Source organism: Sphingomonas sp. P2_B6 (genome assembly GCF_056404755.1).
The window spans coordinates 1-55,688 of the sequence record NZ_JBFUDK010000005.1 but is presented as its reverse complement, the minus strand read 5'-3'; the positions used below and the strand labels follow the sequence as shown (position 1 = coordinate 55,688).

At 66.7% G+C, this 55,688-nt stretch carries 56 protein-coding genes (1 of these 56 running past the window's edge); 16 read left to right on the top strand and 40 right to left on the bottom strand.

Going from position 1 to position 55,688, the window contains the following annotated elements; translation table 11 throughout:
• From AC1DX5_RS09125 to AC1DX5_RS09095, 7 genes are all read right to left on the bottom strand, one after another.
• Nucleotides 1-1,017: the 5' portion of a YcaO-like family protein gene (locus AC1DX5_RS09125; RefSeq protein WP_478014979.1), read on the bottom strand. 282 nt of this gene lie to the left of the window's left edge; 1,017 of the gene's 1,299 nt are visible here — the first part of the coding sequence; the start codon lies at nt 1,015-1,017; its stop codon lies beyond the left edge, outside the window.
• On the bottom strand, nt 1,014-2,120 hold the full coding sequence (locus tag AC1DX5_RS09120) for a TOMM precursor leader peptide-binding protein (RefSeq protein ID WP_478014977.1): 1,107 nt from the start codon (nt 2,118-2,120) through the stop codon (nt 1,014-1,016). Before AC1DX5_RS09120 ends, AC1DX5_RS09125 begins: the two co-directional genes overlap by 4 nt.
• Nucleotides 2,098-3,954, bottom strand: coding sequence for a RiPP maturation radical SAM C-methyltransferase (locus tag AC1DX5_RS09115; protein ID WP_478014975.1), 1,857 nt, complete (start codon nt 3,952-3,954; stop codon nt 2,098-2,100). The genes AC1DX5_RS09120 and AC1DX5_RS09115 overlap by 23 nt, the downstream gene beginning before the upstream one ends.
• Nucleotides 3,955-4,031: 77 nt before the next feature.
• A complete protein-coding gene (locus AC1DX5_RS09110) occupies nt 4,032-4,451 on the bottom strand; it encodes a hypothetical protein (protein ID WP_478014973.1) in 420 nt (139 codons plus the stop codon).
• 191 nt (nt 4,452-4,642) lie between these two features.
• Nucleotides 4,643-5,113 (bottom strand): SRPBCC domain-containing protein, encoded by a 471-nt coding sequence (locus AC1DX5_RS09105; protein WP_478014971.1) that lies wholly within the window; start codon nt 5,111-5,113, stop codon nt 4,643-4,645.
• Nucleotides 5,110-5,424 carry an ArsR/SmtB family transcription factor gene (locus AC1DX5_RS09100; RefSeq protein ID WP_478015219.1) on the bottom strand — a complete coding sequence of 105 codons (315 nt, stop codon included), beginning with the start codon at nt 5,422-5,424 and terminating at the stop codon, nt 5,110-5,112. The genes AC1DX5_RS09105 and AC1DX5_RS09100 overlap by 4 nt, the downstream gene beginning before the upstream one ends.
• A gap of 14 nt (nt 5,425-5,438) precedes the next feature.
• Nucleotides 5,439-5,888 (bottom strand): VOC family protein, encoded by a 450-nt coding sequence (locus tag AC1DX5_RS09095; RefSeq protein WP_478014969.1) that lies wholly within the window; start codon nt 5,886-5,888, stop codon nt 5,439-5,441.
• A gap of 105 nt (nt 5,889-5,993) precedes the next feature.
• Between AC1DX5_RS09095 and AC1DX5_RS09090 the strand changes: the two genes are divergently transcribed.
• Nucleotides 5,994-6,626, top strand: a complete 633-nt coding sequence (locus AC1DX5_RS09090) for a hypothetical protein (RefSeq protein ID WP_478014967.1) — start codon at nt 5,994-5,996, stop codon at nt 6,624-6,626.
• Between the two features lie 46 nt (nt 6,627-6,672).
• On the opposite strand, the gene AC1DX5_RS09085 is transcribed toward AC1DX5_RS09090, so the two are convergent.
• From AC1DX5_RS09085 to AC1DX5_RS09075, 3 genes are all read right to left on the bottom strand, one after another.
• Nucleotides 6,673-8,094, bottom strand: coding sequence for an efflux transporter outer membrane subunit (locus AC1DX5_RS09085; RefSeq protein WP_478014965.1), 1,422 nt, complete (start codon nt 8,092-8,094; stop codon nt 6,673-6,675).
• Nucleotides 8,095-8,219: 125 nt separating this feature from the next.
• Nucleotides 8,220-11,402: an efflux RND transporter permease subunit gene (locus AC1DX5_RS09080; protein WP_478014963.1), complete on the bottom strand. Its 3,183-nt coding sequence runs from the start codon at nt 11,400-11,402 to the stop codon at nt 8,220-8,222.
• Between the two features lie 4 nt (nt 11,403-11,406).
• Nucleotides 11,407-12,612 carry an efflux RND transporter periplasmic adaptor subunit gene (locus tag AC1DX5_RS09075; protein WP_478014962.1) on the bottom strand — a complete coding sequence of 402 codons (1,206 nt, stop codon included), beginning with the start codon at nt 12,610-12,612 and terminating at the stop codon, nt 11,407-11,409.
• Nucleotides 12,613-13,013: 401 nt separating this feature from the next.
• Here AC1DX5_RS09075 and AC1DX5_RS09070 point away from each other — a divergent pair, with 401 nt between their 5' ends.
• Nucleotides 13,014-14,939 (top strand): hybrid sensor histidine kinase/response regulator, encoded by a 1,926-nt coding sequence (locus tag AC1DX5_RS09070; protein WP_478014960.1) that lies wholly within the window; start codon nt 13,014-13,016, stop codon nt 14,937-14,939.
• Nucleotides 14,940-14,965: 26 nt separating this feature from the next.
• Here AC1DX5_RS09070 and AC1DX5_RS09065 read toward each other — a convergent pair whose 3' ends face one another.
• On the bottom strand, nt 14,966-15,196 hold the full coding sequence (locus AC1DX5_RS09065; protein ID WP_465170568.1) for a hypothetical protein: 231 nt from the start codon (nt 15,194-15,196) through the stop codon (nt 14,966-14,968).
• A gap of 244 nt (nt 15,197-15,440) precedes the next feature.
• On the opposite strand from AC1DX5_RS09065, the gene AC1DX5_RS09060 reads away from it, so the two are divergent.
• From AC1DX5_RS09060 to AC1DX5_RS09050, 3 genes are all read left to right on the top strand, one after another.
• Entirely contained in the window at nt 15,441-16,229 is a 789-nt protein-coding gene (locus AC1DX5_RS09060; RefSeq protein ID WP_465170567.1) for an alpha/beta hydrolase, read from the top strand.
• 105 nt (nt 16,230-16,334) lie between these two features.
• On the top strand, nt 16,335-17,819 hold the full coding sequence (locus AC1DX5_RS09055; RefSeq protein ID WP_478014958.1) for an ATPase domain-containing protein: 1,485 nt from the start codon (nt 16,335-16,337) through the stop codon (nt 17,817-17,819).
• Between the two features lie 7 nt (nt 17,820-17,826).
• Nucleotides 17,827-20,547: a PAS domain S-box protein gene (locus AC1DX5_RS09050; RefSeq protein WP_478014957.1), complete on the top strand. Its 2,721-nt coding sequence runs from the start codon at nt 17,827-17,829 to the stop codon at nt 20,545-20,547.
• Nucleotides 20,548-20,575: 28 nt separating this feature from the next.
• Here the strand turns inward: AC1DX5_RS09050 and AC1DX5_RS09045 are convergent, their stop codons facing one another.
• From AC1DX5_RS09045 to AC1DX5_RS08975, 15 genes are all read right to left on the bottom strand, one after another.
• On the bottom strand, nt 20,576-20,926 hold the full coding sequence (locus tag AC1DX5_RS09045; protein WP_478014955.1) for a hypothetical protein: 351 nt from the start codon (nt 20,924-20,926) through the stop codon (nt 20,576-20,578).
• A gap of 73 nt (nt 20,927-20,999) precedes the next feature.
• The gene (locus AC1DX5_RS09040) at nt 21,000-22,223 is read right to left on the bottom strand and encodes a hypothetical protein (protein WP_478014953.1); all 1,224 of its coding nucleotides are present in this window, start codon (nt 22,221-22,223) and stop codon (nt 21,000-21,002) included.
• A 102-nt stretch (nt 22,224-22,325) separates the two neighbouring features.
• Nucleotides 22,326-22,847, bottom strand: a complete 522-nt coding sequence (locus AC1DX5_RS09035; RefSeq protein WP_478014951.1) for a hypothetical protein — start codon at nt 22,845-22,847, stop codon at nt 22,326-22,328.
• 76 nt (nt 22,848-22,923) lie between these two features.
• On the bottom strand, nt 22,924-23,808 hold the full coding sequence (locus AC1DX5_RS09030) for a sulfotransferase domain-containing protein (RefSeq protein ID WP_465170561.1): 885 nt from the start codon (nt 23,806-23,808) through the stop codon (nt 22,924-22,926).
• Nucleotides 23,809-23,980: 172 nt separating this feature from the next.
• Nucleotides 23,981-24,157 (bottom strand): hypothetical protein, encoded by a 177-nt coding sequence (locus AC1DX5_RS09025; protein ID WP_465174755.1) that lies wholly within the window; start codon nt 24,155-24,157, stop codon nt 23,981-23,983.
• 14 nt (nt 24,158-24,171) lie between these two features.
• Entirely contained in the window at nt 24,172-24,606 is a 435-nt protein-coding gene (locus AC1DX5_RS09020; protein WP_465170559.1) for a Bbp16 family capsid cement protein, read from the bottom strand.
• A 146-nt stretch (nt 24,607-24,752) separates the two neighbouring features.
• The gene (locus AC1DX5_RS09015) at nt 24,753-25,775 is read right to left on the bottom strand and encodes a major capsid protein (RefSeq protein WP_465170558.1); all 1,023 of its coding nucleotides are present in this window, start codon (nt 25,773-25,775) and stop codon (nt 24,753-24,755) included.
• Nucleotides 25,776-25,778: 3 nt separating this feature from the next.
• Complete coding sequence (locus AC1DX5_RS09010; RefSeq protein WP_478014949.1) at nt 25,779-26,435, bottom strand: hypothetical protein; 657 nt, start codon at nt 26,433-26,435, stop codon at nt 25,779-25,781.
• Nucleotides 26,389-26,709: a Bbp19 family protein gene (locus tag AC1DX5_RS09005; protein ID WP_478014947.1), complete on the bottom strand. Its 321-nt coding sequence runs from the start codon at nt 26,707-26,709 to the stop codon at nt 26,389-26,391. The genes AC1DX5_RS09010 and AC1DX5_RS09005 overlap by 47 nt, the downstream gene beginning before the upstream one ends.
• Nucleotides 26,710-26,902: 193 nt before the next feature.
• Nucleotides 26,903-28,576, bottom strand: coding sequence for a portal protein (locus tag AC1DX5_RS09000; protein ID WP_478014945.1), 1,674 nt, complete (start codon nt 28,574-28,576; stop codon nt 26,903-26,905).
• On the bottom strand, nt 28,576-28,767 hold the full coding sequence (locus AC1DX5_RS08995; protein ID WP_478014943.1) for a hypothetical protein: 192 nt from the start codon (nt 28,765-28,767) through the stop codon (nt 28,576-28,578). Before AC1DX5_RS08995 ends, AC1DX5_RS09000 begins: the two co-directional genes overlap by 1 nt.
• A 130-nt stretch (nt 28,768-28,897) precedes the next feature.
• Complete coding sequence (locus AC1DX5_RS08990; RefSeq protein ID WP_478014941.1) at nt 28,898-30,478, bottom strand: alkaline phosphatase D family protein; 1,581 nt, start codon at nt 30,476-30,478, stop codon at nt 28,898-28,900.
• 41 nt (nt 30,479-30,519) lie between these two features.
• On the bottom strand, nt 30,520-31,134 hold the full coding sequence (locus AC1DX5_RS08985) for a glutathione S-transferase (RefSeq protein ID WP_478014940.1): 615 nt from the start codon (nt 31,132-31,134) through the stop codon (nt 30,520-30,522).
• Nucleotides 31,131-31,484, bottom strand: coding sequence for a reverse transcriptase-like protein (locus AC1DX5_RS08980; protein WP_478014938.1), 354 nt, complete (start codon nt 31,482-31,484; stop codon nt 31,131-31,133). The genes AC1DX5_RS08985 and AC1DX5_RS08980 overlap by 4 nt, the downstream gene beginning before the upstream one ends.
• Before the next feature lie 66 nt (nt 31,485-31,550).
• Entirely contained in the window at nt 31,551-33,281 is a 1,731-nt protein-coding gene (locus AC1DX5_RS08975; RefSeq protein ID WP_478014936.1) for a GGDEF domain-containing protein, read from the bottom strand.
• Between the two features lie 389 nt (nt 33,282-33,670).
• On the opposite strand from AC1DX5_RS08975, the gene AC1DX5_RS08970 reads away from it, so the two are divergent.
• On the top strand, nt 33,671-34,681 hold the full coding sequence (locus tag AC1DX5_RS08970; RefSeq protein ID WP_465181602.1) for an alpha/beta fold hydrolase: 1,011 nt from the start codon (nt 33,671-33,673) through the stop codon (nt 34,679-34,681).
• A gap of 24 nt (nt 34,682-34,705) precedes the next feature.
• The gene (locus AC1DX5_RS08965) at nt 34,706-34,855 is read left to right on the top strand and encodes a hypothetical protein (protein ID WP_465170548.1); all 150 of its coding nucleotides are present in this window, start codon (nt 34,706-34,708) and stop codon (nt 34,853-34,855) included.
• Nucleotides 34,856-34,874: 19 nt separating this feature from the next.
• Here the strand turns inward: AC1DX5_RS08965 and AC1DX5_RS08960 are convergent, their stop codons facing one another.
• Both AC1DX5_RS08960 and AC1DX5_RS08955 read right to left on the bottom strand, forming a co-directional pair.
• Nucleotides 34,875-35,750 (bottom strand): OmpA family protein, encoded by an 876-nt coding sequence (locus AC1DX5_RS08960; RefSeq protein WP_465170547.1) that lies wholly within the window; start codon nt 35,748-35,750, stop codon nt 34,875-34,877.
• Between the two features lie 45 nt (nt 35,751-35,795).
• Nucleotides 35,796-36,164, bottom strand: coding sequence for a hypothetical protein (locus AC1DX5_RS08955; RefSeq protein ID WP_478014934.1), 369 nt, complete (start codon nt 36,162-36,164; stop codon nt 35,796-35,798).
• Between the two features lie 187 nt (nt 36,165-36,351).
• Here AC1DX5_RS08955 and AC1DX5_RS08950 point away from each other — a divergent pair, with 187 nt between their 5' ends.
• Nucleotides 36,352-37,827, top strand: coding sequence for an ATP-binding protein (locus tag AC1DX5_RS08950; RefSeq protein ID WP_478014932.1), 1,476 nt, complete (start codon nt 36,352-36,354; stop codon nt 37,825-37,827).
• 7 nt (nt 37,828-37,834) lie between these two features.
• On the opposite strand, the gene AC1DX5_RS08945 is transcribed toward AC1DX5_RS08950, so the two are convergent.
• The 4 genes from AC1DX5_RS08945 to AC1DX5_RS08930 form a co-directional block, all read right to left on the bottom strand.
• Entirely contained in the window at nt 37,835-38,737 is a 903-nt protein-coding gene (locus AC1DX5_RS08945) for a hypothetical protein (RefSeq protein ID WP_478014930.1), read from the bottom strand.
• Nucleotides 38,738-38,749: 12 nt separating this feature from the next.
• Nucleotides 38,750-39,370: a TetR/AcrR family transcriptional regulator gene (locus AC1DX5_RS08940; protein WP_478014928.1), complete on the bottom strand. Its 621-nt coding sequence runs from the start codon at nt 39,368-39,370 to the stop codon at nt 38,750-38,752.
• 79 nt (nt 39,371-39,449) lie between these two features.
• A complete protein-coding gene (locus tag AC1DX5_RS08935) occupies nt 39,450-39,914 on the bottom strand; it encodes a DUF5991 domain-containing protein (protein ID WP_478014926.1) in 465 nt (154 codons plus the stop codon).
• A 52-nt stretch (nt 39,915-39,966) separates the two neighbouring features.
• The gene (locus AC1DX5_RS08930) at nt 39,967-40,356 is read right to left on the bottom strand and encodes a hypothetical protein (protein ID WP_465170541.1); all 390 of its coding nucleotides are present in this window, start codon (nt 40,354-40,356) and stop codon (nt 39,967-39,969) included.
• Between the two features lie 256 nt (nt 40,357-40,612).
• Here AC1DX5_RS08930 and AC1DX5_RS08925 point away from each other — a divergent pair, with 256 nt between their 5' ends.
• Nucleotides 40,613-41,344, top strand: coding sequence for a zinc-ribbon domain-containing protein (locus AC1DX5_RS08925; RefSeq protein ID WP_478014924.1), 732 nt, complete (start codon nt 40,613-40,615; stop codon nt 41,342-41,344).
• Nucleotides 41,345-41,470: 126 nt separating this feature from the next.
• The gene (locus AC1DX5_RS08920; protein ID WP_465170539.1) at nt 41,471-41,674 is read left to right on the top strand and encodes a hypothetical protein; all 204 of its coding nucleotides are present in this window, start codon (nt 41,471-41,473) and stop codon (nt 41,672-41,674) included.
• A gap of 207 nt (nt 41,675-41,881) precedes the next feature.
• Here the strand turns inward: AC1DX5_RS08920 and AC1DX5_RS08915 are convergent, their stop codons facing one another.
• Both AC1DX5_RS08915 and AC1DX5_RS08910 read right to left on the bottom strand, forming a co-directional pair.
• Nucleotides 41,882-43,060, bottom strand: a complete 1,179-nt coding sequence (locus tag AC1DX5_RS08915) for an alpha/beta hydrolase (RefSeq protein WP_478014922.1) — start codon at nt 43,058-43,060, stop codon at nt 41,882-41,884.
• Between the two features lie 18 nt (nt 43,061-43,078).
• Nucleotides 43,079-43,483: a winged helix-turn-helix transcriptional regulator gene (locus tag AC1DX5_RS08910; protein ID WP_478014921.1), complete on the bottom strand. Its 405-nt coding sequence runs from the start codon at nt 43,481-43,483 to the stop codon at nt 43,079-43,081.
• A 72-nt stretch (nt 43,484-43,555) separates the two neighbouring features.
• Between AC1DX5_RS08910 and AC1DX5_RS08905 the strand changes: the two genes are divergently transcribed.
• A complete protein-coding gene (locus tag AC1DX5_RS08905; protein ID WP_478014919.1) occupies nt 43,556-44,149 on the top strand; it encodes an NADPH-dependent FMN reductase in 594 nt (197 codons plus the stop codon).
• 49 nt (nt 44,150-44,198) lie between these two features.
• On the opposite strand, the gene AC1DX5_RS08900 is transcribed toward AC1DX5_RS08905, so the two are convergent.
• Nucleotides 44,199-46,598, bottom strand: coding sequence for a TonB-dependent receptor (locus AC1DX5_RS08900; RefSeq protein WP_478014917.1), 2,400 nt, complete (start codon nt 46,596-46,598; stop codon nt 44,199-44,201).
• 332 nt (nt 46,599-46,930) lie between these two features.
• Here AC1DX5_RS08900 and AC1DX5_RS08895 point away from each other — a divergent pair, with 332 nt between their 5' ends.
• The 3 genes from AC1DX5_RS08895 to AC1DX5_RS08885 all read left to right on the top strand — a co-directional run bounded on the left by AC1DX5_RS08895 (nt 46,931) and on the right by AC1DX5_RS08885 (nt 49,259).
• Nucleotides 46,931-48,202 (top strand): alpha/beta hydrolase family protein, encoded by a 1,272-nt coding sequence (locus AC1DX5_RS08895; protein WP_478014915.1) that lies wholly within the window; start codon nt 46,931-46,933, stop codon nt 48,200-48,202.
• A gap of 335 nt (nt 48,203-48,537) precedes the next feature.
• Nucleotides 48,538-49,038, top strand: coding sequence for a hypothetical protein (locus tag AC1DX5_RS08890; RefSeq protein ID WP_465170533.1), 501 nt, complete (start codon nt 48,538-48,540; stop codon nt 49,036-49,038).
• Nucleotides 49,035-49,259, top strand: coding sequence for a helix-turn-helix domain-containing protein (locus AC1DX5_RS08885; RefSeq protein ID WP_478014913.1), 225 nt, complete (start codon nt 49,035-49,037; stop codon nt 49,257-49,259). The genes AC1DX5_RS08890 and AC1DX5_RS08885 overlap by 4 nt, the downstream gene beginning before the upstream one ends.
• Before the next feature lie 12 nt (nt 49,260-49,271).
• Here AC1DX5_RS08885 and AC1DX5_RS08880 read toward each other — a convergent pair whose 3' ends face one another.
• Nucleotides 49,272-50,174, bottom strand: a complete 903-nt coding sequence (locus AC1DX5_RS08880) for an HNH endonuclease (RefSeq protein ID WP_478014912.1) — start codon at nt 50,172-50,174, stop codon at nt 49,272-49,274.
• A 205-nt stretch (nt 50,175-50,379) separates the two neighbouring features.
• Here AC1DX5_RS08880 and AC1DX5_RS08875 point away from each other — a divergent pair, with 205 nt between their 5' ends.
• Nucleotides 50,380-51,738 carry a choice-of-anchor tandem repeat GloVer-containing protein gene (locus AC1DX5_RS08875; protein WP_465170530.1) on the top strand — a complete coding sequence of 453 codons (1,359 nt, stop codon included), beginning with the start codon at nt 50,380-50,382 and terminating at the stop codon, nt 51,736-51,738.
• A 306-nt stretch (nt 51,739-52,044) separates the two neighbouring features.
• Here AC1DX5_RS08875 and AC1DX5_RS08870 read toward each other — a convergent pair whose 3' ends face one another.
• The 3 genes from AC1DX5_RS08870 to AC1DX5_RS08860 form a co-directional block, all read right to left on the bottom strand.
• Nucleotides 52,045-52,338 (bottom strand): hypothetical protein, encoded by a 294-nt coding sequence (locus AC1DX5_RS08870; RefSeq protein WP_465174732.1) that lies wholly within the window; start codon nt 52,336-52,338, stop codon nt 52,045-52,047.
• 175 nt (nt 52,339-52,513) lie between these two features.
• Nucleotides 52,514-54,160 (bottom strand): terminase, encoded by a 1,647-nt coding sequence (locus AC1DX5_RS08865; RefSeq protein ID WP_478014910.1) that lies wholly within the window; start codon nt 54,158-54,160, stop codon nt 52,514-52,516.
• Nucleotides 54,157-54,777, bottom strand: a complete 621-nt coding sequence (locus tag AC1DX5_RS08860) for a terminase small subunit-like protein (protein ID WP_478014908.1) — start codon at nt 54,775-54,777, stop codon at nt 54,157-54,159. Before AC1DX5_RS08860 ends, AC1DX5_RS08865 begins: the two co-directional genes overlap by 4 nt.
• A 44-nt stretch (nt 54,778-54,821) precedes the next feature.
• Between AC1DX5_RS08860 and AC1DX5_RS08855 the strand changes: the two genes are divergently transcribed.
• Nucleotides 54,822-55,067: a hypothetical protein gene (locus tag AC1DX5_RS08855; protein WP_478014906.1), complete on the top strand. Its 246-nt coding sequence runs from the start codon at nt 54,822-54,824 to the stop codon at nt 55,065-55,067.
• A 416-nt stretch (nt 55,068-55,483) separates the two neighbouring features.
• Here the strand turns inward: AC1DX5_RS08855 and AC1DX5_RS08850 are convergent.
• Nucleotides 55,484-55,688 (bottom strand): hypothetical protein (locus AC1DX5_RS08850; RefSeq protein WP_478014904.1); only part of this gene is annotated, 205 nt, incomplete at its 5' end.

Here is a 55,688-nt window from a genome sequence, read left to right as displayed (position 1 = left end):
CCGGGGGAGATCGTCCAGCGCCACGCTGTCGCCCCGGTCGAGGAAATCGAACTCGCCCAGGTTGCGGCGGAGCGCATGGAAGGCGGGATGATCGTCCAGCCCGCGCACATCCTCATAGCTTCTGAGCCGCTCGGCATGGTCGGACTGCCCCGATCGCGCCGCCTCGCTCGGACGCGCCTGGCAGGCCTCGAACACCGCCTTGTCCAGCGCCGCGACCGGATCGACATCGCACCCCATGCCGATCACCCGCGCCGGCCCGTTGCCGGCCAGGTCGTCGAGCACCGCCAGCATCACATACGGCACCTGGTCGGTCGCCAGCCGGTAGAGCCGCAATTCCACCCCATGCAGCCGGTAATGCCGCGCGATCGAGGCCGCGTGGCACCCGTTCTGCGGTATCGCGATCCGCGTTGCCGGCAGCTGGTTCATCCAGCCGATCAGCAGCGCATCCCGCTCGATCACCTCGTAAAAACCGCTCAGGATCGCCCGGGTCAGATCGGCCCCTGCGGCAAGCCCGTTGGAGGTCGTCGCGGTGACATGGTCGGCCGCCAGCGGCATCGGCGTGACGAGATAGACCAGCCCCGCCGGCAGCGCGACCTGCGTGCCCGCAGGCAATTCCACGCCCCGGATCCAGGATATCGGCACCTCGGGCGACCAGCGAGCATAACGCGCGTCCGCCTCATATTGTGCGTCCGAATAGAGCACGCAGTCGGCCGGCGTGATCGCGTCCGGCTCGGCCGGGCCGGTCCACACGCGCGCCGCGTCCCAATGATAGGCGCTGTAGCGCTCCACTGCCTCGCCGATCGCCGAGAGCTTCGCCTGGGTCTCGGTCGCGCCCTTGCCGCCGCTCAGCCTTTCCGCCGCCGGCGCGGCGCGGAAATCGAAATGCGACAGCATCGCGGTGAACAGATGCGGCGGCACCGGCTCCTCCGCCCCGCGTTGCTGATGTGTGACCTCGGTGATGATGCCGGTCCGGCGGCTGACCAGCAGCTCCATCGTCCGTTCCGCGCCGGCGTTCATGCCGCGGCGCCCGTGTCGCACACCGGGCAGCCGGGCTTTTTCAGCACGACATGCTTCTCCTGCCGCAAGGTGAGCAGGCTGGTCACGATCAGCCGGCCGTTGAGCGCGGGCTCGGCGATGCCGGTCAGGATATTGACGGCCTCGGCCACCAGCATCCCGGCCAGGATCTCGGCGCCCCAGGCCAGATTCTCGCGCCTCGCGCCGAGATCGCGGCGCAGCCGGTCGAGCCGCCGCTCCAGCGCGAAGCGCGTCTGCGGATCGGCCGCCGTCGCCACCTCGCGCATCCGGTAGCACATATAGCAGGGGCCATCGGGCGAGGCGTCGAACCCCGGCCCGGCAACGACCTCGCTGCCTTCGAGCGATCCCGTCAGCCAGGCGACCCCGGCGCCGCGACACGCCCGATTGAGCTTCAGCGCGAGATTGAGTTCGCCGGACTCGAGGCAGGAGATGACGAGATCGCTGCCTGCGACCAGCGCGGCGATCGCCTCGCTGTCTTCGGGGCGGTCGCCCGCCCATGCGATCATCGGGTCAGGCATCGTAGCGGCCAGGCGCTCCGCCACCAGCTCGGCACGGTTGCGGCCATTGTCGTCCTCAGCGAACAGCCCCGAAAAATAGGGTGATGTCGCGTCCGCCATAGCGGGATCGATACACAGGATTTGCCCCACGCCAGCGGTGGCGAGCAGCCGCGCGACGCTTGCGCCCGCACCGCCCATGCCGAATATCGCGACCTTCGCTGCGGTCAGCCGCGCCTGCGCGCCGCGCCCCTCGGGCGCCGTCTCGTCGAGATAGCCGAGCTGAGTCGCCAGCCGCGCGGGCGGCTCCGGGGTCGCTGCGCCATCGATCAACAGGCCCTGTCCCGCCAGCATCTCGATCGCTGCCTCCAGTTCGTCGCGCGGAAAGGCGGCAGCGGCGGAATCGCAGATCTCGTCCACGCTGCGGGTGCCGTCGAGCAGGGGAAAGACGATCCGCTCGAACTCGCGAAAGGATCGCCCCTTCATGGTGAGTGACCGGCGCCACGACACGAAACGGAGCTGCTCCGCGCCCGATGGGTCGGGTGGCTCGGTCCAGGTGAGGAAGCAGCTAGGCAGCAGCGGTTTCTGCAACCCGGACCTCCCGCATGTCAGCCGCCGGGCGGTCCCGGAATACGGCAAGGCTCAGCACCCGGTCGCCATCGCGCGCGACCAGCCGCCGCGCGTCGAAATCGGCGACGATCGCCTCGATCGCGGCGTCATCGATGCCCAGGTCCCGGGCGACATGCGCCACGGTCGCGGCCCGATCGCACCGCGCATAGACAAGCGCGGCAAGCCCGGCAAAGTCGTGGCGCGCCGCCACGGCCGCTGACCGGCTGTCGAAGATGGTCAGGCGATCGCCGGCGAAATGCGCGTCGAGTCGCGGCGGCTCGGCAGCGGCGCGACCGTCGATCCATCGCCGCGTCTCGCGCTGCACCGGCGCCAGATAGGTCTGCGGATCGCGCCGGTCCGGGTAATCGAAATCGAAGAAATAGGCGAGTTTCGACAGGTCGCGCCGGCCGAGCGGGAAGACGTAGAAATAGGCCTGGGCCGGGCGCAAATTGGTGAAGCCGAACCGATCGGGCTCGCCGTGAAACGGGCTGAACCGGTCGAGCCGCACCATGCCGCAGGAACATGGCGGATCGAGATGCGTGAGCCGCGGGATCAGCGCGGCCATCCGCTCATATTCGGCCGGGTCCTCGCCCGGGAAGCCGCCCAGGATATTCCACGACACCTCGATGCCGACCTCGCGGCACCAGCGCATCAGCTGGATGTTCTGGAAGCCGGTGCAGCCCTTGCTCATCAGGGTCAGCACCGCGTCGGAGAAGCTTTCGATCCCCGGCTGGATCTGATTCACCCCGCCCGCACGCAGCTTGACCAGCTGCTCGAGCCGCAGATTGGCCTTCACTTCGTAGAACAGCTTCAACTCGTGCGGCGATGCCGCCAGGCGGGCGAACAGCGTGTCGATATAGCGCAGGTCGAGGATGTTATCGACGCAGCCGATATTCTCCGACTCATAATGGGTGAGCAGATAATCGATCTCCTCGAACACCCGGTCGGGCTTCTTGGACCGGAACACCATGGTGTCGCCGTTCAACCCGCAAAAGGTGCAATGATGCTTGGCGCCCCACCAGCAGCCGCGCGAGGATTCGAAGACGAGATGCCCCTTGAACAGCCCGGCTAGCGCGGAGGTGGAGAGATTGCCGAAATAGTCCTCGAAGTCGGGATAGGGCAGGGCGTCGAGATTGGTGACCGCGGGCGACCGCGCCGGCAAATTCACCTGGCCCTGCTGCAACACGCCGCCGATCGGCTGCGGATCGGCACCGCCCAGCAGGCGATCGAGCAAGGCGGGAAAGCTCAGATCGGCCTCGCCCGAACAGACATAGTCGATCCACGGGAAGCTGCTGATCAGCTGCAGCCCCATCTCGCCTTCGCAATTCGCCCCGCCGAAGACGATCACCGGCGGCGCGGGCAGCGCCTTCAGCCGGCGCGCCACCGCCAGGCAGGCACAGGTCTGGTGAAATACCGTCGAGAAGCCGACGATCCGCGGTTCGCGCGCCATGATCGTGGCGACGCACGCGTCGAGGAACCCGGCGACCTGCGTGCGCACGCGCATCAGCGCCGCGATGAAGGCGGGGTCGCCGCCCGCCATCGGGCCGAAGATATCGTCGAAATAATCGGCCGGCGCGGGGATGTCGTCGCCGAACAGGTCGTCCGCGAACACCCATTCGCCGAGCAGCATGTTGGGCGGGAATTCGGAGGCGACGCGCTGATAGTCGCCAATGCCCATCAGCCCCGCAAGATCGAGGTTGAAATAGATCGCCTCGGCTGAATGGCCCGCGCGGCGGACCTCGGGAATCAGCAAGCTGACTCCCATTGAGGGCCGCCCCACATCGGCGAACGGCATGATGGGAAAGACGACATCCACGCGCCGCACTCCCCGCTAAACGCTCGCCGCTTGTTCAGACCCTGCCCCGCGACTGCCGCCTGGAGCAGACACCGGGCTCAACCGCCCAGCGTGCCGAAGCCGCCGCCGCTGATCGGCCCGCCCGGCAGGCCGCCGCCGCATTCGTTGATGCACTGCTCGATCGTGCAGGCGCGAATGGTGCATTGCTGGACGACGGTACAGGCCCGGATGGTACATTGCTGGACGACGGTGCACGCGCGGATGGTGCATTGCTGCACCACGCAGGGATGGACGATGCATTGGTGCACGACACAGCTGGTCACGCACGGTTGCGGCTGCGGTATCGGTGTGAGCGCGGTCGCGCCCCCCTCGGCCGTGGGCGCCACGCCGCCATGTATCAGGGACGCGACCTTGTGATAGGCGCGCATCTCGTCTTCCGAGACGTGCAGGCCGCTCAACTTGTCTTCGAGCGCCGCAAGACGCATCTCGAGAGTCTTCTCGTCACTTGTTTCAGCCATGGCTGCCTCCATCAGTGTTCAGTAGACACGACAACGCATCAGCGCCAAGTTATTTGGCGCGAGTCGTTTTTGCTGGATTGCGGCTATAGTATCAGTTTCAGGAACATCTTCAACAAAAAGCGCAGAAAACCGATTGGAAACTATAGCAAGATTCCAACCTATCTTGTCGTTTCTGTCCAATTGCTGGCTGGCTAGCCTTCGGCGTCAGCCTTGAGTGCGGCGAGCAGCTCCTGCCACCACTGGCCATGACGCTGCAGGAAGGTCATGCCGACCATCCCATGCCGCGCCGCATGCGGCGCCGGGACGCTGTCCCAGCCGAGGTGCTCGACGGTGACGCGCGTCTCCCCGCCGATCGCCTCGAACCGCACATCGATCCGGGTCGACTGATCCTTGGTGAAGCTCGCCTGGCGCCAGGTCAGGCCGAGCCGAACGCCCGGCTCCCAGGTCGTCACCCGCCCGATCTCGAATATGGCGCCGTCCGCCTGGGTCTCGGTGAAGCGCCCGCCCTCCATCGGCTCGATCGCCAGGGTGCCGGGGCCCGCGCGGGTGAAGCTGAACAGCTGGTTGTGCCGCCACCAGAGATGGATCTCGCGCGTGAACGCCTCGAACACGCGGTCCGGCGCGGCCGCGATGCGCAGCGCGACCAGGACGCGCGAGCTCATGGCCGCGCCTCGACATGCGCCTTGAGCGCCGCGAGCTGATCCGCCCAGAGCTGTTCGGTCTCGTCTACCCAGGATTTGAGCCCCGCCATCGATCCCGCCTTCAGCGCATAGATGCGCACGCGCGCGTCATAGTCCGGATGTACTTCCTCGATCAGCCCGCCCGCCTTCAGGGTGCGCAAATGCCGGCTGAGCGCGGCGGGGCTAAGCCCGACGCTCTCGGCAAGCTCGCCGGCACGGTGCGGCCGGTCGCGCAGCAGCTCGACCACGCGCCGCCTTGTCGGGTCGGCGAGCGCGGCAAGCGTGCGATCGATCGCGGCGGCCGCGCTCAGGAGAACATCTCGATCTTGAGGCCGGTCGCCTTCTCCGACTCCTCGACCGAGAAGGGCCGCTTGTTCTGCGCGAAGGTCCAGACATGCCCTTCGGGGTCGCGGGCGCGATAGGTGCGGTCGCCATAGAATTGGTCGGTCGGTTGCTCCACGATCTCCGCGCCGGCCTCCACCGCGTGCGCGCAATGCGCGTCGATGTCGCTGTCCAGCTTCACATGCAGGCCCTGGCTGTTCTTGCCGCCGATGCTCGCCGGACTGGCGGTATAGTCGGCCCATTCATTGCCGATCATGATATAGCCATTGCCGAAGCTCAGCTGGGCATGGACCATCTTGTTGTCGGGATCGGTGATCAGCATGGCCGGCTCGAAGCCAAAGGCCTTTTCGAGCCAGGTGAAGGCCGCCAGCGGATCGCGATAGAAGATGGCGGAGGCAAGCGAGGCTTGAGTCATGAGATCATCCTTCACGAGTCGATCAATATTTAACGTTATAGGCAAATATATTCACGCAGGTCAAATTCGCGCGCGCCGCCTATGATCGTGCCAGGGAGATGTCTCATGCGGATCATGCTCGCCACACTGGCGATGGCCATCGCGGTACCGGCCGCGGCCGAGGACCGCGCGGCCTTGGTGGGTGTCTATGACGGCCACCAGACCGAGATGGGCGCCCAGTTGAGCCTGACCGCCGATGGCCGGTTCGAATACGGCCTGGTCTATGGCGCGCTCGACGAGGCGGGGCAGGGGAGCTGGGTGGTGAAGGACGGCCGCGTGCTGCTGACCAGCGACCCAGTCACGCCGCCGCGCTTCGTCTCCACCGGGCAGAAACCCGCGCCGGCCGGCACATTGCGCCTGTCGCTCGAGACGCCCAAGGGCGTGTCGCCGCACTATTTCGATGCGGTCGTCACCTCGGCGAAAGGCACCACCAAAGGCGGGCAGTTCACCGAGGAGGGCCTGTCGCTGCCGCTCGACGCGGCCGACCCGCCAGTCAGCGTACGGCTGTTGCTGCCGATGTTCGATCTGGCGGGCGATATGGTGCCGATCGATCCGACCCAAGGCTATTGGCTGAGCTTCCGCTTCGAGCCGAACGACATCGGCAAGGCCGATTTCCGCGAAACCGCACTGACGATCGACAAGGGCGACCTGGTGTTCGACCGCTTCGGTCGCACGATCCGGTTCAGGAAAGTGGAGTAACTATCTTCCCAACCACTCGCAGACGAAATCGCCGATGCCGCCCGCCCTAAGGCGTCGTCGGATCGCGCCGCACGGGCACCGGCGCGTCCTGCCAGCCGCCGCCCAGCGCCTTGAACAGGCTGATCTGCGCATCCGCCACCGCCGCGTCGGATTGGGCCAGCGCGGCGCGCGCATCGGCGCGGTCGCGCTCGGCCTGGATCAGTAGCAGGAAGCTGTCGGCGCCGTAGTCGAAGCGCATCCGGGAAAGCCGCGCCGCCTCGGTGCTTGCCTGGGCGGCGCGGGCAAGCGCCGCATTCCGGTCCAATGCCCCCGCATAGCGGGCCAGTGCCTGTTCGACTTCCTTCAGCGCGGTCAGCACCGTTCCGTCGAAGCGGGCGAGCGATGCGTCGGCGCCCGCCTCGGCCTGGCGGACACGCGCGCGCGTCGCGGTCATGTTGGGGAAGCTCCACGAGATCAGCGGCCCGAGCGACCAGGAGAAACCGGCCGGCTTGAAGATGTCGCCGGGCTTCTGCGCGCCGAACCCGACCGCGCCAAGCAGACGGATCGAGGGATAGAGATCGGCCGTCGCCACGCCGACGCGCGCCGTGTCGGCCGCCAAGGTGCGTTCGGCCGCGCGAACGTCGGGGCGACGGGCGAGCAGCGCCGCGCCGTCACCGACCGGCACCGTCACGGTCACGCGGGGCGGGGCGGTGCATTTGTCGGCATCGGCATCGATCGCTTCAGGCGTATGGCCGGTCAGCGCCGCCAGTGCGTAGAGCGCGGCGCGGCGTTCGGCCTCGAAGGTCGGGATCTGCGCCTGGGTGCTGGCGAGCAGCACATCGGCGCGTTGTACGTCGCGGCGGGTGCCGCGCCCGGCTTCGAACAACGTATTGGTCAGATCGAGCGTCTGCTGCTGCAGCTTCACCGTCTCGAGTGCGACCGAGCGTTGTGCAGCATTCGAGCAGGCCTGGGCATAGGCGCGTGTCGTCTCCGCCGCGACCGAGACCCGGGCTGCGTCGAGCTGCGCGGCGGCGGCATCGGTGTCGCCTCGTGCCGCCTCGATCGCGCGCGTCACGCCGCCAAACAGGTCGATCTCATAAGAGGAGTCGAAACCAAGCGAGTAGAAGTCGGTCTCGAACGCCTTGCCGGTCGGGCTCTGCGTCGCCGCGGTGCGGCTGCGCGTCGCCTGGGCACTGAGATCGGTGCTCGGCAACCGCGCGCCGCGCTGCTCGGACAGCACTGCCCGCGCGCGCGCGAGGTTCGCCGCGGCGGTGCGGATATCGGTATTGTGCGCCAGCGCGTCGGTGACGAGTCGGTCGACCACCGGATCATTATAGAGCTGCCACCAGTGATCGGGCAGCGGCGTCGCGGCGACGCTGTTGCTGCGGGTGGTCTCGGCGAATCCGGCGGCCGAACTGCTTGGCGTGGCGGGGTGCTTGTAGTCGGGGCCGACGGTGCAGGCGGACAGGGCGAGGACGCTGGCCACCACCCCTAATGCCTTCCCCGGCGAAGGCCGGGGTCCAGTTGGGATAGCTTCTCGATCAATCGCTGAGGTTCGCCCAACTGGACCCCGGCCTTCGCCGGGGAAGGGGAATGAAGCGGAATAAGAACGCATCATGCCGGCTCTCCCGCAGGCTCGGTATGCGGCGGCTCGGCCTTTTTGTGCGGGATCTTGCTCGACACCCATTCGCCCAGCTTGCGGCTGATGACATAGAAGCTCGGCGTGAACAGCAGGCCGAAGGTCGTCACACCGATCATCCCGAAGAACACCGCGACGCCGAGCGCCTGGCGCATCTCGGCGCCCGGGCCGGAGCCGATCACCAGCGGCAGCACGCCAAGGATGAACGCGATCGAGGTCATCACGATCGGGCGCAGGCGCTGCTCGGCGGCATGTTCGGCGGCTTCGTGCATCTCCATGCCCGCTTCCTCGTTCTGGCGGGCGAATTCGACGATCAGGATCGCGTTCTTCGCCGCCAGGCCGATCAGCACGACCAGGCCGATCTGGGTGAGGATATTATTGTCCCCGCCCATCAGGTTCACCCCCAGGATCGCGGCGAGCAGGCACATCGGCACGATCAGGATGACGGCGAGCGGCAGCACCAGGCTTTCGTAATTCGCCGCGAGCAGCAGGAACACGAACAGCACGGCCAGCCCGAACACCAGGCCGGCGGTATTGCCCGCCTGCTGCTGCTGGAACGCCAGCTCGGTCCATTCGAAGCGCATGCCCTTGGGCAGAGTCTCCTCCGCCAGCTTGGCCATGGTCTTCAGCGACTGGCCCGAGGAGAAGCCGCGCACGGTATCGCCCTGGAATTCGGCCGAAGGGTAGAGGTTGTAGCGCACCACGCGGTACGGGCCGCTGTCGTTCTTCAGGGTCATCACCGCATCGAGCGGCACCATCTGCCCGCTGGCGGAGCGGGTGCGCAGATGGCCGACATCCGATACCTGGTCGCGGTACGGCGCATCGGCCTGGGCGGTCACCCGATAGGTACGGCCGAGGAAGTTGAAGTCGTTGATATAGGTCGAGCCGAGATAGGTGCCGAGCGTCGAGAAGACATTCTCCACCGGCACGCCCAGCTGCTCGGCCCGCTCGCGATCCACATCGGCGAACAGGCGCGGCGTGCGCGTGTTGAAGGTTGTGAAGGCGCTGGTGATGCCCGGCGTCTGGTTCGCCTTCATCATCATCGCAAAGGCGGCGCCTTCCAGCGCCTTGTAGCCCAGATTGCTGCGGTCCTCGATCAGCATCTTCCAGCCGCCGCCGGTGCCGATTCCGCGCACGGGTGGCGGCGGCACGACCAGGATATTGCCGCCGTTGATCCCGCTGAACGCGCCGCGCAGCTCGTTGGCGATCACATCGGCATTGGCGCGGTCGGCATGCGGCTTCAGCGGGATGAACATCGCGCCCGCATTGGGCGCGGTCGAGAAGGTCGCGCCGTCGAGGCCGGCAAAGGCGACGGTCGCCTCGCTGGCCTTGTTGGCCAGCGCGATCTTGCCCGCCTGAGTCATGATCTCGGTCGTCCGCTGCAACGAAGCGCCCGGCGGCAACTGGATGACGGCGATCAGATAACCCTGGTCCTGCGCCGGGATGAAGCCAGTCGGCGTCGCGGTGAAGCGCCACCCGGCCAGTCCGATCAGGCAGACATAAACGATCCCGACCAGCGCCAGCGCCCGCACCGCACGCGCGGTGAACTTGCCGAAGCGCGTGCCGACGCGTTCGAAGCCGTGATTGAAGCCGCGCGCGAACCGGCTCGGCAGGCCGAGCACGCCCGCGCGAGGTTCGCCCTCATGCTTCGGCTTCAGGATGATCGCGGCCAGCGCCGGCGACAGGGTCAAGGACACGAATGCCGAGATCACCGCGGCCGACACGATGGTCAGTGCGAACTGCTGGTAGAACTGGCCGGAAATGCCGGGGATGAAGCTGGTCGGGATGAACACGCCGCACAGCACGAGCGCGATCGCGATCAGCGCGCCGGACACTTCGTCCATCGTCTCATGCGCTGCCTCGCGGGGGGTTAGCCCCTTTTCGTGCATCAGGCGCTCGATATTCTCCACGACCACGATCGCGTCGTCGACGACGATACCGACGGCGAGCACCATGCCGAACAGCGACAGATTGTTGAGGCTGAAGCCGAACACGGCAAGCATCGCCAGCGATCCGACCAGCGACACCGGCACCGCGATCAGCGGGATGATCGTCGCGCGCCAGCTCTGCAGGAACAGCAGCACGACAAGCGCGACCAGGATGATCGCCTCGATCAGCGTGTGATACACCGCCTCGATCGACGCCTGGATATATTCGGTCGGGTTATAGGGAATGCTGTACGCCATCCCCTGCGGGAAGCTCTTCGCTGCCTCGGCGATGTCGGCGCGCACGGCCGCCGCCGTGGTCAACGCGTTCGATCCCGGCAGCTGAGTGATGGCGATGCCGATCATCGGCTTGCCCGAGAGGAAGGCGTTGATGCCGTAATCCTGTGCGCCGATCTGCACCCGCGCGACGTCGCGCAGGCGCGTCAGCCGCCCCTGGTCGTCGCGCTTGACGATGATCTCGCCGAACTGTTCCGGGGTGGTGAGCCGCCCGGTCGCCTGGATGCCGAGCTGGAAGGCAGTACCGCCCTGGTTGAACGGCGGCGCACCGACCGACCCGACCGCGACCTGCGCGTTCTGCGCCCGGATCGCGGCGACGATCTCGTCGACGGTCAGGTTGCGCGACGCGGCGCGATCCGGATCGACCCAGACGCGCATATTGTAATCGCGCCCGCCGAACGCCCGCACGCCGCCGACGCCGGGGATACGCGCCATGCGGTCGATGATCTGCGTCGTCGCATAGTTGGAGACATATTGCTGCGGCAGCGAGCCGTTGGGCGAGGTCAGCGCGATCACCATCAGGATGTCGGGCGAATTCTTCAGCACGGTCACGCCGACCTGGCGGACCTCGGCCGGCAGGCGCGGCTCGGCGGTGGAGACGCGGTTCTGCACCAGCACCTGCGCCTGGTCGACATTGACGCCCTGCTTGAACGTCACCGTGATCTGCAGCGATCCGTCGCCGGTGGCCGACGAGGACATGTAGAGCATGTTCTCGACGCCGTTGATCGATTCCTCGAGCGGCGCGGCCACGGTTTCGGCCAGGGTCTCGGCGGTCGCGCCGGGATAATTGGCGGTGACCACCACGGTCGGCGGCGCGATCTCCGGATATTGCGCGACGGGCAGGCCGGGATAGGCGACCAGCCCGAACACGACGATCAGGATCGACATGACGGCCGCGAAGATCGGCCGCTCGATGAAGAAATGGGGGAATTTCACGGGATCAGTTCGCCGTGGCTTCGGACGGCGGCGGTGCCGTGTCCGGTTGCGATGTCGGGCCCGTGTCAGCCGCCTGCGGCTTCATCACGACCTTCTTTGCCTTTACCGCGGCGCCGGGCTGCAGGGTGGTGATACCCTCGATCACCACCTCGTCGGTCGGCGCCAGGCCAGTCTTGATGACGCGAAGGCCCTCGACCTGCGGCCCGGTCTCGACCGGTCGCGGCGATGCCTTGCCGTCCTTGCCGACGACATAAACTAGCTTGCGGGTCTGGTCGGTGATGATCGCCTCGTCAGGGACGAGCATCGCCCTGTAGGTGCCCGAACCGAGCAGGCGCGCCCGGCCGAACATGCCGGGCGTCAGGAAGCCATCGGGATTGGCGATCACGGCATGCGCGCGGATCGTGCCCGAATTGGTGTCGATCGCATTGTCGACGAACTCCATCCGCCCGCGCCAGCGAAAGCCGCTCTCGTCGGCGAGCTGAACCTGGACCGGATTGGGCGTGTTGCGGGACGAGCCACGCTCGCCCGTGCGGGCCTGGCGGATATATTTGAGGTAGAAGCTCTCGGCCCCCTCGAAGGAGAACCAGATCGGATCGGTCGAAACGACGCGGGTCAGCACCGTGGTGCCCTCGGTCGCGAAATTGCCCTTGGATACGCGCCGGTCGGATACCAGGCCGGTGATCGGCGACCGGACGGTGGTGAAGCCGAGGTTCAGCCGCGCGTTGCTGACATTGGCCTGCCCTGCCGCGAGATCGGCCGCGGCGCTGCGCACATTGGCCTGCTTCGTTTCATATTCTTCCTTGCTGATCGCCTGCGCGGCGAGCAACTTGTCGGCGCGGGCAAGCTCGGACCGGGCGTTGATCAGCGCGGCGTTCGCCTTGGCCGACTGCGCCTGGGCCTGGGCGAGCGCGGCGGCATAGGGCCGCGGGTCGATCGTGAAGAGCGGCTGGCCGGAGCGGACGCGCTGCCCGTTGACGAACAGTACCTGGTCGATCGTGCCCGACACGCGGGGGCGAAGCTCGACATCCTGGATCGCCTCGAACCGGCCGACATATTCGTCCCAGTCGACCACGTCGCGCTGCAGCGGCACGGCAACGGTGACCTGGGGCGGCGGCGGCGCGGGCGGCTTGCCGCTGCCCGAACAGGCAGACAAGGCGAGCGCCGCAGCGGAAATGAAGGAGGCCGAAGGCCAGCGGAAAACAGTCGGCATCGGTTGGCTCATCCCCTTGTCGGCCAGCTTCTTCTTTTTCCGAGCATCCCCGCAATGATCCTGGGTCTCGCGCCCGGCACATAGTCGTGGTGCAAGTGCGAACGTTGCGAGCGGTTTGCAAGGCCGATCCAGCCGATTTCGACCCCATATTAGCGCTAACATATTGCGGAGGAAGTGTAACTTTCTTTCCGCTTCTTTTCCCAACAATTCTCGTCGACCGGAAAATCGCGACCAGTGTGTCCATCGGGCGGCTCGCTCGGCCATATCGCGCGCTTCAGCAGGACGATGCAACAGGCGGCCCTTGGCAACCGCAGGCAACCGTGTTGCGGGATGCCGCAGGAACAATCCTGCCGGCGGCTGGTTCTCCTTTTCTTGGGCATCGGCCGGAGGGGGCTGGAACGATGGTAAGCGGGGAGGGCGAGGCGCAGCCGACGAGCAGGTTCGAGCTGCTCGTGCAGAGCGTTACCGACTACGCGATCTACATGCTCGACCCGAGCGGGGTCGTGACCAGCTGGAATGCCGGCGCGCAACGCTTCAAGGGCTATACCGAGGAGGAAATCCTCGGCCATCATTTCTCGCGCTTCTATACCGAGGAGGACCGTGCCGCCGGCTTGCCGGCGCGGGCGCTCGCAACCGCCCTGAACGAGGGACGGTTCGAAGCGGAGGGGTGGCGCATACGCAAGGACGGGACGCGTTTCTGGGCCAATGTGGTGATCGATCCGATCCGCGATACGGACGGCACCTTTATCGGCTTCGCCAAGGTGACGCGTGACCTGAGCGAGCGGCGGAAGGCCGAGGAGGCGCTGCGGCACAGCGAGGAGCGATTCCGCCTGCTCGTCCAGAGCGTGACCGATTATGCGATCTACATGCTCGATCCGACTGGCCTGGTGACCAGCTGGAATGCCGGCGCGCAACGCTTCAAGGGCTATACCGAGGAGGAAATCCTCGGCCATCATTTCTCGCGCTTCTATACCGAGGAGGACCGCGCCGCAGGGCTGCCCGAAACCGCGCTCGACACCGCGGCGCGCGAGGGCAGGTTCGAGGCGGCCGGCTGGCGCGTGCGCAAGGACGGCACGCACTTCTGGGCGTCGGTCGTGATCGATCCGGTGCGCGACCCGAAGGGCCGGCTGGTGGGCTTCGCCAAGATCACGCGTGACCTGACCGAGCGCCGCGAAGCGCAGCAGGCGCTGGACCTGGCGCAGGAGGCATTCTTCCAGTCGCAGAAGATGGATGCGATCGGCAAGCTGACCGGCGGCGTCGCGCATGATTTCAACAATCTGCTCGCCGTGATCATCGGCAGCCTCGATCTGGCCCGGCGCCGCATCCCCGAGGGAGCGGATATCGGCCGCTTTCTCGACAATGCGATGAGTGCGGCAGAACGGGGGGCGACCCTCACGCAGCGCATGCTCTCCTTCGCGCGCCGGCAGGAACTGAAGCTCGAAACGGTCGATGTCGGGAATCTGGTGCGCGGCATGGCCGAGCTGCTCCAGCGGACGATCGGTGCGGGAATCAGCATCGACACCGAATTCCCGCTCCGCCTGGCGCCCGCCCGTGCCGATCCGTCCCAGCTCGAGCTGGCGGTGATGAACCTGGTGGTGAACGCGCGCGACGCCATGCCAGACGGCGGCAGAGTGACGATCGAGGGCAAGCAGAGGCGGATCGGGCGCGGTGCGGGGCTGCAACCCGGCGATTATGTCCGCCTGTCGGTGGTCGATCGCGGCCAGGGCATGGACAAGGTGACGCTCGCGCATGCGATGGAGCCGTTCTTCACCACCAAGGGTGTTGGCAAGGGCACAGGACTGGGCCTGTCGATGGTGCATGGTTTCGCCGAACAATGCGGCGGCCGGCTGATCCTGAAGAGCCGTCCGGGCAGGGGCACCAAGGCGGAATTGTGGCTGCCGTTTGCGACGGCGGCGGCGGACCCCGATCCAGGCGACCAGCCGCCGGCACCTCATATGGCGATGGAGCCGCTGGTCGTGCTCGCGGTGGATGACGACGCGCTCGTTCTGACCAACACGACGGCGATGCTAGAGGAAATGGGGCACCGGGTGCTGCGCGCCGCATCGGCGCGGGAGGCGCTAACGATTGTCGAGCGGGAGACGATCGACCTGGTCGTGACCGATTACGCCATGCCGGAAATGACGGGGGCGGACCTCGTGGCCGCGCTCCCGGCCTCGATGCCGGTCCTGATCGTCTCGGGCTATGCGGAAATTCCCGCTGGCGGAGAGGCTATCGGCGCCAGGCTGACCAAGCCATTCCGTCAGGAACAGCTTGCCGATGCGATACGGGACCTGATGCTCCAACGCGAGGCGACGGTCGAACAATGACCGGCGAGGACACGCGCCGGCTTTCGTTATTTGGCGGCGGCGACCTTGTTCGCGACCCGGCTGCCCGATGCAGCCGGACCATGGGCCGCGGTGCGGGTCAGCTCGGTTTGCACCTCGTCGGCCCGGATCCGGTCCAGCAGGAACCACACTGCGGCGGACAGCAGGAAAAGCAGCGCGAAGGTGATCAACACCGGCACTGCCTCGCTGTCCTGTGCCGCGACCGCCTGTTTGGGCTGGTCGTCGGTCTGATCGGTCATACCGTTCCCCATTATCTGGCGGTGCAACGATGCTGCATTCCGCCGGTTCCCTCCGGGAATCGAGCGTATGCGGTCCGCAGGGGTTGAATCCCCGTCACACCGCGATCGCCGATGCCCCTTAATAGGGTCATGAGCGATATAGAAAGCCAAAGGCGTCGGAATGGTATCGCCGGGAGACGAAAATGCGGCAAACCCGTCCCTCGCCGGGCTTGAAACTTCCGGCGCGAAGAATCGTTCGACGCTGATGACCGCAACCGAATACGACTGCCTCGTCGATCGCAAGTCCCTCCCCGATACCGCCGTCCATGCCATTCGTGAATGCTGGTTCCTCGCCCGGAGCCTGGTTCCCGCCGGCAAGACGTTGCGGCGCCGCCTCGCCAACCGGGGCGGGCCGCGCATCCTGCTGCTCCCTGGCCTGTTCGCGACCGATGCGGCGATGCGGCCGATGCGCATGGCGCTGCGCTATGCCGGGTACCGCGCCTATCGCTGGGGCCTGGGGCGCAACATGGGCGCCTCGGCCGATCTGTTCGAACGCCTGGACGCGCGGCTCGACCAGTTGCAGCGTCGCGACGATCGTCCGGTGATCCTGCTCGGCTGGAGCTTTGGCGGGCTCATCGCGCGCGAATATGCCAAGGTCGCACCGCACCGCGTGCGCGCCGTCATCACCCTTGGCAGCCCCTTTTCCGGCGATCTCAGTACGACGATGCTCGCGCGGGTCTATGAATGGATCGCCGGCCACCGCGTCAGCGCGCCGCCGATCCAATGTACCCTGTCGGAAAAGCCGCCGGTCCCCACCGCCGCGATCTGGTCGCGCTGCGACGGCGTCATCCCCGTCTTCGCCGCGCGCGGTGCCGCCGGGGAGGCCGACCACCGAATCGAGGCCGGGTGCGCGCACCTGGCCTATCCGTCCGACGACGGCGCGCTGGTAGCGGTGCTCGACGCGATCGCGCGCTGCTGTCCGGACGAGGCGATCGTGCCGCCTGCTTCCCGGCCGGTATTCACCGGCATGGACATCCCGGGACTTCCGGCCTGATCTACCGACATGCCTCGATGTTAAGGCGCCGCGCACCGGCTGCGTCTAGACCGCGACATTATCTCGCTTGCGTGCTGGTCCGGCGCGGCGAACAATGGAGCCGACATGACTCTTGAAAAAAAGGCGGCGACCGGCGTTGCCGGACTGGATGACATCACCGCGGGCGGCCTTACCCGGGGCCGCCTCTATTTGCTCGAAGGCAGTCCCGGCACGGGCAAGACCACGATTGCCTGTCAGTTCCTGATGGCCGGCGCCGCGGCCGGCGAACGCTGTCTCTACATAACCCTTTCCGAAACCGAGGAGGAATTGCGGGACAGCGCCGCCTCTCATGGCTGGGTGTTGGACGACAGGATCGAGGTGTTCGAGCTGGTGCCGCCCGAAAGCCTGCTCGACGAGGACCAGCAGCAGAGCCTGCTCTATTCCTCCGATCTCGAGCTGGGAGAGACCACCAAGCGCATCTTCGAGGCGTTCGAACGGGTGAAGCCCGATCGGGTAGTGCTCGACAGCCTGTCGGAGATCCGCCTGCTCGCGCAGAGCTCGCTACGGTATCGCCGCCAGATCCTCGCGATGAAGCATTATTTCTCGCGTCACGGCACGACCATCCTGATGCTCGACGACCTGACGACCGAAATGCTCGACAAGACCGTGCACAGCGTCGCGCACGGCGTCATCCGGCTCGAGGAATTGTCGCCCAATTACGGCGCGGAGCGCCGCCGCCTGCGCGTGGTGAAATATCGGGGCCAGCGTTTCCGCGGCGGCTATCACGATTTCGTGATCGATACCGGCGGCGTGCGGGCCTTTCCGCGGCTCGTCTCGGCCGAGCACAAGAACAGTTTCAGCCGCGATCTGGTGGCGACCAGGCAGGCGGCGCTGAACGCGCTGCTGGGCGGCGGCTTCGAACGCGGATCTAGCACCCTCATCATCGGCCCGGCCGGTACCGGCAAATCGTTGCTCACCCTGACTTTCGTCGCGGACGCGGTCGCGCGGGGCGAGCATGCGGCGATGTTCATCTTCGACGAGGAAATGGGCCTGCTCACCTCGCGCGCGAAGGCGCTGGGCATCGATCTCGTCGCGATGGTCGAAAGCGGGTCGCTGACGCTGGAACAGGTCGATGCGGCCGAACTGACCCCGGGCGAATTCTCCCAGCGCGTGCGCAACTGCGTCGAGACGCACAAGGCGCGTACCGTCGTGATCGACAGCGTCAACGGATACCAGGCGGCGATGCCGGAGGAGCAGGCGCTGATCCTGCACATGCACGAGCTGCTGCAATATCTGAACCGCCAGGGCGCGACGACCTTCCTGACCGTGGCGCAGCACGGCCTGGTCGGCGACATGAAGGCGCCGGTCGATGTGACCTATCTGGCGGACACGGTCATCCTGCTGCGTTATTTCGAAGCCGCCGGGCGCGTGCGCCGCGCGATCTCGATCGTGAAGAAACGCACCGGCGCGCATGAGGACACGATCCGCGAATTCCGGATCGGCAGCGAGGGCATCACGCTCGGCAAGCCATTGACGGAGTTTCAGGGCGTGTTGCGCGGCGTACCGTCGCTGATCGGTTCCACGCCACACGACGGGTTCGCCGACGAATGAGACCTGTGTGACCGGCATATCGGCCCAGCGCGCGATCGTTCTCGCCCCGCATGGACGGGACGCGACGATCGCTGCGACCATGCTACGCGAGGCCGGGATGGAGGCGGTCACTGCGGCAGACCTTCCGGGCCTGGTGGCGGAACTGCAGGTGGGCGCCGGTTTCGCGCTCGTCACCGAAGAGGCATTGCGCGGGGCGGATCTCCATCCGCTCGACGCTTTCCTGCGGATGCAGGAAGAGTGGTCGGATTTTCCCTTCATCCTGCTCACTCAGCGGGGCGGCGGGCTCGAGCGAAATCCGGCGGCGGTGCGGCTGCTCGAAACATTGGGCAACGTCACGTTCCTGGAACGGCCATTCCATCCCACCACGCTGATCAGCCTGGCCAAATCGGCAGTCCGCGCGCGGCTGCGCCAATATGAGGCGCGGGCGCGGCTGGTGGAGATCAATGCCCGTGAAGCGCAGTTCCGTACCTTCGCCGAGGCAATGGCCAACCATGTCTGGACGTCGCCGCCCGATGGCGCGCTCGACTGGTTCAATCAGCGGACGCTCGATTATACCGGTCTCGCCCCGGCTGACCTGATCGGCGATGGCTGGACACGCACGGTCCATCACGAGGATCTGCCCGATGCCGCCGCCCTGTGGGCCTCCTCCATCGCCGCCGGCACCGACTACGAGACCGAGTTCAGAATCCGCCGTGCCGATGGCGAATATCGCTGGCACCTCGTCCGCGCGCTGCCGATCCGCGCGGAGGACGACACGATCCTGCGCTGGATTGGCACCAATACCGACATTCACGAACAGAAACTGTCCGAGGTTGAAAGCCAGCGCGACCGCGACCGGCTGTGGATGCTGTCGCAGGACCTCATGCTGGTATGCGATTTCCATGGCGTCATCACCGCGGTGAATCCGTCCGCTACCCGGTTGCTCGGCTGGAGCCAGGACGAGATGGTCGGCCGGAGCATCGTCGATTTCCTCCATGCCGACGACGTCGCCACCACGGCGAAGCAGATCGAGACGCTGTCGGCCGGCGCTCCCACGCTGGCCTTCGAGAATCGCTATGCCCGGAAGACGGGCGGCTATCGCCTGCTGGACTGGACCGCTGTGCCCGATGCCGGGCGGATCCACGCAGTCGGCCGCGACATCACCGAGGAACGCAGTCTCGCGCGAGACCGGGAGCGGATCTGGAACCTCTCGCCGGTGATCAAGCTGGTCGTGTCCACCTCCGGCGAAGTCCATGCGGTGAATCCGTCCTGGACCAAGGTGCTCGGCTGGACCGAGAAAGAGACGATCGGCCGCATGGTGACGGATTTCGTCGCGCCCGAGGATCTGCCGAAGAGCAGGGGGGCGCTGGAGGAATTCTCCGCTGGCGTGCCGATGCTCGAGGTCGAGCGAATCTATATGCACAAGGATGGTGGCCGACACCGCATCGCCTGGATCACGGTGGCCGATGGCGGCACGCTCTACAGCTTCGGCCGGGACGTAACCGCGGAACGCGAAGCGGCCGACGCGCTGGCCGAAACCGAGGCGGCGCTCCGCCAGTCGCAGAAGATGGAAGCCGTCGGCCAGCTCACCGGCGGCATCGCACATGATTTCAACAACCTGCTGCAGGGTATCACCGGCAGCCTGGAGATCGTCCAGCGCCGGCTCGATGCCGGGCGACTCGACGGGGTCGATCGTTTCATCGGCGGCGCCACCAATGCGGCGAACCGCGCGGCCGCGCTGACGCACCGGCTGCTCGCCTTTTCGCGCCGCCAGCCGCTCGATCCACGCCCGGTCGCCGCCAACCCGCTGATCGAGTCGATGGAGGATCTGATGCGCCGCACGCTCGGCGAGCAGATCGATCTCGATTTCATCCTGGCGGACGATCTGTGGCCGATCCTGTGCGATCACAACCAGCTCGAGAACGCGATCCTCAATCTCGTCATCAACGCGCGTGACGCGATGCCCGATGGCGGCCGGTTGACGATCGAGACCTCCAACGCCGATTTCGACGAGGCGTTCGCCGAGCGTCATGGCGAGCTGAACGCCGGCGAATATGTCTGCATTCGGGTGACCGACACCGGCAGCGGCATGGACGCCGATACTATCGCGCGTGCCTTTGAGCCGTTTTTCACGACCAAGCCGCTTGGCCAGGGCACCGGGCTTGGCCTGTCGATGATCTATGGTTTCGCCCGCCAGTCCGAAGGCCATGCCTCGATCGAGAGCGAACCCGGTGCCGGCACCACTTTCAGCATCTGCCTGCCGCGCTACGAGGGCGCCGTCACGGTCGACGAGCCGGTAGCCCGTTCCGCCCCGGCTGAACCGACGGGCGCCGCCGAAACGGTGCTGGTGGTGGAGGACGAACCGGTGGTGCGCGGCCTGATCGTCGAGGTCCTGACCGAGCTCGGCTATCAGGCGATCGAGGCCGGCGATGGCCCCGAGGGACTCGAAAAGCTCCGCTCGCGCGACCGCATCGATCTGCTGATCACCGATATCGGCCTGCCTGGCCTCAACGGCCGGCAGATCGCCGATGCCGGGCGGGAGCTTCGGCCGGGCCTCAAGGTTCTGTACATGACGGGCTATGCGGAAAATGCGGCGCTTGCGCCCGGCTTTCACCAGCCGGGCACCGCGATCATCACCAAGCCCTTCGCGATCGAAGCGCTCGCGGCCCGGGTACGATCGATCATCGAGGCACCGGCGGGCGCAGACGTGGAGGCCGCGCTCGATCCGGTACCCTCAGCGGCCGGATAAGGCTGGAATAGACGAAGCCGATCCGGGATCAGGCTTTGGCGCGCTTCGTCGTCGCGGCCGCGCGCGGCTTGGTGGTGCGGGCCGGCTGGCGTCGCGCTGGGCGGGCAGGGGGCGTCTCCACTTTCCGGCGGCCATAGAGCAGCGCGCCGGCGAACGCCGCGACGCCAAGCCCGATCGCGGCCCCGATCGCGATGGTATTGGTCGACAGCGCGTCGGACAGTGAAAAACGCTCTCCGAAAATATACTGCGCCTTATCGTCATCCTCCCGGTGCTCGCTGCCCATGGTGAAGAAGGCGGGCTCCTGCGTCTCGTCATGGGGCTCGGGGTGCAGCGGATAGGGCGGCACGGCTGCGTCGGGAAGCGGGCGTTGGTGCGTCATGACAAGGCCTTCTTGCGTCAGTGAATGCCCATCAACGCGTCGCGCCCGCTCCGGTTTCCCCCGGTCGCGCGGGTCACTTCGGCTGGTCGATCCACACCGTCCAGTATCTTCCCAGCGCCGCGCGCGGCCCCTTGATGGCGGCGAACGCCTGTTTGGCCGCGTCGCCCTGGCCGCTCAGCGCCAATGCCGCGCCCAGCCTGGTATTGACGACATCGGCATCGACCCCACCCTTGGCCAGCGCGACCTTGTACAGCTCGATCGCCGGGGCATAATCGGCATAGCCGAAATAGGCGTCGGCCATGGCCAGCGCGATCGTCCCGGTGCCGTTCGGTCCCTTGGCCTGCGCGGCGCCGGCGGGCAGGCTCGCCCGGTCGCTCGCGATCTTGGTCTTGACCACATCGTTGAACTCGCGCGCGGTCATGTTGGTCGCCATCACGATATCGCCGTGCGCCACGCCCTCCGCCAGCACCGCCGATGCCTCCCCCGGCAGCTTTTGATAGGTGTTCTCGACATAGGACAGATAATCGCCCTGTCCCTTCATTGCCTTTGCCGCGCGCAGCAGGCGCATCAGGTCGATGACATATTGGGTGTCGATGTCGTTGGTGTCGCGATAGCCGATCAGCGCATCGCGCCAATGCGTCGCACTGGGATAGGCCGCCACGCGCGCCCGGCCGGCCCGCTCGACGGCTGACCCCTGTTTCGCCTGATAGGCGATGCCGAACGCGCGGGAATACCATTCGTCGGGCACGGGTACGCCGCCGGGTTTCGCTTCGACCGCCCGCTCCAGCACCGTGACGGCCTCGTCCGGCTTCTTCTGCGCGATCTTCGTTTCCATCAGCAGCGCATAGACATTCGCGTCGCTGGCGCCTGCGGCGATGGCGGCGGTCAGATATTTGTCCGCCTTGGCCATGTCCTGGTTGTTATAGGCGATCTGGCCGGCCGCGAGGTTGAATGGCACGACATTGGCGGCTGGCAGGAATCCGCTCGCCAGCACTGCCTCGATCCCCTGCGCCTGGACGGCGACGTCGTTCTGCGCCTTGCCGAGATCGAGCCGCAGCGATCCGATCATGAAGCGGTCGTCATTGCTCTGGGCAAGGCCGTCGGCCTGGGCGAGCTTGGCGGACGCGGTGGCGAAATCGCCCTTCTTGATCGCTGCCTGGGCATCGGCCAGCACCGGTCGCGCTTCCTTGGAGAGCTTGGGCGCCGCGGGCGCGGGCGCCTTCTGCGCGACGGCAGCGGCCGGCGCGGCGCCGATCATGGCAAGGCAAAGAACGGATCGTAGCGCGACCTGCTTCATATCAACCTCTCCTCGGTGGAGCCGGCTGTTATCCGCCGTGCCCTGCACGGCCGCATGAATGCACTTTTTGGGCGATTCTGCCAGTGGTGCCTTCGTCCGGCCTCAGGCGATCGGGCACATCCCGCCGCGCATCAGGGCGACGCCGTTGGAGAACCAGCGGCTGGAATCCTGCATCGTCGCGGTGTCGTGGTAACAGGCCTCGCCGGTCTTCGCCGCCGGATCGAACAGAAAGGCCCAGTTCCGCCCGCTGCAATCCTGCGCGTCGCATCCAGCCGCGACGACCTTCCCGCCGCGCGCATAGATCGGCTTTTCCGGTCCCCTGGATTCGCTGAAATGCGCGCGCGTCACATTATCGTGCACGGCGTCGAGCAAGGCCTTGGCGACATCGGTGCGGTCGAAGAACAGCACGCCCCCCACCGGATCATTGGGGAACTTGCCGATATAGGCCGTCGCCGAGGTCTCGGGCGTCTGGCCGGGCATCGGCGTCGCGGCGACATCGCCCGGCGGTACGAAGCCGGCGGCATTGGCGGGCGGCTCGTCCTTGCTTGCCGCGCCGCCGCAGCTCGCGAGCAGAAACAGGGGGAGGAAGAGGGGTACGATGCGGGCGGCAGGTCGGTTGCTCATGATCGGTCAACGCCCCGGCCCGCCCGTCGGGCCCCTGAAATCGCCCGACCCGCCCGTCGGGCCCGAGAATGGATCGTCAGACCGCGCGCACGCCGCCGGCCAGCCAGCGCGCGCAGATCGGACCAAGTTCGTCCACGCTGCGCGTCTCGTAATCGATCACGTCGCGCAGGCTGAGCGTATCGCGCCAGCGGCCATTGCAGCCCCTGTTGATGAAGGTCTCCGCCCCGCCGTCCCAGAAGATGCCGCTCAGCGGCGCGGCCTTGGTCGCGTTCGCCTTCATCCATGGGAAAGTGCAATGCTCGACCATCGACGGGAAGTGCGCGGGATTGATCCGGATATCGAGAAAGTCGGCGATGCGCCGCATTTCGCCCGTCAGGTCGCGCTTCAGATCCTCGAAATGGACCAGCATGACATTGGGCTGGTCCTTGATCGCCCACCAGCCGCGCAGATTCTCCCAGAACGGCCAGAAAGGTTCGCCGTCATGGTCGAGCCAGGTGCGGAAATATTGGCGCATGTCCGGGTCGGCGCGCTGGATCGGCGGCCCGACCCGCCCGGGCGTGTCGTTGAGCGCCGCGAACCACGCGGCATTGGCCCTGGCATGGTGGTTGTGCATGCTCCAGATCACGTCGCGGCCGTCGCGCGCCACATAGAGATATTTGGCGCGCGGGCTGAACACGAGCGCGTCGACCGGCAGGTGCGTCTTGAGGAAGCGCCGATGCTGCTGTGCCTCGACTGCCTCCAGCTTCGCCTCCTTGGGCGGCACGCGCAGGTCCAGCCAGGGCGACAGGTCCGATACGCTCACCTCCGGATCGCCGGCGAAGATCAGCTGCCCGACGATCTGCTGCATCCAGGTGCTGCCGGACTTGCCATAGCTTGCGATGACCACGTCGTCGTCGCGGAACGCGAAGTCGTTCCAGGCCGTGGAATCGAAATGATGGTTGTGGAACTCGCGTGTCTTCATGGGCGCGCGAGGGGCGAGTTGCGTTGCCATGGGTGCTCCGGCTGCAAAGGAAGTCGCGTCCGGGTGCGGGAAATGGCGGGTGTCGACAATGTCGTTGCGCTCAAGAATCGACCAAGCGACCAGCGCGTATTTCGTCGCGGGAACGGCCTGGATCACCGTCCCCGCGACAGGCTCACTGCGTGTTTTCCTCGCGCTCGGCTTTCGCCGCGCCGGCGTATTTCTTCGCCGGGCTCACCAGCTCCCAGGCGGCGCCCGGCGGCGCATCGGTGGTGAAGGGCTGGCCAGGCCGGTAGAGTTCGCCGCCGGTATAGACGATGTGCGGCGCGATATAGGTGGGGGGCTGCTTCATGGTCGGTGCTCCGGTCATGGGTTGGTCTGGTTGCCCGCGGTCACCCCGGCGGTGATCTTGCCCAGCGTCGGCGCGGTGCCCACGACCGTGTATTTGAGCCGCAGATAGCGCTCGTCGGTACCGACCGGCAGCTCGTCGGGAAGCAACAGGGTCGCGCCGACCGCCAGCTGCGCCAGCGTATAGGCGGGCGAGGTCCATACCGTCTTGGGCGTGGCGAAGCCGACATTGTCGTCGGTCTCGATGCCGATGCTGAGCGAGGTCAGATTGTTGAAGCTTTCGACCACGCTCGCGCGGATCGAGACCTCCTTGCCCTTGCCGACATCGCGGGTGATGGCGGCGGCGGCGCCGAACACGGTGCCGGTCGCGCCGAGATCGATGATGTTGGTCGAGGCCGCCGTGGCGGTCACCGCCTGGGCATTCGAGAACAGGGTGCTTGCGTCGTAGATCACGGTTATTCTCCTGAATGGCGTGGTTCGTGGCTTTATCGGCATCCCTCCTCCCGTTCGGGCTGAGCCTGTCGAAGCCCTGTTCTTCTCGTCGGAAGGAAGGGCAGTCCTTCGACAAGCTCAGGACGAACGGAGGAAAGCGGTGCGCATCAGGAAACCACGCTCTCCGCATTGTTCAGCGCATCGGTCTCGCGGATCGGCATGCCGCGGTACGACAGCACTTCCTCGCCCTGCAGCTCCATCGGCTTGAGCATCAGCGCGCCGTTCGACGCATTGGTGCCGGCCGCGTCGAGCGCCTGCAGCATGTCGCGGTTCATGTAGATGACGGTGCGGCCCTGCGCCGCGACGTTCGACGCCATCTTGGCCGCGCGTCGGCCCTGCAACTTGTAGCAGGCCTGGCGCATGAGGCCGTAAAGGTCGACCGATCCGGCGGCCACGTTCGACACGTCGATGTTCGCGATGCGCGCATTGTAGCGCCAATCGCGCACCGCCACGCCGATATGCTGGCGGAACAGCTCCTCCTTCACATAATAGATATTGCCGTTGCCGTCGCTCGTGCGCTGCTCGCCCTTGTCTTCGCGCGTCACGCCGGCCTTGGTGCCCTTGGGGTGGATCAGGGTCGTATAGTCGTCGCCCCAGGTCACGAACCAGATCGAGGTATTGTCCGAACCGACACCGCCGCCATTGATGATCTGGCCGCCCGCGCCGCCGCCGCCCAGCGCCGAATAGCGCGCGGCCAGGCCCTTGAAGCGCTCCGGGGTGGTCGTGGTGTTGTGGTAGAAGAAGCCGCGCGACACCTCCTGCGCCATCGCCTCGAGATAGGCGCGGCCTTCGGACAGGCGCACGCCGCCCGGATTGTCGGAGATTTCGAGCAGCCGGGTGTCGACGGTCGACAGACCCTCGACGAAGCCGGTGGTATCGTCGACCTGCTGGGTCGTCGACTTGGACTGGGGGATGCCCTGGTAGAGCCGGCCCCAGGCCACATCGGGCAGGCCGGTGCGGATGGTGTGGCGGTGGACGGTGCCCATGTTGCAGGGCGCGGTCACCGCGTCCTCCATGATCGGGTTGAGCTGCCGCAACACCTCGACCACTTCGCCGAGCTGGCCGTCGGCGCCGCCGGCGCCCTTGTAGAGATCGATCAGGTTGAGGAATGAATTGCCGATGGTCGCCATGTCTTACCCTCCTTTGGGTGTGTCTTCGGGGTAGAGCGTCTCCGCCCTGTCTCGCTTCGAATGATGGATGCCCGACGAGCGTTCGAAGCCGTCCTCGCCGATGGCCTTGCCGACCCGCTGAAAGGCGCGGATCATCTCGGGGTGGTTGCCGAGGCCACTCTCGTCGAGCAGCGTGCGGAACGCGCTGCCCTTGCCGAAGCCGAGCGCGTCGAGCGCCTTGGCCGCGGTGCCGATCGTCGTCGACCAGTGCGGACCGCCGATCTCCGGATCGTTGCGCGCACTGTCGAGCCACGCCTTGCGCTCGGCCTGGACCTGGCCGAGCACCTGGCGCTGGTGCCGGTCGAGCAACCCTTGCGCGAACTGCCCCGCCACCGGCATCAGCTTGTTGGCCTGGTCGTTGGACAGGCCGAGGTCGCGGAACACCGGCGTCGCCAGTTCGATCGCGACGGGGTCGAGCGTCAGGCCCTCGGGCGCGGTGAGCTGATACTGGTCGGGAATGCCGGCATCGGCGTCGGGCGTTTCGCCGTCATCCTCTTCCGGAAGGGTTTCCCCGCCATCGGCAAAATCATCGCCAAGGGCGGAAGGCTCGAAATCGTCGAAGCCGTTGTCCGCCTCAGGCGGCATCGTCTCCGAGGTCTGCGTAGATGTTTCGTGGTTCAAGGACATTCTCCTTGCGCATCGAATGCGCCAGTTCGTGCAATGTTTGAATCAAGGTCGCCGCGGGGATTCCGTCGGGCAGGGCGACCGGCTGCGCGGCGTCGAAATCGCGCAGAATCTCGAGCGCGAGGCTGCGCCGGCCCTCGAGATACAGGTGCCGCCCGTCAGCGACATTCGCGGTGGTGTCGAACACCCCGGCGCGCTGCACGAGCGACAGCAGGAACCGCCGAAACGGCGCGCTTTCGAGCAGGATGAGCTTGTCGGTCTTTTCGATCATGGGGAGCGCTCGCTTTTCTCCCTCTCCCCCTGTGGGAGAGGGAAGGGTGAGGGGCAGTGAGGTTCGACACTTCTCAACCCCCAGCCGTCACCCCGGACTTGTTCCGGGGTCCATGGTGCCGCCAGAGCCTCGGGTGGTGGTGCATGCGGACCGGTGGACCCCGGAACAAATCCGGGGTGACGAGGTCTTGGCGCTACTGCCCAGGCCCAGGCCCAGCCGGCCCAGCCTGTGCGCCCATCTGCCCCAGCATCTGCATCGCCGCCGCGCCGTCCTTGGCCGGCCCGGCCATCGCGGCCATCTTCGCCATCTGCGCTTCCTGCTCGCGGCCCTGGCGCAGCGTGCCGGCGTCCTCGACCGAACGGATGATCCGGGGCGGCGCCCCGGCGCGATCGGCATAGTCGTCGACGATCGCATCGACATCGAGCCGGTCCGCCGCCTCGGGGAAGCGCCCCGCGAGATTGCCCACGAATGCCACCGTCCGCTCGATCTGGCCGAGCCCGACCATTCGCTGCATCTGGGCGAGGATCGACACGAAATCGACCTTCACTGCCTGCCCCTGGAGATGCTCGGGCGCGGGCGGCAGCAGACCCCGCCTCGACATGATGCCGAAGGTCCGGTCGATCGCCACCTCGAGCTTCTCGTTGTTGACGCGCTCGATCACCGGGCCGAGCTGAGTCAGCTTCTCCTCGTTGCGGCTGGCGATCTCCTCGACATTGCGCGGCTGGATGCCGTCCATGTTGGTGATCGCCATGAACAGGTCGGCATAGGTCAGCCGGTCGATCGCTTCGGTACAGCGCATGACGTCCTCATTGATCGCGCCGATCGCCGACGGGTTGATCGTGTAGGGCACGATCACCCCCGCCGCATCGATCGCACTGGCGGACACGATATTGCCTGCCCTGCCGGTCAGCTTGACCGTCGCCGGCACGATCTTCTCCGGGCTGATCAGGAACTCGGTCGCCTGGGTCTTGCGCCTGGTCTGGAGCTGAAGCTCGCGCATGTCGGGCAGGGCGTCGAAGCCGGGCGACGTGCCATAGGTGTCACCCCCGATCGTGTCCCAGCGCGGTGCCCAGAAGGGTTGCTCCTCATAACCGGAAACGCGCAGCACCCGGTCGGCGCGTCCGTCATTCTCGTCCCAATAGACTGATCGCCAGGGCTTGCCGCGCGCGGTCATCACGCCCGGCACCCGCTCGTCATTCGGTTCGATCGCCTGGACCACCGGAATCTGCTCGTCATACCGGCCATTGGCGTGGCAATTGCGCACGAAATCGCTGGCATGCTCCAGTCCGAAGGACTGGACGAGCTGATGCACCGACATGGAGCAGCGGCGATACAGCGTGTCCGGCACCATCGCGTCGCTCAGCGCAATCCAATACTCGCCCGCGGTCAGCGCATGGCACACCGCGCCCTCGCGGTCATGCTCGACCATCACGCAGGCATCGGTGCCGAACAGCCCCATCTCGGCATAGCCGGCCTTCACCGCGCCGTAGAAATTGGTGCCGGCGAGGAAGCCGTACATCCGCCGCTCGACCTCGCTCAGCCAGTTTTTCACCGCGCCGTCTCCGGCGAGGTCGGTGTCGAACGGCGTCAGCCGGAACCATGGCCGGGACGGCGAGGAAAGCCCGCTCGTCATACCGCCGGTCAGGGTGCGAAAGCTCAGGATCGGGTGTCCGTTGAAGATGGCGGCATTGGTTCGCCTGAAATTGCGATTGTTTTCCGAGGCGAGAAACCGCGAGCGCGAAGGCTGCGCACATCTCGCGATGTCCGCCCATTCGGCTTCATAGGGCTGCCGCGCCGCCTTCAGCGCGGAAAGGCGCCGGTTGCAGCGTTCCTTCAGGGCGGTGCGGGGCGGGGCAGGGGCCATCATCAGCCTCCCAGCACCGTCGTGGTCGACGGTCCCGATCCCTGGCCGAGCACACCTTGAAAGATCGACGCCATCATCGCGCGTCGTCGGCGGACATCATCCTCGACGCGCGGCGCGGTGGCGCCGCCATCGGGCAGTTTGAGCGCCTGGCGCTCGGGAATGGTTTGCGGCTTGGGGGGCTTGGGCGTGCACATGCAGTGCGGAATAGGGGAGGTGGGACAAGGTTTGAATCGACGCCCCGTCGTCTTCGGGCGAGCCCTCCGAGCCAGGCGCGTGCTTACGGCGCACGCGTGTCTTCCTCCCGACGCAGGGCGCCTTTGGCCCTTATGACAGGGAGCTGTGAAGCCCGGGCTGGCGCGGGTCGAGCGCGAAGCGGGCAATGTCCCTGATCGCCGAATCCTCCCTGCGGCTGTCGGTCAGGCCGCGAAAGGCCACGCTGCCGCCGGTCGGCGTCAGCTCGACCCGGCCATAGCCGCGCACCTCATTCTCGGTGAAGCCGATGCCGTTCTCGCCGGCCAGCGCCTTCAGGCTCGGGTCGTGCATCAGCGAGGTGATCGATCCACCGACGAACTCGGCCGAGATCGGCGGACCGTCGGGCTTGGCCGGATCGCGGATCTCGGCGGCGGCAAAGGCGTGGATGTCACCGCCCAGCGCCAGCGGATTACTGGTGCCCGCCTCGACCCAGCGCCGGAAGATGCGGTCGCGCGCCGCGGGAAAGCCCGACCAGGTATCGGCCGGATATTGGCGGCCGCGTTCGGGATGGTCCTCGTCGATCCGCGCCTGCTGATGCATCAGTGTCTGCTGGGCGAGGATGTTCCAGGTCGCGCGGGTGGTGCCCAGCCGGTCGTCGAGCCAGCGCTCCTGGCGGCGGCCCAGCATCGAGCGGTCCGGATTGGCCAGTTCGGGACAGGCGGTGACCAGGCTCAGATATTGCTGGTGCGCCTCTGCCAGGCCGGGCGGCTGGCAGGCGGGCAGGCCGCGATATTGTCGGTCGTCGAGGATCTGGAACTGGGCGAGACGGCCCCAGTCGAGCGTGCGATACAGCTGCATGTCCGGCCCGTGCGGGCGCGTCGCGGCGCGTAGCGGCTGGTGCTCGTAATAAGCCTGATAGGCGGCGGCGCGGCGGAGCAGGACCCTGGCGGGGTCGCTGTTGTTGGCGTCGCGCGCGTTGCCATAATCGTTGGACACCTCATGGTCGTCCCAGGTCAGCACCCAGGGCGCGGCCTGGTGCGCGGCCTGCAGCAGCGGGTCGAGCTTGTAGGTCGCGTAGCGCACGCGGTAACCGGCCAGGTCGAACGGCTCGGGATTGCGGTGGAGCCGCACCGCGTCCTTCTTGTTGGGCGCGCCTTCATAGATATAGTCGCCCAGGAACAGGATCAGGTCGGGATCCTCGTCGATCATGTGGCGATAGGCGGCATAGAACCCCGCCTCATATTTCTGGCAGGACCCGAAACAGAGGCGCAACCGGTCCACCGCCGCGCCGGGCGCAGGCGCAGTGCTGGTGCGCCCGACCGCACTCTTCTCGCCGCCGGCGATGAAGCGGTAGAAATAGCGCGAGGCCGGGCGCAGGCCGGTCACCTCGACATGCATGGCATGGCCCCAGATCGGCTCGGCGCGGGCCGTGCCGGACCGCACGATGCGGGCGAACGCTTCGTCCTCGGCGACTTCCCAGCGCACCGGCACCGCGACCGGCGGCATCCCGCCATCGCCGGCCATCGGTTCCGGGGCCAGACGCGTCCACAAGACGATACCATCGGCGGCAGGATCGCCCGAGGCGATGCCGAGCGAGAACAGTCCCTGCGGCAGGCGCTGCGCCCCGCGCGCGCCGACCGAGATCAGCGCGGCCGACCCGCCCGCCCCGGCAAGAACCGCGCGGCGGGTGAGGCTGGTGTCGTTCTTAATCATGCTCGCCCTATCGGATCCTCATGTTGCGAAGCTGTGACACTTCATGACCAGATGACCGGCGCGTCGCCGGGCGTCCAGGCTTTCAGTCGCACCATCGCCCGCTCGAACAGCGCCGAGCTGGTGTGCCGTTCCAGCCAGTCCCGCACCTGCGGGATCGCCTGCGCGTCGAACCAGACCCGGTCGACCGAGGCGAATTGCCGCACGAACGGAAAGATCGCGATATCGGCCAATGACCGCGCCTCTCGGCACAGGTTCTTGCTGTCCTCCAGCCGCTCCTCCAGCTCGTGCAGCATGCTCAGTCCGGCGCGGCGATGTCGGATCGGGTCGGCGTCGTGCCGGTCGGCATATTTGTACCGATCGAGATGATGCTTGAACGCGCCGTCGAAGAGGGCGACCAACGCGGCATCGTCACCGGTCAGCCAGCCTTCGGGATCGTGCCGCCGAAGCGCATGGCGCATGATATCGATGCTTTCGTCGATCACCTGCCCATCGGCCAGGACAAGCACCGGCACGGTTGCCTTGGGTGACGCCGCGATCATCGCCGCCGGCTTGTCCCGCAGCACGATCTCGCGAATCTGGAAAGGCGCCCCGCTCGACAGCAGCGCCATGCGCGCGCGCATCGCATAGGGGCAGCGGCGAAAGCTGTAGAGGATCACGCGTGCAGCCGGGCGAGCGCGATGCCGGCGAGATTCTGCGACCGCTTGATATGCCGGATGCGCGGCGCCGCGGGGGCAAGGCTGCGAAACGCTTCGAGATGGCCGATATGGGCGCCCCGGCACTTCGCGTCTCCATTGGCCTGATTCACCACCGCGAGCGAATCGCCGAGGAATTGCGGGTCAGCCAGGCCAAGCTCCCGCGCCAGGCGCACCGCGTGGATCAGGGCAAGCCATTCGGCCTCCATGCCCGTGCCCGGCGCGAGATCGCGCTGGATATGCGCCCTGCCGCCGATCACGACCGCGGTTTCCATGCCGCCCGGCCGGCATCCGCCGTCGAAGAAGATTTTCACACGCGATGGCATGACGGGGATTTAGCGGCGAATGGGCCGCGCGGTATAGGCGTTGGCGCGGTCGCCCTAATAAGGCGCCCGCAGCACGCCTGGTGTCTTGGGCGCGTCGGTCGGCATCGCCGTGAAGCGGCGTACCACAACCCGGTCGCGGCCCTGCTGTTTCGCGGCATATAAACCCCGGTCGGCCAGCCGGAAGAGCTGCTGAAAATCGCCCGGCGCCTGGGTTTCCGCGACGCCGATGCTTGCCGTCACGATGCGATCGCCGATCGCCCCGCCATGGTCGCATGCCGCGATCTCCAGCCGCACGCCGTCAGCGAAACAGGCGAGCGCGAACCCCTCGATCCCCGCGATCATCAGGCCGAACTCCTCGCCGCCCAGCCGGGCCACCGCGCACATCGGCCCTTCCCAGCGTTCGAGCCGCTCGGCGATGCAGCGCAGCACCCTGTCGCCCGACTCATGGCCATGGGCGTCGTTGACTGACTTGAACCGGTCGATGTCGATCAGCAGCAGGGCGACCGGCATCATATCCGCCCGCGCCTGTTCGAGCAGCGGTTCGATCGTCTCGAGGAATCCGCGCCGGTTGCGCAGGCCGGTCAATGGATCGCGCCGCGCCAGCTCGTTCGCCAGCGCTTCCGCGGCACGCGCATGGTCGCGCTCGATGCGGAAATGGGCGAACCGCCGGCTCGCGGCCAGCGACAGCCACAATGTCTGCCATGCCGCGGCGAGCAGCACGATGATCTTCGAACCGCCACCCCAGAAGGCGTCCTCGACATTCACGAACTGGATAAAGGCAAGGGTCGCCATCGGCAGCGCCCATGCCCAGGCAAAGTCGCGCGCCTCACGGCTGCCGCGCCGCCAGGCCCAGGACAGACAGGCCGTGACGAGCACCAGATCGACCAGGATGAGCACGTCCATGACGTTCCCGAACAGGTCGATCGCCGCGCTGCGGATAAGGGCAAGCGGCACGCCGAGCACACCGACGGCGACACCAAGCGCCAGCGTCGATCGTCCCGCCCAGCGCGGCAGGGCGCTATCGTCGAACGAGGTGACGACCGTCACCGTCGCCAGGGTCAACGCCAGGCAGGCGAGGAACGTGCAGATCTGCGCGGAGACCGTGCCGGCCATGCCGGGGACCGCGATCAGATGCATCTCCGACCAGATCAGTCCCCAGAGCAGCATGCACCCCGCCCAGGCGCCCTGCCAGGCGAGGAACTGCCGCCGCACGGCGAGCGCAAGCGACAGATTGTAGATCATGCCGATCAGCAACAGCGTCAGCGCCGCGCCGATCACCGCGCCCAGCGCGGCGGACTGGACGCCGCTATCGCCGCGTTTCAGCAGGCGAATGCGCAGCAGATGGTGGCTGGCGAGCTTGTCGAACCGCATCGTCACCGCGACGAGCGGCGCGTTCCGCACCGGCGCCTCGAAGGCGATCTGCCCACCCGCGCGCCAGTGCGATCCATAATCGCCGCTGCGCACCTGCTGCCATTGCGCGGCGCCGTCGGCATAGGAGAACAGGACGGCGAGCCGGTCGAAACGGGATTGATGGACCATCAAGACCATGTCGTTGCGATCGTCCGGCAGGCGGGTGAGGTCGGCGCGCAGCCACAGGCTCTCATCCTGATAGCCGGCGGGCGCCCCGTCACAGGCGAAGCGCAGCGACGACAGCCCGTCATCGGCCAGGCGTTGCGTGGAGACGGCGTGGCACAGCGGGGCGTTGAGCTTCAATGTCTCGGCGCTGGCCGGAATCGACCAGCACGCGACGACCATGGCGGCCAGCGCAAACCGCAGCCGGACCATTGCCCGATATGCTTCCCCCATCCCCATCATGGTTTACGCTATGCACCGATCCGGTGTTAAAAGTCTTACTTCTACCGTGTCTTGACGGGGAGCGGGGATAAAAAAGGCCGCCCTTTTCGGGGCGGCCTTTCCATTGTCAGCCGGTCACGGCTGGAATCAGGCGCGCGACGCCCCCGCGCTGGAGGTCATGCTCACATGATTCGCCGTGGCCGGCTTACGACAATGAGACATCAGACCACCTCCTTTCCGTTGTTGAACAGTGATTTGTATATGGGCGCGGTATATTCCGGATCAAGGTGGGCGCGCGCGAACGGCGCGGGGATTCGCTGGTTCCCGAAGGGCCCGCCGCACGTGACAGCGCCGGGCGGCTGTGAAAGGATGGTGCGGCCATGAAGCGCCAGGAGAGTCATCATGTCGATCGGCCGATGCCCGGGCGCAATGCGCCAATGATAGCCGCCGCCGTCGCGGCGGGCGCGGCGGCCCTGGTCGGCGGGCTCGCGCTGTTCTCGCGTGCCGCCATGCGCCGCATCGAGCGCGACGTGCCGCCCGACGGCCAGTTCGTCACCATCGACGGGGTGCGCCTGCATTATGCCGATCGTGGCCATGGCCCGGCCATCGTGATGATTCACGGGCTCGGCGGGCAGATGCGCAATTTCGGCTATGCCCTGGCTGACCGACTCGTCGCCGATCACCGCGTGATTCTCGTCGACCGTCCCGGCTCGGGCTATTCCGCCGCGGCGCCCTCGGCCGCCATCGCTGCCCAGGCCAGGCTGATCGCCGGACTGATCGACTCGCTCGACCTCGAATCGCCGCTGGTCGTTGGCCATTCGCTCGGCGGCGCGGTGGCGCTCGCTCTGGCGCTCGATCATCCCGACAAGGTCGGCGGCCTCGCCCTGATCGCCCCGCTGACTCAGCCACAGGACCAGGTGCCGGCGGCGTTCCGTGGTATCGCCATCGCGTCGCCCGCGCTGCGCCGCGCCGTCGCCTGGACGCTGGCGACGCCGGTGGGGCTATTATCGGGCAGCAGGGGCGCGGTGGCGGTATTCGCGCCTGAGCCGGTTCCGCCCGACTTCGCCACGCTCGGCGGCGGCCAGCTCGTGCTGCGTCCCGGCGCCTTCCACGCCGCCTCGACCGATCTCGCCGCCGCGCGCGCCGACATGGCGGCGCTGGCCGCGCGCTATGGCGATCTCGCCGTGCCGGTCGCGATTCTGTTTGGCAGGGACGACCGGATTCTCGACCCGGCGATCCACGGCGCCCGGATCGCGGCCGATGTTCCCCGAGTCGCGCTGACGATGATCGATGGCGGCCACATGATCCCGATCACCGCCGCGGAGGCCGTCGCGCTGTGGATCCGCGAGCGCGTCGGGTCGCGTTTGAGCCCGGCGTCGAGGATTCGTTAATCTCTTGCGGGTAGACTGCACGCTATGAAGTTCGTGCTCGCCGCCATTTTCATGCTCGTAATGGGCGATCTCGCGTTTGCGCATGGCGCCAACACGACCGCGGTGACGCAGGCTGCGCTCCGCTTCTTCCATTCCGCCGGGGAAGAAGGCCGCGCGTCGATCTTCTCGCGCTAACGGCCCTCTCCCTTGAGCGTTATTGCGGCGTAGCGGCCACTGCCTGGCCGAGCTGCTGCCCCACCAGGGTGATCTCGACACGGCGGTTCTGCTGGCGGCCCGGCGCCGTCTTGTTGTCGGCGACGGGCTCGCTTTCACCGTGCCCGACCGCTTCGATCCGTGCACCATCGACGCCCATGCCGCTCAGCGCGGTGCGCACCGCTGCGGCACGCGCCTGGGACAGCTGCTGGTTGGACGCGTCCGACCCTTGCGCATCGGTATGCCCGTCGATGCGGATCTTCACCGCGGTGTTGGTCTGCAGATATTGGGCAAGCGGCCGCAGCCGTGCTTCGGCGCCGGGTTTCAGCTCGGCCTTGCCCGTCTCGAACACCACGTCCTGCAGTACCAGCGTCGCGCCCAAAGCGGTCTGCTTCAGCTGAAGATCCGCCAGCTGCTTGCGTGCGGCCTCGGCATCGGCCTGCGCCTTGGCCGCATCCGCCTGAGCCACGGCGGCATCCTGCTGCGCGCGGGCGGCATCGGCCCGCGCCTGCTCCGCCTGGGACTGGCTCTCGGCCAGCCGCTGCTGGTTCGCGACGGCGGCATTGGCCGCGCGGTCCTTGGCGATCGCGGTCTGCGCATTGGCGCGCGCGGCGGCGATCAGCGCATCGATCCGCACGATCGAGGCGCGCGCCCGCTCCGCCTTGTCCTTGTCGAGATCGTCGGCCAGTGCGGGCAGCGATGCCGTCGCCTCGTCAAGCTGGGCCGCGCCGTACCGGGCGACGAGCGGGTCGGCGCGCGCCGCCTCGATCTTGGCGCGGTACTGGTCGACCACGATGCGGTCGGTCTTGTCGGCAAAGGCCGGGGTGGCCACGGCCATCGCGGCACCGGCCATCAGCGTCATCATTAGGGTACGCATCACTCTGTCTCCTGAATCGGGATAAGCCTGAAAGCCCGCAAACGCTTATTGCGGTACGGGCGCCGGCGGCACGGGGGCCAGCGCGGTTTCCTGCGCATGCGCTTCGTTCTGCGCGGCCTGTTTCTGCTGAGTCGCGGCAGCCAGATCGGCCAGCGCGCTCGCCTCGGTCGCCGCCGCGATGGTCTTGTCTTCCTTGCTCAGGCTCCATTGCAGCCGGGCCTCGGCCAATGCTGCGCTCGCCCGTGCCTGGATGTCGGCCGCGCGGCCGTCCATCGGGGTCTTGTCGTTCATGCTGATCTTGGCCTCGGCGGCGGCGATCGTGGTTCGGGCGGTATCGCGCTTGCTGGCCAGCGCCGGCGAGGCCGACATCATGGCCGTCACGGCAAGCGCCGCGCCGATGATCTTCGCGTTCATGGCAACACTCCGTTTGTCGCCCCCGCGCTTCAGGCCGTCATAATAGTCGAGGCGGGCGGATGGTTCCGTTTGGAGGGCGGTCAGATCGGGATTGGTCGGTCGTGCAGGCGTCCTCTCCCGGGCCGGACGGGCGCGGCCCACCGCTAAGCACTTGCCCTGGCGCACTCCGATCCGCCAAGGGCAGCGCATGACGTTTCAGGTAGATATGGGCACGGACGGCTCGGGCAAATCGGTCCATGTCGATCTGGAGGAGCTGCTCGCCACGCGTCTGCTCGTCCAGGGCAATTCCGGCTCGGGCAAATCCTATCTGCTCCGCCGGCTGATGGAGCGCAGCGCCGGCCAGGTGCAGCAGATCGTGATCGATCCGGAAGGCGATTTCGTCACCCTCGCGCCGTACGGTCATGTGGCGATCGAGGCCGTCGATTATGCGGTGGGCGAGATCACCCGCTTCGCGGCGCGCTGCCGCGAGCATCGCACCTCCGTGGTGCTCAGTCTCGAGGGGCTCGAGATGGAAGGGCAGATGCGCTGCGCCGCCGCCTTTCTGAACGGCCTGTTCGATGCCCCGCGCGAACATTGGTACCCGGCATTGGTCGTGGTCGACGAAGCGCAGATCTTCGCCCCCGCCGCCGGCGCCGAGGTGAGCGAGGAAGTCCGCCGCGCCTCGCTGTCCGCCATGGCCAATTTGATGTCGCGCGGGCGCAAGCGCGGGCTGGCCGGCATCATCGCCACACAGCGCCTCGCCAAGCTCAGCAAGAATGTCGCGGCCGAGGCGAGCAATTTCCTGATGGGCCGCACCTTTCTCGACATCGACATGGCGCGCGCGGCCGACCTGCTCGGCATGGAGCGCCGCCAGGCCGAATCGATCCGCGATCTCTCGCGCGGCACGTTCCTCGGCCTCGGCCCCGCGATTTCGCGCCGGCCGGTGATGGTGAAGATCGGCGCGGTGGAAACCAGCGCGCGCAGCTCCAGCCCGGTGCTGACGCCGCTGCCCCAGGCTCCGTCCGACGACATGATGACCTTCCTGCGCGACGGCATCGAGGAGCCGGCGAGCACCTTGTTCCCGTTGCTCCCGCCTGGCGTCTCGCCCGCGCCGCGTACGCCGCCCGCCGCCCAGCTGCTGCAGGATCTCGCCGCCACGCCGCCGCGCGAGCATGACAGCGCGCCGGAGCAATCGCCCGAGGAGCTGGAGGAGGTCACTGTCCAGGTGCTCCGCGCGATCATGGACGATCCCGAGGCGACGCTCCGCAGTGCCGCGGTGCTGTTCCAGGATTTCCAGGTCCGCTGCCGCATGGCCGGGGTGAAGCGCAGCCCGCTCGACCCGTCCGCCTTCGCCCGCCGCCTCGCCGCGGCGCGCGCGGGCATCTTCGACCGGCTCGACGGAGAATGGCAGCAGGCGCTGGAGCAGGCGGGCGACCTGCCCGACGACATGCTCGGCGCCTTCCTGCTCGTCGCCCGCGCCGCGCGCGAGGGCGAACCCTGCCCCAGCGACGAGGAGGTCGCGCGCACCTATGGCACCAGCTCGCTCGGCCGCGCGCGGCGGGTGATGAGCTATATCGAGGGCCGCAACATCTTCGTGACCCGGGTCGACCTGTCGGGGAAACGGTCGATCACTATCCCGGGGTTGGGCTGGACGACCGCCGCGACGGAGACCAGCGGAGCCTGACGCCCGGTCAGAACGGGAAACCGTTGAACGCGTCCAACGCCCCGGTTCCGGTCAGCCGCTTGCACAAGATCTCGAGCGGCCACAGCGCGAGGGCGATCCCGACACCTGACAGCAGGAATCCGATCAGGAACGGGGCAGCCGCCGGGTCTTCCCAGCTCGATCCGGCGATATCGATGCTCGCCGTCATGACGCCGATGAAGATGAGCAGCACCAGCACAACCTCGACGATGAGGAAAAGCAGCAGGAGAAGGTTTTTCACGAAGCCGCGAGGCGGCGATCGGTGACGCATGCGCTCCGCCTCGCGCCACTGCGCCGCCCGCTCCCGCTGCGCCGGTGTCAGGACGCGCTCGAACCGCCATTTCATGACGGCGACCGTGACACCGGCCACGATCGCGACGATCGAGAAGACGACGGCCGAACTCGGCGTTGCCGCCGTCTGCGTCGAGGCGGTCACGATCACCGCGAAGACGCCGAGAAGGATTGTCCCGTAACCCGGCCAGCGCGCGACATCCACGTCGCCGGGTGGACCGACCGGGCGGCGATTGACCAGCGCGCGCGCCGGCGCGCGGGTGGACCAGACATGGGATCGATACAGGGCCAGGCCAATGGCGGACACGATGATCGCCCCGATCCCCGCGCGAATCCAGGCGGCCCCCTCCGGGTCGAACCGTGCCGCGAGCAGCACCGCCGCCAGAATGCCGAGCGCCATGGCGACGAGGTGCAGCAACAGGGAGTGCCGGGCTGCGCGAACGAACGTGTCGCGCTCGGCGACCGTTACCGGGATCGGCGCGCCCCACCCGTCACGGCGATAATGATAGTCCTTTCCGGTCCAGTCGAACTGCGGGGCGACCCCGGCAAAGCGGTCGATCGGCCCGATCCCGGCCGGGCGAAGCGGTGCGGTGCGCGTCATGGCTCAACCTCTCTAGCTGTCGGGGGCAGTGCCCCGTTCCAACAATGCCGCCGCGATGCTCTCCCGCACGCGGGCGAGCGCGACGGCCTCCACATCCGTCTGTCCCATCGCCGCCCAGGATCCGGTGATCGCGAAGCTGCAATGGCCATGCACCGTGGCGACGAGCGACCGTGCCAGCGTGCCGATCGCTTCGTCGGGCGCACGGCCCAGCGCGGCGGCGACCTCGGCCACGACGATCCTCATCAGCCGGCCGCGCGTCTCGTGCTGCGCGGGGGTGATGGTCTCGGCGGCGGGCCGATGGTCGTAGATCGCGGCCCAGCGGCGGGGATTGTCGCGGGCGAAGCGGAAATAGGCCTCGACCAGCGCGGCGATCCGGTCGTCCTGCGCCCGCGCCTCGGCCAGGCTGGCCTCGAGCGTATCGGCCCATTCGGCGAAGGTGCGCGTGCTGATCGCGGTGACCAGCCCATCGACATTGCCGAATACATTGTGGATCGTGCCGATCGAATAGCCGATGCGCTTCGCCACCTCGCGCGCGGAGAAATCGGCGTACCCGACCTCCGCCATCAGCATCTCCCCGGCGCCGAGGATCAGTTCGTACAATTCTTCCCGGCTGTGATCGAAGCGTCGGCCCAAGGTCGGTTTCCCCCTTTGTCGATGGGCGGCAACGCCCGCCGGCGCGTGGCCGGCGGACGTCCCGCGTGGTGATGGTGGATCAGCCGGTGCGCCGGAACAACCGGCCACGGCGCGGCGTGGCGTCGCTCGACGGGCTCAGCGCCTGCAACTGGGTGACGATCCCGCCGCCCGCGCGCGTCATGGTGAACAGCGGCGCGCCCAGGGCATAGCCGCCGCCACCCATATTGTCGGGGCCGAACTTGTAGAATTTGATGATCACGGAATTGCCCTGCGGCGTCGCGGTGCACTGCATCTGCCGGTTGGTCTGATATCCCTCGCCGCGCAGCAGGCAACTGGTCGATCCATTGCCCGGCCCGAGCGCCAGCGTATAGGTCACGAAGATGGCGACGCTGTCCGTCGGCGACGATCCCCCGACCCGACCGAGCGGTTCCTCCCACACATAGCGGCCATACCATTCGGGCAGCGGCTTGGCCGCGGCGGCGGTCGGGGCCAGGGCGGCCAGGGCCAGGCCCAGCGCGACGGTGCTCTTGATCCTGTTCAACATGATTAGTCTCCCGTTTTCAGCAAGCGTATAACGTTCGAACCGCATCCGGGGCTCAGTAGCTGTGGAGCGGCATGCGGCCGGTCAGCGGTGTCACGGCAAAATCGGTGCCGCCACGCGGCGACGGCCACAGCGCGATCTGGAAGCGCTGCTTGGCGGCACAGGCATTGACCGTCCACTCCTCGAAATGGCCGCCACGAGCGACGGCCGGCATGGTCGGCGCGACCGGCGCGTAGCCGCGCGGCATCACCTGCATGTGCGCCGAGAAGACGAAGGAGCAGCCGCCGGTCGCCCTGGAATAGGCCGAGATCTGGCGGAGCACGTCGACGGCAAGCTGCGGGCTGGCGAGCGTGCGCCCAGTGGTCTTGATCGGATAGGCGGCGGCCGGTTGGCTGGCCATCGCGGTCATGGCGGCAATCGCGCCAAGGATGATGCTGGGCTTCATGGTCGTTCTCCTTTTCGGGCCGCCGACGGGCGGCCTTTCGCGGCGTCCTGTGCCACACCTCTCAATTAAGCACTGATCAATTAACGTCAACTGAACAATGATCAATTGTGCTTCGGCCCGTCTCTTAGGCCGGGCGGTCCGTCTCAATGGAGGCTCCGCGCGGCCTTTGAGTGGCTCCGTCGTTCGCTTTCGGGAACGATCTGCGCCGGCCGCGCGTCGTGACAGCCATAAGGACGACACTGCGAGGAGAGCGACGATGGCCTTTTGCAGCCAATGCGGTTCCCAGCTTAGCGATGGCGCGCGCTTCTGCGCCAAATGCGGCGCATCCACGGAAGACGCGTCCGCCACGCCCCCGCCCGCCGCCGGCTATGCCCGGCCCGAGCCGCTCGCGCCGACGGTCGCGCCGGCGAACGGCGGYGCGCGGCTGATCCTGCCGATCGTGATCGTCCTCGCGGTGCTGGTGATCGGTTATCTGTTATGGAGCCAGCGCGAGGGCACGCGTCCGATCGCGGGCAACGAACAGCAACAGGCCGCCGCGTCGGGCGCGAGAGCGGACAGCGCGTCCGATCGCGGGCAAGAAGCGGCAGACGGTGCGGTGGCCGACAGCCCGGCCCAGCCGGAGCGCGCGGTCGACGCCGCGCGCCGCGACGCCGACCGGCTGACCACGCCGCCGCCCTTCACCCCCACCTTTACCACCGCGGCGGCGCTGGATTCCGCCTTTTTCAGCGATCCGCGCGGCGCCGCGCTGCGCTATGACGGTCCTGTCCGCGTCTCGGGCATCATCGCGACGATGGTCACGCCCGGCCCGACCCCGGCGCTGTCGCTCGAGGGGCGGTCGCGCTTCAACCACATGATCGTCAACTTCCCGCGAGGTTATCGCGAGCGCCTTGCTCCCCTGGCGAAGGGCATGGCGATCACGGTATCGTGCGGTGGCGTGCAAGCACTGGCCGGCACCACGATCCTCAACGATTGCGCGCTGGAACCCTGAGATCGCCCTTCGCTCCGGGCGGTTCGTTGGCATGCCATGACGCCTTTGTCATGCCGCCGTCACCGCCCGGGCGCTCGCTATGGCCTAGCGTCCTCAGCAGCCGACCAGATCGGCAGGAGGAATGTCATGATCCGCACGTCACTGTTCGCCATCGCCTCGCTCGCCCTGCTCTCCAGCACCCCCGCGCTCGCCGCGCCGTGCAAGGACGCGAAGGGCAAGTTCGTGAAATGCCCGACCGCGCATGCCGCCGCCGGCGGCGTGACGAAGGACGCCAAGGGCAAATGCCACTTCGCCTCCGGGCCGAAAAAGGGCCAGTTCACCAAGTGCTAGTGTCCTGAACCCAAAGTTCGTCTTATTATAAACCTGCCGTCATGCTGAAATCGTTTCAGCATCCAATGTGCAATAACCAATGCCATCGCTTGTGGAGCGTTGGATGTTGAAACGAGTTCAGCATGACGGAATCTAGATATTTATCGAACGACTTAAGTTCAGGGGCTAGGGCCAGTCCGCCGGCGTAGCGATGCTCGCCCCTCGCCATCACTTCTTCACCGCGCACCGCGCGATCGCGCGCTCGAGTCCCAGTCGGCTCGGCCCGCTCGCGCAATCGGGCGGGCTGGCGATGTGGAGCGTCATCACGCCCTTCTCCGCCGGCAGCGGCCTTGCGCCAGGCGCGAGCAACTGGCGCAGCACTGCCCGGCCTTCGGGCGTGTCGATATGGTTGCTATGGCCCAGCGGCCTGCCGGGAATGTCGGTCCCGTCGATCACGGTCAGCTCGCCCGGTGCGCCGCGCGGATCGGGATAGCAGCGCGGCTCGGCGATGAGCGGCCCCTTGCGCCGGCGCAGGCGGAAGGTGCAGCCGACATCGCCCGCGCGCGGATTGCCGTGCACGGCCCAGCTGCTGCGCAGCGGCAGGTCCTTGCCCGAGGCGAACAGGGCGACGCGCCGCCCCGGCCGCACCACGTCGGGCGCCATGTCGCGGTCGAACAGCTCCCGGTCGATATCGGGTGACGCGAGCACCAGGATCTTCACCCGCGCCGCGAGATCGGGCGCGCCGGGTTTCTGCGACAGCGACTGGAGATGGCGCAGCCCGTCGATCGCGATCTGGTTGCCCATCGAATGCGCCACCAGCACCAGCTCGGGTGCCTGCGCCGCGAGATCGGCCAGCACCGTATCGAAATAGGCCTGGGTCCAGCGCGCATTCTCCTCGTCCCAGGTATATTTCGCGATCGTATGCTGCGACGGCCAGAGGAACGCCACCACCGGCCCGTCGAAATGCGCCGCCATGGCGATCTGGTCGGCCTGCGACAGCGCCTCCGCCACGGTATTGTTGTACCCATGGACATAGAGCAGAATCCGACGCGGCGGCGCCTGGAGATCGCGCCGCAGCCTGTCATGCCAGGCCGCGTCGGCCGACAGCTTGAGATTGGGCAAGGTCGGCGTGCCCGGCGTGGCGAAACCATAGCGGATCGGCTCGATGGCCGGCGCGCCATAGGGGCGGAAGCTGCCCCGCTCGACCGACAGCGAAAGCGGCTGATCCGCCAGGCAGGCGGGCATGCCGGTGGCGACGAAATAGACTGGCCCCTGCGCGGTGGCGGGATCGGCGGTCTGGCCGGTGCAATCGCCCGCGACCGGGCCATAAGCGGGCGGCACGGTGATGCAGCCGGCCAGCGGCAGGGCGGCCAGGGCGAGCGCCAGGGTCAGGAGTCGTTTCATCATGGTGTCTTTCCCGCCCTACTACGCGCTGGCGCGCCGGATCGCATAGGCCGCCCGGGCCGCGTCCATGCGCGGCGTATTCACCATCACCCATTCGGCAAGCGCCCGGACCGGCACGAGAAACTCGCGGCCCAGATCGGTCAGCGCATATTCCACCTGGGGCGGCGTCACCGGCGTCACGGTCCGCGAGACGAAGCCATGTTCCTCCAGATCGCGCAGCGTCGAGGCGAGCATTTTCTGGCTGATCTCGCCGATCTCGCGCCGAAGCGCGTTGAACCGGCAAGGGCCTCTGCCCAGCACGCGCACGACCAGCATCGACCATTTGTCGCTGGTCCGCGCCAGCGTCCGGCTGATGTGCTCGCAGGCCGCGCCGTGTCCCGCATCGCAGACCAGGGCGGTTTCCGCCGGGTTAGCTGGTATCGCCAAGGTGCCTCCTTCTCAGTAACGATCACTCTACGTAATCAGGTTACCTCAGGAAACCACCTACTGCGAGGTACCATGACTGCCAAGCCCCGGATCGCCCTCATCATCGGTTCGACGCGCCCGACGCGCTTTGCCGAGACGCCCGCGCAGTGGATGCTCAAACAGGCCCAGGCGCGCGACGATATCGAGGTCGAGCTGATCGACCTTCGCGACCATCCCATGCCCTTTTTCGACGAAGCCATGTCCAACCTCTGGGCGCCGAGCCAGAACCGCGAAGCGGTGCGCTGGCAGGAGACGATCGGGCGCTATGACGGCTATATCTTCGTGGTCGCCGAATATAACCACTCGCTCACCGGCGTGCTCAAGAACGCGCTCGACCAGGCGTACAAGGAATGGAACCGCAAGCCCTTCACCGCGATCGGCTATGGCGGCACCGGCGCCACCCGCGCGGTAGAGCATCTGCGCGGCATCGGCGTCGAGCTGCAGATGGTCTCGACCAAAAGCGCCGTCCATATCGGCGGCGGCGACTTCATGGCGATCCACCCCTATTTCGGCAAACAGCCGATCGAGGCGATCGAGGCCAATCTGATCCCGTCCGCCACCGCCGCGCTCGACGAGCTGGCCTGGTGGGCCAGGGCGACGATGGCGGCGCGCGCGGCCGACGCCTGAGGAGCCGCCCCGGCTCTTCCCCGCCAGGAAGAGCCGGGGCCAGCCGACCTCAGAAGGCGGCGCTGATCGTGCCGAACACCTGGCGCGGCGCGGACGAGTGGAACACCAGGATGGTGCCGGTGGCATCGTCCGGCGCGAACACGCTGCTGTCGAAATTCGACGCATAGCGCTTGTCGGTCAGGTTGGTGACGTTGAGCGACACCTTCGCGCCCTTCAGCGGGCCATGGCTGCCGAAATCATAGCCGACGCCCAGATCGACAATGGTGTAGCCGGCAAAGCTCTGGTCGTTGGTATAGGTGTAATAGCGCCGGCCGGTGTACTTGCCCTGCACCGAGCCGAAGAAGCCGGCATATTTCACGCTGACCACGCTCGACAGCATTTCCTTGGGCGTATCGACCTGCTGCTTGCCCGCGGTCGCCTTGATCACGCAGGTAGTGGTGCACCAGTTGAGATCCTGGTCATAGGTCGACTTGTTGTACGAGGCCGAATTGTACCAGCTCAGCCACGGCGTGGGCTTCCACAGCACGCCAAGCTCCACGCCCTTGCTGGTGACGCTGCCGGCATTGTGGAAGGAATTGCCGCAGCCCGGATTCTGCTGCTGGTTGGTCGGGCAGGGGTTGTACTGCAGCAGGCGGTTCTCGAACTTCACATAATAGCCGGTCAGCGACGCCTGGAGCTGGCCGCTGACGAAGCGATAGCCGCCCTCGACGCTCTTCGAGGTTTCCGGCTTCAGCGTCTTGCCCTGCACGTCCCACACCGCCTGCGACACCGATTGCGGGCCGAGTTTGAAGCCGCCCTGGTACATCGCCATGTTTTCGGCATAGCTGGCGAACACCTCATGGCCCGGCGCGATCTTCCACCGCACGCCCACTTCGGGCAGGAAATTGTCCTTGGCGACCAGCGTGCCGCTGGCGAACTGGCTCGACGCCGGCGGCGCCGCCTTGGCGATGCCGCGCATCGCCTCGGCATCCGACTTGGCATAGGTGCTCTTGAACCCGAAATCGACGCTCAGCGCGTCGTCGAACAGCCTGACCGTGTCCTGGACGTAGAATTGCTCGGTCTTCCAGGTGGTGCGCTGCACCCATTGCGCGGTATCCGGCTGGCCCTGCAGGAACTTCGCCAGGCTGAACGGCCCGGTGACGTTGGTCCAGATATAGCGCGCGGCGCTGCTGACATTGTCCTCCACCCAGAAACCGGCCTCGAGCTGGTTGAAGCCGAGCTGCCAGCTCAGGCTGCCGATCGCGCCGGTACGGTCGATGGTGTAGCGCGTATCGCGGATCTGCACCGGCACGTCGTCCGCGGTCGAAGTCGTGCCCTGAGTGGACCAGCCCGTGATGAAGTTATTGCCGGCGCCCTTGTCGGTGTGGTGATAGATCTGCCCGCGCACGCTCAGGTTCCTGGTCAGCCTGAAATCGCCGGCGATGTAATAGAGATTGTCGTTGCGCAGGATCTGGCCGTTGGTGAAGGTGACGTCGGCGCGCTTTTCGGGCAGCGTCGAATCCACGCATTTGGTCGGCGCGGTCGGCGCCGTTACCGAGCAATAGGCGCGGTCGACATAGGCCTGCCAGTTCGGCGCATAGCCGCCCCAGTCCCAGCCGAGCCGACCGAGCATGTCCTTCGACAGATAGGCGTCGTCCGCCTGGTTGGTGCGCGACAGATCGACAAAGGCCGTGATCGTGCCGCCGTCGAACGCATATTTCAGCTTGGTGTTGAGCTGCTTGCCGGTCGACTTGTTATAGGCGCCCTGGTTCACGAACAGCTTCTGCTCGCTATACTGGCCGGAGAGATAGGCCGAGAAGCCGCCATGCTCGCCGGTGTCGACACGCACATAGGCGCGCCGGCTGTCCTCGCTGCCGATGGTGCCGTTGGCCGCGATGCCCATCTCCTTGTGCGGATCGCTGCTGAAATAGGTCAGCGCGCCGCCGAGATTGCTGGTCGAGGGGATGGCGAGGCCGGCGATGCCGGTCGCCAGATCGGCGCGGCCGAGATTCTCCGAGATCAGCGCGCGGCTGATGGTGAGGCCGTTGTAATTATTATAGGCGCCATCGCCGAGCGGCATGCCGTCCAGCGTGTAGCCGAGATGCGTGGTGTTGAAGCCGCGCACCTGCAGCGACAGCGACTGTTCGTTGACGCCGAGCGCGTCGATCGACTGAGCGCTCACGCCGGGCAGGAAGTTCAGCGCCTTCTGCACGCTGGTGCCCGGCGGCAGCACGTCGAGATTCGAGGGCAGCAGGGTGAGGACCGATCGCGTCGCGCCGCTGCCGACGACGACGATGTCCTCGGGCTCGCCGCTGTCCACGGCGACGGCATCCGGGCCGACAGCGGCCGTCTGGACCTGAGCCGTCTGGGCCTGCGCGGCGGCCGGCACGAGCGCGGCCAGCGCGGCCGAGGCCATCAGAACGGCATAAGCGTGGCCGCGGCGCAGCCGGCGGCGCGAAAGTTCGATCATGATCATTCCCCATCTCACGGCCAGAGGGGCCGCCCGCCCGCGCAGCTAGGCGGCGCGCGCGACACTATCGTTACGGGCGAGTGACGTTTTCGTGACGGCGCGCGATGCGAGGGGTGTGTTGCTGAAGGGCAACGACCCGGCGCGGTGCCGCTGCGGGATGGCGCGACGCCGTTCCCGGCGATTGACCGGCACCGCCATCATGGGCGAGTGACGCAAGCGCGCCGGATAGCGTCCACCGACTCCGAAAGGCCATGCTCCATGAACGGCACTATCGCCTCATGTGCGTCCCTGGCGATGATGCCGGTCATGGCGCGGGCGGAGGTGGCGTTGGCGTGAACGCGGGGCAAGCGCGACCCGCAAGATTCGCCCGCCATGTCCGGCGGGCTGTCGCTGCCCTGGCCGCGCTGGTGCTGCTGGCGCTGATCGCCTGGGTCCTGGTCTTGCCGACGCCGCGGTTTGCGAAGCCCGGTGGGCCTTATGCGATCGGCAGCCGCATTTATTATTGGACCGATCCGTCCCGACCCGAGCCCTTCACCGCCGATCGCGGCGATCATCGCCGCGTGGTGGCGCAAATCTGGTATCCGGCTTCCGGACCGGGAAAGGTRCAGCGCTATATCGACCGGCGCGAAGTCCTCGACGCGATCGCGGGCCGGTACCGGCTCCCGCCCTGGCTTCTCGGGAGGCTGAAGGACGCGCCTACGCATGCCGGCCAGGATGCCCGCCCGGACGGACGGCGGCATCCGGTGCTGATCAATCCGACGGGGTTGTCGGGGTTCAGGGCAGCAAGCCTGTTCTGGATCGAGGAGCTCGTGTCCTACGGCTATGTCGTGGTCACCCTGGATCAGCCGGGCACGGCCGCGGCAACGATCCTCCCCGACGGCGCGACGGTGCCGCTGGTCGCGGACTTCGCGGCGTTCAACCGGTACATGCCCCTGGCGCTGTCGCGGCAAGGCGATCGCGGGCTTGCGATGAATGGCGTCGCCTTGCCAGGCGGGATCATCCCTTTCCTCGCGCAGGATCTCAGCTTCGTCCTCGACCGGCTCGGCAGGCTCGATCGGGAAGACCCCGTTGTCGCGAACGCGCTGGACCTGACGCATGTCGGCGCCTTCGGCATGTCGCTTGGCGGCTATATCGTTCCCGAGGCATGCCTGCGCGACGCCCGATTCCAGGCGTGCGTGGCCGTCGATGCGGGGAAAAGCGCCGCCGTTGCGCGGGACGGGCTGCAACAGCCCCTGATGATCATCAGCCGGGACGCACAGGTCATGCGGGAGGAACGCAGCCGGGCGGGCGGATGGCCCGAAGCTGAAATCGCCCACACCATCGCCAGCCAGCGGGCACTCTTCGAGCGGAACCGCGGCGATGCCTATTATGCGACCATGAACGGCATGTACCATCTGAACTGGACGGACGCGCCGCTCTGGTCGCCGCTCGTTCGGCTGGCGGGGCTTGCCGGCCCGATCGATCCGCGTGTCGGATATGAGATGACCAACGCTTGCACGCGCCTGTTTTTCGATCAGTATCTGCGCTCGGACCGCAGCGCCCGGGTCTGTGGAAAGTTCGTCGGCCAGCCATCGCTGCGACTGGAATTTCACGCGCGGTCATAAACTGCCCTGCGCGTTTCCGGACAGGCATTGCGATCCAGGGCCGCCGTCAGGGCTCGACAGGACCGGCCGACCTTTCGCTCTCCCGACTCACATCCGTCGCGCTGGCGTTCGGGCTGGAGCTTGCCACCCCTGGACGATGCGGCCCTCCGTTCCCGCCGATATATCGATAATCGATATTATCGATTGACGATAAGGCGACTCGGCATTATTGATTATCGATATCGAGCGTATCGATGTTCGATAGGAGGAGGCACTCGATAAACCGAAATGCCATTGCCCGATCCGACCTTGCGGCGACTGCCGCCGCCTGACCGTAACCCTCAAGGATACAGACCATGTCCCGCATCTTTTCCGATCCGCTTCTGTCGATTACCCAGAAGCTTCTCCGGGTGCTTTCCGTCCTGTTGTTCTTCCTCGCCGGCCTGGTTCTGGCGATCGCCCTGATCGGCCTGATCTTCGGCGTCCATACCAGCCCTTATGCAACGACATCTCCTGGCGGGGACGATTCGCCGCTGCTGTTCCTGGCGATAGCGGCACCGCTGGCCATCTATGGATGGTTCCTGCTGACGCTCGAGAAGATCGTCGGCTCCGTGAAGGCCGGGTCACCGTTCGTCGCGGTCAACGCCGACCGGCTGGCGCGGATGGGCTGGATCGCGCTTCTGCTGAAACTGGTCTCGCTGGCCGAATCCGGCCTGATGCCCGCCATGCCCTACGCCCTCCGCTTCGCCTCGCGTCTTTCCGGTCCCGATGTGCTGGTGATCCTGGTGCTGTTCATCCTGGCGCGGGTGTTCCGCCAGGGGGCGGCGATGCATGCCGATCTGGAAGGAACCATATGATGGCGGAAGCAGGCGACCGCATCAGGGTCGATCTCGACGACCTGCTGTACCAGCACCGGATGACGCTGACCGAACTCAGCAACCGCATCGGATTGACGCTGGCCAATCTGTCGATCCTCAAGACCGGCAAGGCCAAGGCGATCCGCTTCTCGACGCTCGAAGCGATCTGCCGCGAGCTGAAATGCCAGCCCGGCGACCTGCTCCGCTACGATCCGGAGTGAGCCGTGCGGAGCTCAAACCTTGAAGCAATGGTCGCGGTGCCATTGCAGAAAATGCGGATGCGGACGATCGGCCGGGCGCAGCGGCGGCAGGGCATGGCCGCTCCTGTTGATCATCGCGGTCACGCCGTCGGGATCGTTGATCTGGCGGGAGACGAGGATCTTCAAATCATCGTCCAGGCTGATCAGCCCACGATCGAACATCCAGTGGACGGTGCCGGACAAGGCCAGGCCGTTGGTGACGATGTCCGGCCCGCTCGCCTCGACCGGCCGGATATGTGCCGCCTGCACTTCGGCCCGGCCGCCGCCGTTGATCAGCTTCAGCCCGGTGATGGCGCAGCGCTCGTCATAAGCGCGCAGCACGACGCGGCGAAAGATGCGATCCCGCACGATGCGCGAGCCATAATAGCCGATGCGATCGCGTTCCTGCTCGAACGGGAAAGGCGCCCGCTCCTCCTGCAGGAGATTGGGGGCGAGCGCAGGATCGTCGTCGCGCGGCAGCAGCGTGTCGTCCCCGCCAAGGCCAAGCTCGATGATGCGGTTGAAGTCCGCGGCAGAGATCGGCCGGACCGCCGATTGCGCCCGGCCGGAGATGGCGCCGGCATCGTTCAGCAAGCCGTGCTCGACCGGATCGCCGGGGCTGCCGAACGGCACGGGGTTGGGGAAATCGAGATAACTGCCCGGCTCGATCACCGCAATGAACATGTTCGGCGTGCCGGGGTCGGGAATGATCCGCCGGACCTTGGCGACGGCGAAATAGCCGCGCGTGCCGCGCACCTTGCGGGGTTCGTAATAGAGGATCCAGTTGCCCTCTGTTTGCCTGGCACGGGTGAGATAGGGGCGGGGAAATTGGTAGCGCTCGGCGGGGCTATCTTCGTAGATCGAGTCTGCGCGGTGGATGAAGACGCCGAAGGCCATGGGAGGGTCATAGCTGGGAATTTGGGGGACCCAAAGGGCGATGATGGGGGTGTTTGAGACTGATACAGGAACGGGGCCAGCTATGCGCCGGTTGCGGACATTTCCAAGATCCAAATCGCTCGCCGAACCTCAAGCTATTGCGATTGAAAGCATTTGATTGCCGTGAAGAGATGATGCAACGGGACAGCCCTAAAGGGGAGGCTGTATGCGTAAGGCGAATTTGTGGGTTGGCTGTTGCATCCTCCTCGCAAGCTGCGGCGGTGGCGGCGGCAGCACGGGTGGGTCTGGAACCGTCACGCCTGCGCCAAGCCCTACCCCTACTCCTACTCCGTCGCCGACGGTGACGCCCAAACTTACCTACCTATATTCCTTCGGATCGAACACGCCTGACGGCTATCAACCGAACGGCCCCATGCTGCAGGCGAGCGACGGCAATTTCTACGGAACTGCCAATGGGGGACCGAACAGCTGCCGGCCGGGTGCCACAATTCAATGTGGAGTCATCTTCAAGATCACGCCCGATGGCCAGGAATCGATCCTCTACGCCTTTGGGAGCAGGCCCAACGACGGTTACACACCTTACGCGCCGCTAATCCAGGGAAGCGATGGCGCCATTTACGGAACTACCGCCAATGGCGGGGCGTATGGCGGCGGCGGGACGGTGTTCAGAATAACCCTGGGCGGTCAATACAGCATATTATATTCTTTCGGCGCGACCCCGGCGGACGGCATTGTGCCGAACCGCGTGATCCAGGCCAGTGACGGTAATTTCTACGGCACGACCTCCTCTGGCGGTGCTAACCATTGCAACCAAATTCCGCAGAGCGGCGGCAATTGCGGTACTGTGTTCAAGCTGACGCCGGGCGGTGTGGAAACCGTGCTCTATTCATTCGGAGGATCGGCGTCTGACGGCGTGCAGCCCGGTGGTTTGACTCAGGGGAGCGACGGCAACTTCTACGGCACGACGCAAAATGGCGGCGCCAATAGCTGCAGTACGACAGGTGAAACGCACGATTGCGGGACCGTGTTTAAGGTCACTCCCGGCGGTGCAGAAACAATCCTCTACTCCTTCGGGAATGGATATAGTTCCGGCTTCCTGACCCCGGATGGAATAGCGCCCGGCGGTGATCTGGTGCAGGGCAGCGACGGCGCATTTTACGGCACTACCGTGTCGGGCGGCCAGGGCCGCTGCGGGGGATTTTTCGGCTGCGGGACGGTGTTCCGGATTACCCCTGCAGGCGCCCTAACTGTCATCTACGCCTTCTCCGTCAATTCGCGGGCGGACGGCAGTGGTCCCTTTGGCCTCATCATTGGGCCTGACGGAAGCTTCTATGGCACCACATCCTCAGGCGGGAGTTTTTCGTGCGACTCTTGCGGGACGGCTTATCGCCTGACGCGGTCGGGCGTGCTCACGACGCTATATTCTTTCGGCCCGGTAAATCAGGCGCCAAACGACCCCAGTGCCGGTCTTGTGATGGGCAGGGATGGTGCTCTTTATGGTACAACGCGATCAGGCGTTGTTGGGTCAACCGGCGGCGGAACAGTGTATAAGTTGACGCTATAGTAACGAGAATATCCGGACTGCCGCAATGGTGCTTCAACGCACGGCGGTAGTAGATTTGGATCTAGGAAGGCGGGATCGATCTGCCGTAGTCAGTCCAGTAATCGACGAAGGTCGCCGCAATGCCGGGGGGCTTAAACAACGGCAAAATTCGCTGCCGAATCCCTTGGATCGAAGCGTCGGGCGGGGCATCGAGCCCCGCTCGACGCTGCCCCACCCCTTGCCCCTCCCCTGAAGAGGAGGGGTTAAGATAAAAAACGGCGCAGGGGTTACCCCCGCGCCGCTCTCTCAATCAGCCTCCCGGCCGGATCAGTGCTTCTTTTTCTTCTTCTTCCCCGCATCCGCGCTCTCGTCCGGCGCCGGGGTCGCCGTATCGGCTGACGGGTCGCTCGGCGGCGGGGTGGTGGTGGCGCTGTCCGGGGCCGGTGCCGGCGTCGTCGCATCAGGTGCGGGCGCGGGCTGAGTCTGCGGCACCGGGTCCGTCGGGGGGATGGGCGTGGTCGTCGGCGGGGTGCCCGGTGGGGTCTGTTGCTGGGCGGTGGCGGGCAGGGCGATGGCGAGTGCCGCGCCGGCGATGGCCGTGCTCAAGATCCTGATATTCATGGTCTATCCTCTCGGGTAATGATGCCCCTGTGCCGATGGACATGGCGCAGCGCGGCGGTCGTTTCGACCCTGACTCGACGGACCGAGCCAGTCGCGGGGCGTGCGGAAATCACCGGATCGGTTCGTCCCGCGCGGCGGTTCGGCTCGTCGTACCCGATCCCTCAACGCCAACCCCTCAACGGATATCGCGGTACAGGTCGTACGAGTCATCGCGCAGGTCGCGGTAGAGATCCTCCTCCCATTCCGGCCGGCGCACGCGGCGATCGTGCCGTGCTTCCTCCCAGGTATCGACCTTCATCGAGCGGAAATTGGCCAGGCACACCGCGTCGCCGGCATCGGGCGAGCGGCCGAGCAGCGCCTTCATCTCGTCCTTGGAGCGCACCAGGATGCCGCGCGCCGTCGCGCTCCAGTGATAGGCGGCGAGATCGGCGCGCAGCGATGGATCGTCGGGCAGCGCGATCGGCTCGGCCCCTTGCGGGTCGAGCGCCTCGCGCAGGCGCCACACCATCTCCGCGCGGACATTGACGAATTTCAGCCGGCCGTCGGCGGTGCCGTGCCCGCTCGCCGAGGCAGCGTTGACCGCGATCGTCTGCACCCCGTTCTCGGTCAGGAAATTGGCGGTGGTCAGGCCCCATCCGATCACGTCGACATGCACCACCGCGCGGTCGCGGCGGTGGCGGATGACATGGCCGGCGGTGATCGGACCGCCCGCATCCTGCGGAATCTCGCGGCCGGGCACGCGGATCAGCGGCGCGAACCAGCTGCCGTGGCGGCAGGAAATGACGAACGCGTCGCGCCCGCCCACCGCCACGTCGACGCCCATCGACTCCATCGGCGGCAGCCAGTCGCGCGGGGTCCAGCGCGCCATCGCGGCGTCGATCCAGGCGGTGGGGATGACCTGCCAGTCGTCATCCTCCACCCCGGCGGTGAAATCGCCGGTCAGCATCTGCGACCGCAGCGGCTCGGGCATCGCCTGCAGCGTGTCGACATAGCCGGTGCGCATGTAGAAATGATTGTCGGTCACCCGGCTCGGCACGAAGGTGCGCGAGCGCGGCGTGACGATCTTTTCCGCGCCGAAATCCGCCGGGTCGAAATCGTAAAGCGGCTCGCCCTTGAAGATCACGAACGGGTCGGCGCGCGGCATCTCCCGGTCGTGCCCGCGCAGGGTGGTGAACCAGCGCAGCTCGCCGGGCTCGGCCGGATGGGGGTGTTTCGGGTCGAGCCAGGGCGCGAAGAAATCGAGCACCCAGCGCCCCTCCGCATTGGTCGGCGGGTTGAACGTCATCACCACGCGGGCGCGCTGGGCCGGGTCGCTGGTGCGCGCCCAGCCCATGGTGAAGCGCACCTGCGCCTCGCGCATCTCGGTCGCTTCGTCATAGGCGATCAGGTCGTGCGGGCGGCCCTGCCATTTGTGATGATCCTGCGGGCCGTCGAGCCCGCCGAATTCGATCAGCCTGTCGCCGGCGCCATCGGGCAGGCGCCACGCGCTGCGGCTCTGGTTGAAGCCAATCGTCGATCCCAGTATCTCGCCGATGCGCTGGATGATGCCGCCGGTCTGTGCCTTTTGCCGGCGCAGGATCAGCGAGCGGCGATGGCGGGTGAGCGCCAGGCCGGCGACCAGATCCGACTTGCCGCCGCCCGCCGCGCCGCCATAGCCGGTCACGTCCGCTTCGCTCTCCAGCGCCTGGGCCTGGGCGCCGGGTTGCGGGCGCCACGGCTCGGCCAGGCGGTCGCTCGCGGTGAGCCCCAATATCTCCGCGCGCTCGCTGGGGGTGGCGCGGCGCAGCAGCGCGTCGAGCCGGGCGGGATCGGTCTCGGTCATGCATCATCCTCCGGTGCGATATCGTCATGCTCGATGATCGATGCGTCGTCCCAGCCCGGGGCGTCCGCACCATCGCCGTCGATTGACTCCCCGGCGGAATCGCGCGCGGCGATGGTGGCGAGGATCGAGGAAAGCCGCACCGCGATCGCGGTCGTGTCGACGGCGGCGGCGGCGGCGGCGGCACCCGGGGCCGGCACCCCGGCCCTGGCGCCCGTGCTCCCGATCGCCGTCAGCCCGGCCATCCCGCCGATCCGGCCGTCCATCCCGCCGAAGCGCAGGGGGTACCAGCGCGCCAGGATGCGCATGCGCGTCTCGATGCGCAGGCGCGATCGCGCGACATTTTCCGGATTGCGCTGGGGCGGCGCGTCCGCCTTCGCGTCCTTGCGCTCCAGCCAGTCGTTGCGGCTGTCGTCGGCGATCTCGATCATCTCGTCGACCAGCGCGTCGAAGCCCAGCGCCCGCGCCCGCGCCATGCGCGCAGCGAACGCATCGTCCTCCATCCAGCGGTACACGGTGCTGAAGCGGATCTTCTGGTCGCGGCACAGCTCGCGCAGGGTGATGCCGCGGGAAATCCCGTCGATGATGGTGTCTTCGATGGCGGGGGTGCGACGTCTCATCGCGCCGGATTAGGGCAGGGCGGTGCTGAGTTGAATCGACGGGGATGGCGACTGTCGACAGCGGGCCAGGCCGCTCCCGCGCAGATGACTTACTGGCTTGGGAACAATTTCATCAACAGGCCGATCGCGGCGAACAGCATCAGCTGGCAGAGATAGGAGAAAACGAAGGTTGCGGCAAATTCCAGGATGAGATGCTGATTCCCGATAACTCTGGGATCGGCGACATGAAGGTCGTTATCCCCGGTGCGATACAACATGAAGGTCGTCAGGCCCGCCAAAATCAGAGATAATGGAAGCGCAAGGAGCGACGATCTTGAAATTATCCGAAACATCCCCCGACTCCTGTTCCTGCCTCTTTCTCCACCCGCCTTGAATCCGAATCACGTCCGTCGACGGAAACGTTGCCCGTCGGATCCACGCCTCGTTCTTGTAGATGATTTACGCCCCTGCGCCATAGGCGCAGAGCTTTTGCCACCGTTGTTGTTGAATATCGTGGCGAGATTGTCCGCGATGCGACTGGCATTCTATCGTCATGCGAGCATCTTTCGCGATGATGGACGAATAGGCGACGATGCGAGAGCGATGAGCTAGTCGCCTCGCCTCGTCCCACCACGGATAAGCGCCGGATAACGTTTCTCCATATAATCGTCGTCCAGGAACAGACCGTTGTATTTCTTTAATTACGGTTAATTACTAATTACGGTAATTACGGTGACAGTGCACTTTTAGCGACCTTCCGCCCGCGCCTTGCCGGTGCAAGCGTCCGGCCGCTTTCCCGCTCCAGCGCGGCAAGGAACGCAGCATCGCCCACCGGACGGCCGATCGTCTCGGCTTTCCGCAGTCTGGCAATCTGCTCCTCCTCTTCTCCGGCCGAAAGCAAGGCGCGGAAGTCGGGCTGGCGCTCCAGCACC

What these genes read in the sequence shown, in the direction of transcription:
- AC1DX5_RS09110 (WP_478014973.1), bottom strand. Translation starts at nt 4,451, where the DNA reads ATGGCTGAAACAAGTGACGAGAAGACTCTCGAGATGCGTCTTGCGGCG.
- AC1DX5_RS09105 (WP_478014971.1), bottom strand. Translation starts at nt 5,113, where the DNA reads ATGAGCTCGCGCGTCCTGGTCGCGCTGCGCATCGCGGCCGCGCCGGAC.
- AC1DX5_RS09095 (WP_478014969.1), bottom strand. Translation starts at nt 5,888, where the DNA reads ATGACTCAAGCCTCGCTTGCCTCCGCCATCTTCTATCGCGATCCGCTG.
- AC1DX5_RS09090 (WP_478014967.1), top strand. Translation starts at nt 5,994, where the DNA reads ATGCGGATCATGCTCGCCACACTGGCGATGGCCATCGCGGTACCGGCC.
- AC1DX5_RS09075 (WP_478014962.1), bottom strand. Translation starts at nt 12,612, where the DNA reads ATGCCGACTGTTTTCCGCTGGCCTTCGGCCTCCTTCATTTCCGCTGCG.
- AC1DX5_RS09070 (WP_478014960.1), top strand. Translation starts at nt 13,014, where the DNA reads ATGGTAAGCGGGGAGGGCGAGGCGCAGCCGACGAGCAGGTTCGAGCTG.
- AC1DX5_RS09065 (WP_465170568.1), bottom strand. Translation starts at nt 15,196, where the DNA reads ATGACCGATCAGACCGACGACCAGCCCAAACAGGCGGTCGCGGCACAG.
- AC1DX5_RS09060 (WP_465170567.1), top strand. Translation starts at nt 15,441, where the DNA reads ATGACCGCAACCGAATACGACTGCCTCGTCGATCGCAAGTCCCTCCCC.
- AC1DX5_RS09055 (WP_478014958.1), top strand. Translation starts at nt 16,335, where the DNA reads ATGACTCTTGAAAAAAAGGCGGCGACCGGCGTTGCCGGACTGGATGAC.
- AC1DX5_RS09045 (WP_478014955.1), bottom strand. Translation starts at nt 20,926, where the DNA reads ATGACGCACCAACGCCCGCTTCCCGACGCAGCCGTGCCGCCCTATCCG.
- AC1DX5_RS09040 (WP_478014953.1), bottom strand. Translation starts at nt 22,223, where the DNA reads ATGAAGCAGGTCGCGCTACGATCCGTTCTTTGCCTTGCCATGATCGGC.
- AC1DX5_RS09035 (WP_478014951.1), bottom strand. Translation starts at nt 22,847, where the DNA reads ATGAGCAACCGACCTGCCGCCCGCATCGTACCCCTCTTCCTCCCCCTG.
- AC1DX5_RS09030 (WP_465170561.1), bottom strand. Translation starts at nt 23,808, where the DNA reads ATGAAGACACGCGAGTTCCACAACCATCATTTCGATTCCACGGCCTGG.
- AC1DX5_RS09025 (WP_465174755.1), bottom strand. Translation starts at nt 24,157, where the DNA reads ATGAAGCAGCCCCCCACCTATATCGCGCCGCACATCGTCTATACCGGC.
- AC1DX5_RS09015 (WP_465170558.1), bottom strand. Translation starts at nt 25,775, where the DNA reads ATGGCGACCATCGGCAATTCATTCCTCAACCTGATCGATCTCTACAAG.
- AC1DX5_RS09005 (WP_478014947.1), bottom strand. Translation starts at nt 26,709, where the DNA reads ATGATCGAAAAGACCGACAAGCTCATCCTGCTCGAAAGCGCGCCGTTT.
- AC1DX5_RS09000 (WP_478014945.1), bottom strand. Translation starts at nt 28,576, where the DNA reads ATGATGGCCCCTGCCCCGCCCCGCACCGCCCTGAAGGAACGCTGCAAC.
- AC1DX5_RS08995 (WP_478014943.1), bottom strand. Translation starts at nt 28,767, where the DNA reads ATGTGCACGCCCAAGCCCCCCAAGCCGCAAACCATTCCCGAGCGCCAG.
- AC1DX5_RS08990 (WP_478014941.1), bottom strand. Translation starts at nt 30,478, where the DNA reads ATGATTAAGAACGACACCAGCCTCACCCGCCGCGCGGTTCTTGCCGGG.
- AC1DX5_RS08975 (WP_478014936.1), bottom strand. Translation starts at nt 33,281, where the DNA reads ATGGTCCGGCTGCGGTTTGCGCTGGCCGCCATGGTCGTCGCGTGCTGG.
- AC1DX5_RS08970 (WP_465181602.1), top strand. Translation starts at nt 33,671, where the DNA reads ATGAAGCGCCAGGAGAGTCATCATGTCGATCGGCCGATGCCCGGGCGC.
- AC1DX5_RS08965 (WP_465170548.1), top strand. Translation starts at nt 34,706, where the DNA reads ATGAAGTTCGTGCTCGCCGCCATTTTCATGCTCGTAATGGGCGATCTC.
- AC1DX5_RS08960 (WP_465170547.1), bottom strand. Translation starts at nt 35,750, where the DNA reads ATGCGTACCCTAATGATGACGCTGATGGCCGGTGCCGCGATGGCCGTG.
- AC1DX5_RS08955 (WP_478014934.1), bottom strand. Translation starts at nt 36,164, where the DNA reads ATGAACGCGAAGATCATCGGCGCGGCGCTTGCCGTGACGGCCATGATG.
- AC1DX5_RS08950 (WP_478014932.1), top strand. Translation starts at nt 36,352, where the DNA reads ATGACGTTTCAGGTAGATATGGGCACGGACGGCTCGGGCAAATCGGTC.
- AC1DX5_RS08945 (WP_478014930.1), bottom strand. Translation starts at nt 38,737, where the DNA reads ATGACGCGCACCGCACCGCTTCGCCCGGCCGGGATCGGGCCGATCGAC.
- AC1DX5_RS08935 (WP_478014926.1), bottom strand. Translation starts at nt 39,914, where the DNA reads ATGTTGAACAGGATCAAGAGCACCGTCGCGCTGGGCCTGGCCCTGGCC.
- AC1DX5_RS08930 (WP_465170541.1), bottom strand. Translation starts at nt 40,356, where the DNA reads ATGAAGCCCAGCATCATCCTTGGCGCGATTGCCGCCATGACCGCGATG.
- AC1DX5_RS08920 (WP_465170539.1), top strand. Translation starts at nt 41,471, where the DNA reads ATGATCCGCACGTCACTGTTCGCCATCGCCTCGCTCGCCCTGCTCTCC.
- AC1DX5_RS08915 (WP_478014922.1), bottom strand. Translation starts at nt 43,060, where the DNA reads ATGATGAAACGACTCCTGACCCTGGCGCTCGCCCTGGCCGCCCTGCCG.
- AC1DX5_RS08905 (WP_478014919.1), top strand. Translation starts at nt 43,556, where the DNA reads ATGACTGCCAAGCCCCGGATCGCCCTCATCATCGGTTCGACGCGCCCG.
- AC1DX5_RS08900 (WP_478014917.1), bottom strand. Translation starts at nt 46,598, where the DNA reads ATGATCGAACTTTCGCGCCGCCGGCTGCGCCGCGGCCACGCTTATGCC.
- AC1DX5_RS08890 (WP_465170533.1), top strand. Translation starts at nt 48,538, where the DNA reads ATGTCCCGCATCTTTTCCGATCCGCTTCTGTCGATTACCCAGAAGCTT.
- AC1DX5_RS08885 (WP_478014913.1), top strand. Translation starts at nt 49,035, where the DNA reads ATGATGGCGGAAGCAGGCGACCGCATCAGGGTCGATCTCGACGACCTG.
- AC1DX5_RS08880 (WP_478014912.1), bottom strand. Translation starts at nt 50,174, where the DNA reads ATGGCCTTCGGCGTCTTCATCCACCGCGCAGACTCGATCTACGAAGAT.
- AC1DX5_RS08875 (WP_465170530.1), top strand. Translation starts at nt 50,380, where the DNA reads ATGCGTAAGGCGAATTTGTGGGTTGGCTGTTGCATCCTCCTCGCAAGC.
- AC1DX5_RS08870 (WP_465174732.1), bottom strand. Translation starts at nt 52,338, where the DNA reads ATGAATATCAGGATCTTGAGCACGGCCATCGCCGGCGCGGCACTCGCC.
- AC1DX5_RS08865 (WP_478014910.1), bottom strand. Translation starts at nt 54,160, where the DNA reads ATGACCGAGACCGATCCCGCCCGGCTCGACGCGCTGCTGCGCCGCGCC.
- AC1DX5_RS08860 (WP_478014908.1), bottom strand. Translation starts at nt 54,777, where the DNA reads ATGAGACGTCGCACCCCCGCCATCGAAGACACCATCATCGACGGGATT.
- AC1DX5_RS08855 (WP_478014906.1), top strand. Translation starts at nt 54,822, where the DNA reads ATGGCGACTGTCGACAGCGGGCCAGGCCGCTCCCGCGCAGATGACTTA.